We start from the raw sequence: 57,316 nt of genomic DNA on the forward strand, positions 1-57,316 counted from the left end.
AGCGGCCGCCTTCTTGGCGGCGGGTTTCTTTGCAGTTGCCATCGTTTTCTCCTCGGGTCGTTGGTTTAGGAAGGACGCTCCATGCCCTTCTGCGGGACAGAGCGATCCATGGAGCCGGGGACCCTCCCGGCTCCACGAATGCGAACACCGCCCCAGGCGCGGCAGATGGCCTGCCGTGGCGTGCGGGGCGGTGGGGGGTGTGGCATGGCGCAGCGTCCTTCAATCCCAGGAGAGTGCGCCGCCTGACTGGTACTCGATCACGCGGGTTTCGAAGAAGTTGCGCTCCTTCTTCAGATCGATCATCTCGCTCATCCAGGGGAAGGGGTTCTCTTCGTGGGGGAAGAGCGCCTCGAGCCCGATTTGCGTGGCACGGCGGTTGGCGATGTAGCGCAGGTAGCCCTTGAACATCGAAGCATTGAGACCCAGCACACCGCGTGGCATGGTGTCCTCGGCGTAGCGGTATTCGAGGTCCACCGCCTGGCGGAACAGTGCCCGGATTTCGTCCTTGAAGGCCGGCGTCCACAGGTGCGGGTTTTCAAGCTTCAGCTGGTTGATCAGGTCGATGCCGAAATTGCAGTGCATGGACTCGTCGCGCAGGATGTACTGGTACTGCTCGGCCGCTCCGGTCATCTTGTTTTGCCGGCCCAGCGCCAGGATTTGCGTGAAGCCCACGTAGAAGAACAGGCCCTCCATCAGGCAGGCGAAGACGATCAGGCTCTTGAGGAGCTTCTGGTCGTTTTCCGGGGTGCCGGTGTGGAAGGCCGGGTCCATGATCGCGTCGATGAACGGGATCAGGAATTCGTCCTTGTCGCGGATGGAGGGGATCTCGTTGTAGGCGTTGAAGATCTCGCCTTCGTCGAGCCCGAGCGATTCAACGATGTACTGGTAGGCGTGCGTGTGGATGGCTTCCTCGAAGGCCTGGCGCAGCAGGAACTGGCGGCATTCGGGCGCGGTGATCAGGCGGTAGGTGCCCAGCACGATGTTGTTGGCCGCGAGCGAGTCGGCGGTCACGAAGAAGCCGAGGTTGCGTTTGACGATGCGGCGCTCGTCCTCGGTGAGGCCGTGCGGATTTTTCCAGAGCGCGATGTCGCGCGCCATGTTCACTTCCTGCGGCATCCAGTGGTTGGCGCAGGCGGCCAGATATTTGTCCCAGGCCCACTGGTACTTGAAGGGCACGAGCTGGTTGACGTCGGTCTGGCCGTTGATGATGCGCTTGTCCGCAGCCTGGATGCGCTGCAGTCGGGGTGCTGCGGAATTGGAAGCACTGTTGCCTGCGGGGGCCTGCGTTGCGCCAGGGGCCTGGTGCGCAGTGGTGGTTGAGGAGGAGGGGGGTGACGCATCCACCGCGCGGTGCTGCGGCAGACCGGCGCGCGTGATGTTCTGCGATGTGGAGGTGACTTCTTCGTCCCAGGTCAACATGGCTTTTCCAATGCTCGGATTATGGGAGCAGCGCTGCAAAATGAAAAGCACGATGGCGTTGCGCTGCGTGGATTTGTTGTGTCGAAACACACGCAAGGATGTGTGTGCCACAGGCCTCGCGTGCACGGCTCACTGGCAGGCTTCGCAAGTGGGGTCGTCGATGGCGCACATGCGCACTTCGCTGGTGCTCGATGCGGGGTGCGCCGGTGCACCCGCATGCATGCCGGGGCCTGCACCGCCGGTGGTGGACACGGCGTTGAGCTGGCGCTGGTGCACGGTGCTCATTTCCACGTGGCTCGCGCTTTGCGAGCGCAGGTAGTAGGTGGTCTTGAGGCCGCGCAGCCAGGCCAGCTTGTAGATCTCATCAAGCTTCTTGCCCGATGCGCCAGCGATGTAGATGTTCAGGCTCTGCGCCTGGTCGATCCATTTCTGGCGCCGCGCGGCCGCCTCGATGAGCCAGCGCGGATCGATCTCGAACGCCGTCGCATACAGCGCCTGGATGTCCGCGGGAATGCGGTCGATCGGCGCCAGCGAACCCTTGAAATGCTTGAGGTCCATGAGCATCACTTCGTCCCACAGGCCGAGCCGCTTGAGGTCGTGCACGAGGTACTGGTTGATGACCGTGAACTCGCCCGAGAGATTGGACTTGACCGAGAGGTTGCCGAAGCAGGGTTCGATGGATGCATCGACGCCGACGATGTTGGAGATGGTCGCCGTGGGCGCAATGGCCACGCAGTTGGAATTGCGCATGCCGTCGCGCGCGATCTTGCGGCGCAGCGCGTCCCAGTCCAGCGTGGCCGAGCGGTCCACCTCCACATGGCCACCGCGTGCGCGCTCGAGCAGGTCCAGGGTGTCGAGCGGCAAAACGCCCTGGTCCCACAGCGATCCGCGGAAGCTCGCGTAGCGCCCGCGCTCGGCCGCCAGGTCCGACGAGGCCCAGTAGGCGTAGTAGCACAGGGCCTCGGCCGAGCGGTCGGCGAACTCCACGGCGGCCGCGCTCGCGAACGGGATGCGCTGGCGGTAGAGCGCATCCTGCACGCCCATCAGCCCCAGACCCACGGGGCGGTGGCGCAGGTTGGCGTCGCGCGCCTTGCGCACGGCGTAGTAGTTGATGTCGATGACGTTGTCGAGCATGCGCATGGCCGTGGTCACGGTGCGGCGCAGCTTGTCGTGGTCCAGCACGGGCGGCCCGTCCGCACCGGCCGTGAGGTGGTTGAGCAGGTTCACGGAGCCGAGGTTGCACACGGCGGTCTCGGTTTCGCTGGTGTTGAGCGTGATCTCGGTGCACAGGTTGGAGGAGTGCACCACGCCTGCATGCTGCTGGGGCGAGCGCAGGTTGCACGGGTCCTTGAAGGTGATCCAGGGGTGGCCCGTCTCGAACAGCATGGTCAGCATCTTGCGCCACAGGTCGGTGGCCTGCACGGTCTTGGAGAGCGCGATCACGCCGCGCTGCGCCTGCTCCTCGTAGGCCAGGTAGGCGGTCTCGAAGTCGGCGCCGTAGCGCTCGTGCAGGTCCGGAACGTCGGCGGGCGAGAACAGCGTCCACGTGCCCTTCTCCAGCACGCGCTTCATGAACAGGTCGGGAATCCAGTGCGCGGTGTTCATGTCATGTGTGCGGCGCCGGTCGTCGCCCGTGTTCTTGCGCAGCTCCAGGAATTCCTCGATGTCCAGGTGCCAGGTCTCCAGGTAGGCGCAGACGGCGCCCTTGCGCTTGCCGCCCTGGTTGACGGCGACCGCGGTGTCGTTCACGACCTTGAGGAAGGGCACCACGCCCTGCGATTCGCCGTTCGTGCCCTGGATGTGGCTGCCCAGGGCGCGCACGCGCGTCCAGTCGTTGCCCAGGCCGCCGGCGTATTTGGACAGCAGGGCGTTTTCCTTGATGGATTCGTAGATGCCCTCCAGCGTGTCGGGCACGGTGGTGAGGTAGCAGCTCGACAGCTGCGAGCGCGGCGTGCCGCTGTTGAACAGCGTGGGCGTGCTGGACATGAAGTCGAACGAGGACAGGACTTCATAGAACTCGATGGCGCGCGCCTCGCGGTCGGTCTCGTTCAGGGCCAGGCCCATGGCCACGCGCATGAAGAAGGCCTGGGGCAGCTCGATGCGGCGCTTGTTCACGTGCAGGAAGTAGCGGTCGTAGAGGGTTTGCAGTCCCAGGTAGTCGAACTGCAGGTCGCGCGCCGGTGCCAGCGCCGCGCCCAGGCGCTGCAGGTCGAACTGCAGCAGGCGCTCGTCGAGCAGGCGCTGCTCCACGCCGGTGCGGATGCCCTGGGCGAAATGCGTGCCGTAGTCCTGCTCCCAGGCGGTGTGCGGGGTCTCGCGCCCCAGCACTTCGCGCACGATGGAGTGCAGCAGCAGGCGCGCCGTGGCGTAGGTGTAGCCGGGTTCCTTTTCGATGAGCGTGCGCGCCGCGAGGATGGCGGCCTTGTGCACCTCGGCCAGGGGGATGCCGTCGTAGAGGTTGCGCAGCGTCTCCTGCAGCACGGGTTCGGGGCGTACCGCCGGGTCCAGGCCGGCGCAGGCCGCTGCGACGAGCGCGTGCAGCTCCTGCACGTCCAGGGCGTGGCGTGCATCGCCCTCGGTCACGTGCAGCACCGGGGCCGCGGGGGCCTGGGCCTGCGCCTGGCGTGCGCGCTCCTGGGCGCGCTGTTCGCGGTACAGCACATAGGCGCGTGCCACTTCGTGGTGGCCGCTGCGCATCAGGCCCAGTTCGACCTGGTCCTGCACGTCCTCGATGTGGAAGGTGCCGCCGCTGGGGCGTGAGCGCAGCAGGCCGCGCACCACGGTCTGGGTGAGTTGGTCCACCACCTCGCGCACGCTGGCCGATACCGCCCCCTGCGTGCCATGCACGGCCAGAAAGGCCTTCATCATCGCTACCGCGATCTTGGGCGGCTCGAAGGGAACCACCGCGCCATTGCGCCGGATGATCTGGTAGTGCGAGAGACCGCTGCCGGACTGCGGAGTGCCTGCAGGCAAGGCCGCCGCAGCGCCTGCGGGCAAGGCGGTGGGCGGCGGCGGGGCTAGGGGGGCTGTGTGCATGGCGTCCTCGGGAGGGGTGGATGGAGAAATCCCACGAACACCATAGATGATGTTCGATTGAATTTAAAACACCATATTTAGTGTATCGAGGATTGGAGAACCGTGCACGCAGGCGTGCCCGCGGCACCACGGGTGCCGATGGGCAGGGGGGCAGAGGGGGAGGGACGGGGGCTGGCTAGTGCGAGCCCGCGTGCTGCGGAAAGCGCTTGGCCGGCCAGCCCAGCAGGCCTTGCAGGCGCTGCCAGTCGAAGCCCGCGCCCGGGTCGCCCTTGCGCCCGGGGGCGATGTGCTCGTGCCCCGCCACGTGGGCGATGGGGTAGCGCTGGCCCAGGTCGGCACACAGCCGTGCCAGGGTGCGGTACTGCGAGGCGGTGAAGCGCTGCCCTTCCAGGCCTTCGAGTTCGATGCCGACGGAGTCGTCATTGCATTCGCTGCGGCCGCGGTAGGCCGAACGGCCTGCATGCCAGGCGCGCTGGTCGCAATCGACGAACTGCCACAGCGCGCCGCGCCGCGTGATGAAGAAATGCGCGGACACCTGCAGCCCCCGGATGCTCTGGAAATAGGGGTGGGCGTCCCAGTCGAGGCGGTTCATGAACAGGTCGTGCACCGCCTGCCCGCCGTAGACGCCTGGCGGCAGGCTGATGGAGTGGATGACGATCAGGTCGATCTGGGCGTGGTCGGGGCGCGGGCCGAAGTGGGGTGAGGCCTGCACGCGCGCGCGCCGGTGCCAGCCGCCGTCCCAGGCCGCGGGTGCTGGCCGGGCTTCACGCGGCGCTTTCGCTGTCGCCATGGGATTCGTCCTGCGGGGCCGGGATGTTCAGGCGTGCGATGCGGTAGCGGATCTGCCGCAGGCTGATGCCCAGGCGCACGGCCGTGGCCGTGCGGTTGAACTGGTGGGCGTGCAGTGCGCGCACGAGGATGTCGCGCTCCTGCTCGTCCAGCCAGGCCTGCAGATCGTGCGGCAGGTCCTTGAGGGGGGCGGCCGGCGCGCTGGCTGCGGCCGCAGTGGTGGGCCCGGAGGGCGCTCGCGGGGCCGTGGCGGGCGGGGCTGTGGGGCAGGGCTCGACCTGCAGGGTCTCCCCGTCGCTCAGGGCGACGGCGCGGTGCAGCAGGTTTTCGAGCTCGCGCACATTGCCTGGCAGGGGGTAGGCGGCGATGGCGTCCAGCGCCTGCGGGGTCAGGCGCGGCACGGGGCTGCCCGACTCGAGGGCGATGCGCTCCAGCAGCGCATGGCACAGCGCGGGCAGGTCCTCCCGGCGCTCGCGCAGGGGCGGGATGAAGATCTCGATGACGTTGAGCCGGTAGTACAGGTCCTGCCGAAAGCGCCCGGCCTGCACGGCGGCGGCCAGGTCGTGGTGCGTGGCGCTGAGGATACGCACGTCCACCGTTTCCTCCTGCGTCGAGCCCAGCGGCCGCACACTGCGCTCCTGGATGGCGCGCAGCAGCTTGGACTGCATGGACAGCGGCAGGTCGCCGATCTCGTCGAGGAACAGGGTGCCGCCCTGCGCCGCCTGGAAGTAGCCCTGGCGGTCTTGCGTGGCACCGGTGTAGGAGCCCTTGCGCGCGCCGAAGAATTCGGCTTCGAGCAGGCTCTCGGGGATGGCGCCGCAGTTGACGGCCACCAGCGGCCCCGAGGCGCGCTGGCTGCTCGCATGCAGGGCGCGCGCCACCAGCTCCTTGCCCGTGCCCGATTCGCCGCGGATGTGCACCGGCGCCATGCTGCGCGCCACCTTGGCGATGCGCTGCTTGACGGTGCGCATGGCGTCGGATTCGCCGATCAGGCGCGCCAGGGCCGGCAGTGCGCCTGCGCCCGGCTCGCTCGCGTTTTCGCCGCGCGCTGCGTCGGTGCGCCGGCTGCGCGGCGCGGGCACGCCTTCGCCGCCCTGCACCGCAGAGGCGACGACCGAGCGGAACTGCTTGAGGTCCACCGGCTTGGTCAGGTAGTCGAAAGCGCCCGAGCGCAGGGCCTCGACGGCGTTTTCTGCCGAGCCGTAGGCCGTCATGACCACGCAGCGTTCGGGCCGCTGCTGGTCGCGCAATTCGCGCAGCAGTTCCATGCCGAAGCCGTCGGGCAGGCGCATGTCGGTGATCACCACGTCAAAGCGCTGCGCCTGCAGCTGTTCGCGCGCCTCGCGCAGCGAGGCGGCCGTGCCGACCTTGTGGCCCTCGCGCAGCAGGGTCAGCTCGTAGAGGGTGCGCAGGTCGGGTTCGTCATCGACGACCAGGATGGAGGCGGCGGAGGCGTTCATGGGCATCACACGACAATGGTGTCAAACAGCGACGCGGGCTCCTGCAGGCGGCCCGCCGCGCGAAAGCTTACCGTGAAGGCGTTGCCCTGCTGTTCGCCGCGCTGCGTGGCGCAGCCCAGGCGCATGTAGTGGATGGTGGCGCCATGGCGCTCACACAGTTCCCGGCAGAGGTACAGGCCCAGTCCGCTGGAGCGGCTCTCCGACGAGAAGAACGGCTCGAACAGGTGCCGCTCGATCGAAGGGTCCAGCGGCGCGCCGTCGCTCCAGACCTGCACGCAGGCCTGCCCCGGCGTGGCCGCGCGCGTGGACAGTTGCAGCGAATCGTCCTCGCGGCCCATGAAGCGCAGCGCGTTGTCCAGCAGGTTCACGAGCACGCGCCGCAGGTGCTCGGGGTCGAACTCCACGTGCATCTGCGCGGCGCCGAGCTGCAGCCGGCCTTTGCGTCGCGCCGGGTCCTGGCTGCACCAGTCGCGCCAGACCTGCGCCACGGTTTCGTCCAGCGCCAGCGTCGAGGCGCCCGCGTGGGAGATCTGGTGCTTGACGCGTGCGATGTCGAGGATTTCCTCGGCGATGCGCGCCAGCCGGTCGGCGTTTTGCTGCACCATCCGGGTCAGCCGCCGGTGCGCCGGGTCCGGCAAATCCTCTTCGAGCAGGGCGTTGGCCTGCACGATGGCCGCCAGGGGGTTGCGGATCTCGTGCGCCACGGCCGCGGACATGCGGCCCATGGCGGCGAGCTTTTCCGTGCGCAGGCGCGCTTCCATCACGCGCACATCGTGCAGGAACATCACGCACAGCTGCCCCGGGTCGGTGGGGCTGCCCGCGGCATCGGCCGCGGTGAGCCAGGTCTGCACATGCAGGCCCACGGGGCTTTGCCCCTTGCCCAGCAGGCTCACGTCCGCCACCTGCGACTGGCCCTGGCGGAAGCACCGGCGCGCCAGCAGCATCAAGGGGTGCCAGGCGCCGTTTTCCGCCAGGTTGAAGGGCGGCTGCAGCGCCGGCGCGCAACCCAGCAGCATCAGGCCGGCGGGGTTGGCCATGCGCACGCAGAAGTCCTCGTCGACCACGAGCACGCCATCGCTCAGGTTGCGGATGACCAGGTTGCTCACCTGGCTTTGCACTCGGGCGGCCATGCGGCTGGTGTGCGTGAGCTGCTGCTCGCGCACCAGCCGCGAGGCCAGCTGGTGCGCCAGAAAGGCCACGATGAAATACCCCGAGCCCGTGAGCGCGGCCTGCAGGTAGCGCGGGGTGGCGTCGCCGCCCGCCCCGGTGGCGCCCAGCCAGGTGGCCCAGGACAGCAGGATCAGCGTGACCGCGGCTGTGGTGCCCAGGGCCAGGGTCAGCGTGCCCAGCACCGCCGCAAGGAGGATGGGCAGGCCAAACAGCGGCGTGAAGTTCATGCCGCCGGTGTGCAGGGTCTCGAGCACGGCCACCATGGCCAGGTCCACGCCGATGCTGGGCAGCCAGTGCAGGCCGGCCTGGGGCCGCGGCACCGTGTTGCGCGCCAGAATGCGCAAGGCCACCGTGGCCCCGAGGTAGACCAGGCACAGCACCAGCATCCACGGGGCGGCGCTCTGGGTGAACACCAGGCCGGCCGCCATCAGCAGCAACAGCGCCAGCGCCACCAGGATGCGGCCGGTCAGGAAGCCGTGCCACAGGCGCAGGAAGGCGGCGTCTTCCGTGCGCGTGATCCGGCCGGAGCGCTGCGGCAGGGGCGTGGAGGCAGGCTGTGACTCAGTGGGCATCTTGCCGCTGGTGCTCGGCACAGCAGTAATGGCGCGTGCCCAGCGCCAGCGCCTCCGAACGCGGCACATGCACGCCGCAGCGGGCGCAGGCCACCATGTCCTGGGGCGCGGCGGGCGGGCTGGTCCTGCGCTGTACGGGCGGCGGCGCGCTGCGCCGCTGGTGGCGCCACAGTGCGTAGCCCAGGGCGAGGGCGAGGATCACGACCAGGAACTTCATGCCGCGCGCCCCAGGACCACCTCAAGGGCAAAGCGCGAGCCCACGTAGGCCAGCAGCAGCAGGATGGCGCCGGCATAGAGCATGCGCACGGCGGCCCGGCCGCGCCAGCCAAAGCGCCTGCGGCCCAGCAGCAGCGCGGCGAACGTGGCCCAGGACAGCAGGGAGAACACCGCCTTGTGGTCCCAGCGCCAGGCGCGGCCGTAGAGCGCCTCGCTGAACAGCACGCCCGCCGCCAGCGTGGCCGTCAGCAGCACGAAGCCGGCCGTCACGAAGCGGAAGGTCAGGCGCTCCAGCGTGAGCAGCGGCATGCCGCTGGCGGCGTCTTCCGCCTGCCGGATGCGGCGCTCGGCACGCATCATCAGCGCGGCGTGCACCACGGCGGCGGCCAGCAGGCCATAGGCCGCGATGCCCAGCGCCAGGTGCAGGGGCAGCCAGGCCGAGGCCGAATGCGGCAGCGCATTGCCCGGGAACACCAGGGCCAGCAGCACGGCGGCGCTGCCCAGCGCTGCCAGTGCCCAGCGGGCCTGCATTTGCGGAAACAACTGGCGTTCGATGGCGTAGACCGTCAGCACCAGCCAGACCGTGACCGACAGCGCCGGGGCAAAACCGAAGCGGGGCGTGGCCTGCAGCATGCCCCAGGCCAGCACGCTGCCGTGCAGCAGCCAGGCCAGCCACAGCGCCAGGTGCGCTGCGCGTGCCTGCAGGCGCGCGGCCGCGATCGCGGGCACCGCGTAGGCCAGGGCGGCAGCCAGCCCGAGGGACAAAGCCACCGGGGATGCACTGGGTAGAATCATGCTTCACAGTGTACCTTTCGCCCGGGCTCCAAAGCCCGGCGCCGCCCCTGCTGCAGCACCGCCTGCGGACGACCTGGAACCGACAGACATGGCCTCCGCCCTTACCGAAAAACTCTCGCGCCTCGTCAAGGAGATGCGCGGCCAGGCCCGCATCACCGAATCCAACGTGCAGGACATGCTGCGCGAGGTGCGCATGGCCCTGCTCGAAGCCGACGTGGCCCTGCCCGTGGTGCGCGACTTCATCGCCCGCGTGAAGGAAAAGGCGCTGGGCCAGGAGGTGCTGGGCAGCCTCAAGCCCGGCCAGGCGCTGGTGGGCATCGTCAACAAGGAGCTGGCCGCCACCATGGGCGAGGGCGTGAGCGACATCAACCTCGCCGCCCAGCCGCCCGCCGTGATCCTGATGGCCGGCCTGCAGGGCGCGGGCAAGACGACCACCACGGCAAAATTAGCCAAGCACCTGATCGAGAAGCGGAAGAAGAAGGTGCTCACGGTGTCGGGCGACGTGTACCGCCCGGCCGCCATCGAGCAGCTCAAGACCGTGACCAGGCAGGCCGGTGCCGAGTGGTTCCCGAGCACGCCCGACCAGAAACCCCACGACATCGCCGTGGCGGCGCTGGACTATGCCAAGAAGCACTACTTCGACGTGCTGCTGGTCGACACCGCCGGCCGCCTGGCCATCGACGAGGTGCTGATGCAGGAAATCAAGGACCTGCACGCCACGCTGAACCCGGTGGAGACCCTGTTCGTCGTCGATGCCATGCAGGGCCAGGACGCGGTGAACACGGCCAAGGCCTTCAAGGAGGCGCTGCCGCTCACCGGCATCGTGCTGACCAAGCTCGACGGCGACTCGCGCGGCGGCGCGGCGCTGTCGGTGCGCGCCATCACGGGGGCGCCGATCAAGTTCGCCGGCGTGTCCGAGAAGATCGACGGCCTGGAGGTGTTCGACGCCGAGCGCCACGCGGGCCGCATCCTGGGCATGGGCGACATCGTGGCCCTGGTCGAGCAGGTGGCGGCCGGCGTGGACATGGAGGCCGCGCAGAAGCTCGCCGCCAAGGTCAAGAGCGGCGACGGCTTCGACCTGAGCGACTTCCTGGGCCAGTTGCAGCAGATGAAGCAGATGGGCGGCCTGTCCAGCCTCATGGACAAGCTGCCGTCCCAGCTCACCGCCAAGGCCGGTCAGATGGACCTGGACAAGGCCGAGAAGGACATCAAGCGCAAGGAAGGCATCATCCAGAGCATGACGCCCCTGGAGCGCCGCAAGCCCGAGCTCATCAAGGCCACGCGCAAGAAGCGCATTGCCGCGGGCGCCGGCGTTCCGGTGCACGAGGTCAACCGCCTGCTCAAGGAGTTCGAGCAGATGCAGGAGATGATGAAGAAGATGAAGGGCGGCGGCCTGATGAAGCTCATGAAGAAGATGGGCGGCATGAAGGGCCTGGGCGGCGGCATGCCCAAGATGCCGTTTTGAGCTTTTCGGTGCTTTTTGGCATCAATCCCTTGTCTGCCAAGCGCAGATAGCTATAAAAAGTGAAGCACAAAAAAAACCGGCCTGAGGCCGGTTTTTTTGTGCCTGCCTTGCCGCGCCCGGCGGTATCGGTGCAGGTGGCCGGATGTGCCGGTGTGACACATTCGCGGAAAATTTCATAATTCTGACATATTGCCGCTGCTTGTCTCGGCTTGCAAAACCGGAATATCAAATGTCTATTTTGCGGTTTTGATCCGTTTATCTCTGGAGTGAAAGAGGTAAATACATAAGTCATTGATTTTGTTGAGAATGTATGCCAGTTCTCATTTTTGCACGCATTGGGGCATTCCAGTGACTGTGGGTCATCAAAAATGGGTTGATTGACCTTGACATGCATCAAGAGGCTAATGGTTCAAATGGACATAATCAAACCAAGAGATATTTGGAAATGTTTATGTCCCAAAGCACGCCATCACCCTGTTCCCCAACCCCTGATGCCCCGCAGCTGGGCAAGCGCACGTTCTTGCAGGAGCTCGTCGGCCTGGCCACTACCTTTGGCCTGGTTGGCGCCAGCCAGGCCGCCACGCCTTTTGCGCCCGGCCAGCCGCCGCGCCGCCCCGGCATGGAGGGCAAGCGCTTCGGCATGCTGGTGGACCTGCGCAAGTGCATCGGCTGCCAGGCCTGCACGGTGAGCTGTTCGGTGGAGAACCAGCCGCCCATCGGCCAGTTCCGCACCACGGTGCTGCAGTACGAGATCGACAAGGACGACGGCAGCGCGCCCGCCATGGTCAGCCTGCCGCGCCTGTGCAACCACTGCGAGGAGCCGCCCTGCGTGCCCGTGTGCCCGGTGCAGGCCACCTTCCAGCGCACCGACGGCATCGTGCTGGTGGACAACGAGCGCTGCGTGGGCTGCGGCTACTGCGTGCAGGCCTGCCCGTACGACGCGCGCTTCATCAACCACGAGACGCAGACCGCCGACAAGTGCACCTTCTGCGAGCACCGCCTGGAGGTGGGTCTGCTGCCCGCCTGCGTGGAGAGCTGCGTGGGAGGCGCGCGCGTGATCGGCGACCTGAATGACCAGGGCAGCGAGATCAACCGCCGCATGGCCGAGCACAAGGAAGAGATCAAGGTGCTCAAGCCCGCCATGAACACCGCGCCGCGCGTGTTCTACATCGGCCTGCCCGATGCGTTCGTCAACGGCGTGGACGGCCAGGCCAGCGTGCGCCTGGTGGCCGACCACTGAAGGGAGCAGCACCATGCAGATCATTGAACTCCTCACCCCGCACTACGAGGCGGCCTGGCTGCCCTGGGCCGTGCAGTATTTCTTCCTGGCCGGCGTGGCCACGGGCGCGGCGCTGCTCGCTGCGCTGTGTGCCTGGGGGCCGGCGGGCGGCCTGCTGCGCCGCCTGCTGCCGGTGGCCGTGCTCACCCTGGCGGTGAGCGTGATCGCCGCGCCGGTGTCGCTGCTGGCCGACCTGCACCAGCCTGCGCGCTTCTGGCATTTCTACGCGCACTTCACGCCGTGGTCGTGGATGTCGGTGGGCGCGCTGCTGCTGCCGGTGTTCGTCACGCTCGGCGTGGCGTTCATCGCCAGCTGGTGGCTGGGCCGGGGGGGCTGGATGCGCGCCATCGCCCCGCTGCTGGTGCTCTCGGCGCTGTCCATCACGGCCTACACCGGCGCCGAAGTCATGGTGGTGCGCGCGCGCCCGCTGTGGAACACGCTGTGGCTGCCGGTGAACCTGGCGCTGACCGGCTGGCTGGCCACCGTGGGCGTGATGTTCGTGATCGAACGCTTCCTGCCCCGCAGCCTGCGCCCGGATGCGGCCGCGCTGCAACTGCTGCGCGCCATGGGCCTGGGCCTGGCCGTGGCGCTGCTGCTCGCCACGCTGAGCTGGTTCACCCTGGGCCTGATCGTGCGCGCCCCTTCGCTGATGGCCGCAGCACGCCTGTGGAGCGAATTTCCGGTGTGGCGCTTAGGGATGGTGGCCTCGGCCATCGGCGGCGTGGCCGTGCTGGCGGCGCTGCTGCGCGGCCGGCACCGGCTGGACGCCCCCGGCTACACCCTGGTGCTGGGCCTGGGGCTGGCCGCCAGCGCCTGGGCCTTCCGCTGGGCGCTGTTCATGGGCGTGCAGGGCGTGCCCAAGTTCGGCGCCGGCCTGTACCTGTACCACATGCCGCTGGGCGGCGACGGCCTGCTGGGCATGCTGGGCGTGGCGGGCCTGTGCGTGGCGCTGGTGGCGCTGGCGAGCTGGGCGCTGGAACTGTTCCCGGCCCGCAACGCCCCCGCCGCCTGAAATTCATAGCCAAATCGGCCTTTAACGCAACAAGGGCAGGCGCTGGCAGCTATCAAAATTGAGTTGATACCCGCCGGCGCTGCACTCCAAGGTGCAGACCATGACTGACAAGAAACCGCATTCCTCCCCCGAAAACCCGCACAACCCCGACGCCAACCGCCGCCGCCTGCTGCTGCGCGGCGGCGCGGTGGCCGGCGGCCTGGCGGCTTTTGCCGCCGGCTACGGCGAAACCGTGGCCAAGGGCGCCAAGGGCCTGGTGACCGGCACCTCCGGCACCGCCACCAAGAGCGCCACGCGCGGCAACGCGCTCACGCCCGAGTTCCGCATCGACCCCGTGACCGGCCAGCTCACCACCCAGCCGGGCCAGGTGGTCAGCCCCAGCAGTTGCCTGGGCTGCTGGACGCAGTGCGGCATCCGCGTGCGCGTGGACACGGCGCACAACAAGATCATCCGCATCGCCGGCAACCCCTACCACCCGCTGGCCACCACGCACCATGCGCCCATGGAAACGCCCGTGCGCGAGGTGTACGCCATGCTGGGCGGCGACAACGGCCTGGAAGGCCGCGCCACCAGCTGCGCACGCGGCTCGGCCATGCTGGAGCACCAGACCGCGGCCCACCGCGTGCTCACCCCGCTCAAGCGCGTGGGCCCGCGCGGCTCCGGCCAGTGGAAGAGCATCTCGCTGGAACAGTTGGTCAAGGAAATCTGCGAGGGCGGCGACCTGTTCGGCGAAGGCCCTGTGGAGGGCCTGGCCGCCATCCGCGACGTGCAGACGCTGATCGACCCCGAGAACCCGGAATACGGCCCCAAGGCCAACCAACTGCTGGTGACGGACGCCTCGAACGAAGGCCGCACGCCGCTCATCAACCGCTTTGCGCGCCAGTCCTTCGGCACGGTGAACGTGGCCAACCATGGCGCCTACTGCGGCCAGACCTACCGCGTGGGCACGGCGGCGGCCCTGGGCAACATCCCCGGCATGCCGCACGGTAAGCCGGACTGGAAGAACTCGCGCTTCGGCCTGTTCCTGGGCACGGCACCCGCCCAGGCGGGCAACCCCTTCCAGCGCCAGGGCCGCGAGCTGGCCGAGGCCCGCTCGCGCGACGACAACACCTACCGCTACGTGGTGGTGTCGCCCATCCTGCCCATGTCGTCCAGCCACGCGGCGGGCGACAACAACCGCTGGCTGCCCATCAAGCCCGCCACCGACCTGGCGCTGGCCATGGCGCTGATCCGCTGGATCATCGACAACGAGCGCTACGACGCCAAGTACCTCACCCAGCCCGGCCCGGTCGCCATGGCCGCCGCGGGCGAGGCGAGCTGGAGTAACGCCACCCACCTGCTCATCAACGACGTGCAGCACCCCCGCTACGGCCAGTTCCTGCGCGGCGCCGACCTCGGGCTGCCCATGCCCGAGCCGGTGGACGAAAAGACCCCGGCCGAAGACGTGTACGTGGTGCAGGTGGCCGACGGCCAGGGCGGCTTCAAGCTGGTGCCCCACACCGTGGCCGAGCCGGCCGAGCTGGTGGTGGAGCGCGAATTCACGCCCCTGAAGGCCGCGGGCGCTACCGAGGAGCCTGCACCGATCGCCGTGTGCACCGCCTTCGTCAAGCTGCGCGAGGAAGCACGCCGCAAGACGCTGCAGGAGTATTCCGACCTGTGCGGCGTGCCGGTGAAGGACATCGAGGACCTGGCGCGCGAGTTCACCAGCCATGGCAAGCAGGCCGTGGCCAACTCGCACGGCGGCACCATGAGCGGCGCGGGCTTCTACACCGCCTACGCCATCGCCATGCTGAACAACCTGATCGGCAACCTGAACGTCAAGGGCGGCTGGGTGCTGGACGCCGGTCCGTTCGGCCCCTTCGGCCCCGGCCCGCGCTACAACTTCGCGCAGTTCGAGGGTGCGGTCAAAGCCACGGGCGTGGCGCTGTCGCGCACGCGCTTTCCGTACGAGAAGACCAGCGAGTTCAAGCGCAAGAAGGAAGCCGGCCAGAACCCCTATCCCTCCAAGGCACCGTGGTACCCGGCGCCGGGCGGCATGAGCAGCGAGATGCTGGCCGCCGGCCTGCTGGGCTACCCCTACCCGGTGAAGGCGTGGATCAACCACATGAGCAACCCGGTGTACGCCATCTGCGGCTTTGAGAACACGCTGGTCAGCGCCCTCAAGGACCCGAAGAAGCTGCCGCTGTTCGTCTCGGTCGATCCGTTCATCAACGAGACCTCGGCCCTGGCCGACTACATCGTGCCCGACACGGTCACGTACGAGAGCTGGGGCATCGGCGCGCCCTGGGCCGACGTGATCGCCAAGAGCAGCACCGTGCGCTGGCCGGTGGTGGAGCCCGCTACGGCCAAGACGGCGGACGGCAAGCCGGTGAGCTTCGAGAGCTTCGTGTTTGCCGTCGCCCAGCAGCTGGGCCTGCCGGGTTTCGGCAAGAACGCCATGTCCACCAAGGACGGCGAGCCGCTGGACCTGGAAAGCGCCGAGGACTTCTACCTGCGCGGCATGTGCAACATCGCCTACCAGGCCGGCAAGCCCGTGCCCGAGGCCAGCGACGACGACGTGGCCATCACCGGCCTGACGCGCTGGATGCCCGAGCTGGAAAAGCGCCTGCAGCCCGAGGAAGTGCGCCGCGTGGCCATGGTGATGAGCCGGGGCGGGCGCTTCGACAAGATCGAGGACGCCTGGAAGGGCGAACAGATCAAGGCCGCCTGGAAGTTCCCGGTGCAACTGTGGCACGAGGGCCTGGCCAAGATGCGCCACTCCATGACCGGCGAGCGCTACGTGGGCTGCCCCACCTGGTTCCCCACCCGCTTTGCCGACGGCAGCAGCATGCGCGAGCGCTTCACCGAGCAGGATTGGCCGCTCACCATGAGCAGCTACAAGTCCAACCTGATGAGCAGCATGTCGATCGCCGCCTCGCGCCTGCGCCAGGTGCACCCGCACAACCCCATCAGCCTGAACAAGGACGATGCGGCCAAGCTCGGCATCGCCAACGGTGACCGCATCGAGGTCAGCACCCCCGGCGCCAAGCTGCAGGGCGTGGCCCTGGTGCGCAGCGGCATCGCCCAGGGCGCCCTGGCCATCGAATACGGCTACGGCCACAAGCAGCTGGGCGCTGCCGTCCACACCGTGGACGGCAAGCCCATGGCCCACAACCCGCAGCACGGCAACGGCGTGAACCTGAACGCGCTGGGCTTTGCCGACCCCACCCGGCCCGCCAAGGACAACGTGTGGATCGACTGGGTGTCGGGGGCCGTGGTGCGCCAGGGCTTGCCGGTGAAGGTGCGGCGCCTGTGAAGCCAAAGGGGGCACGGGGCGCCCCCTTTGTTGCGCGCCGAGCGCTCAGCTTCTGACTTCGCCGCGCAGCGTGTAGGCCTTGGCCTCGGTGATGGTCACGTCCACCATCTGGCCCACCAGGCGCTGGCCGCCGGCGAAGTTGACCACGCGGTTGCACTCGGTGCGGCCCATGAGCTCGCTGCCATCGCGCTTGGAGGCGCCCTCGACCAGGATGCGCTGCACCTTGCCCACCAGGCCCTCGCTGATGGACTTGATGTTGCCGTTGATCACGGCCTGCAGCTCCTGCAGGCGGCGCAGCTTGACCTCGTGCGGTGTGTCGTCGTGCAGGTTGGCAGCGGGGGTGCCGGGGCGCGGGCTGAAGATGAAGCTGAACGAGTTGTCGAAATGGATGTCGGCGATGAGCTTCATCATCTTGGCGAAATCCTCCTCCGTCTCGCCGGGGAAGCCGACGATGAAGTCGCTGCTCATGGCCAGGTCGGGGCGGATGGCCCGCAGCTTGCGCACCGTGCTCTTGTATTCCATGGCCGTGTAGCCGCGCTTCATGGCCATGAGGATGCGGTCGCTGCCGTGCTGCACCGGCAGGTGCAGGTGGTTGGCCAGCTTGGGAAGCTTGGCATAGGCCTCGATCAGGCGCGGCGTGAACTCGTTGGGGTGGCTGGTGGTAAAGCGCAGGCGCTCGATGCCGGGGATGTCGGCCACGTATTCGAGCAGCAGCGCCAGGTCGGCCACCTCGCTGGTGCCGCCCATGGCGCCGCGGTAGGCGTTCACGTTCTGGCCCAGCAGGGTGATCTCTTTCACGCCCTGGTCGGCCAGGCCGGCCACCTCCACCAGAATGTCGTCGAACGGGCGGCTGATCTCTTCGCCGCGCGTGTAGGGCACCACGCAGTAGCTGCAGTACTTGCTGCAGCCTTCCATGATGGAGACGAAGGCGCTGGCGCCCTCCACACGGGCGGGCGGCAGGTGGTCGAACTTCTCGATCTCGGGAAAGCTGATGTCCACCTGAGGGCGGTCCTGCTGCTGGCGCGCATTCAGCAGTTCGGGCAGGCGGTGCAGGGTCTGCGGGCCGAAGACGATGTCCACGTAGGGCGCGCGCTTGATGATCTCCTCGCCCTCCTGGCTGGCGACGCAGCCGCCCACGCCGATCTTCACGCCGCGCTCCTTGAGGTGCTTGACGCGGCCCAGGTCGGAGAACACCTTCTCCTGCGCCTTCTCGCGCACCGAGCAGGTGTTGAACAGGATCAGGTCGGCCTCCTCGGGGTCCTGCGTGGTTTCGTAGCCTTCGGCGGCGTGCATCACGTCCACCATCTTGTCCGAGTCGTACTCGTTCATCTGGCAGCCGAAGGTCTTGATATAGATTTTCTTGGCCATGGGAGTCTTTCAGGCGGGGTGGCGCCATGGCGGCGGCCGCGGTGCCCGCGGGCACCGCGCCAGCCTGCGCGCCACGGGGAGTTACCGGGCGTCGGCGCCGGTGCGGTAGTTGTGGCCGGAGACGCCGCCCGCGCGCGGCTGGGCGGCTTCGTCGGTGCTGAGGATCCAGGCCGTCAGCAGCATGCCCGTGCTGTGCTCGATCAGGTAGTTGACCGTGTGCTTCTGCCCCAGCGCGGTGTGCAGCATGACCAGGCCGTTCTGCGGGTTGAGCAGGCGCATGCCCGGCGCCATGCGGATGGCGTTGCCGTTGATTTCTGCCGTGGTGGCCGAGGTGATGACCAGGGTGCCGCGCAGGGCCGCTTCCGGGAAGTTGCGCTGCCCGCCCAGGGCGGTGGGCAGGGTGTTCTGTGCGGCGGCCGGCACCGCCGCGAGCCAGGCGCTGGCGCCCAGGAGCAGGGCGGCCGCCAAGCGGGGCAGGGTAAGGAGACAGCGGGGCATGGTGTTTATCCAGGGGCTGAAAAGCGCGATTCTACGGCGGGCGCTCAGGCCGGCGCGGCCCCCCCGCGTTCGTACCAGCCCTTGCTCCGGTTGACGACGGCCACCACCAGCAGCATGACGGGCACCTCGATCAGCACGCCCACCACCGTCGCCAGCGCCGCCCCGGAGTGGATGCCAAACAGGCTGATCGCGGTGGCCACGGCGAGCTCGAAGAAATTGGAGGCGCCAATCAAGGCGGAGGGGCAGGCGATGCAATGCTTCTCGCCCACGGCGCGGTTGAGCCCATAGGCCAGGGCGGCATTGAAGAGGACCTGGATCAGGATGGGCACGGCCAGCAGGCCCATCACGCGCGGCTGCTTCAGCAGCGCTTCGCCCTGGAAGGCGAAAAGCAGCACCAGCGTGGCCAGCAGGGCGGCCATGGACCAGGGTGCGATGCGCGCCATCGCGGCCTCGAAGACCTGCGCGCCCCGGGCCTGCAGCGCCTTGCGCAGCCACTGCGCCAGCAGCACCGGAAGCACGATGTACAGCAGCACGGAAGTCAGCAGCGTGTCCCACGGCACGGCAATGGCGGACAGGCCCAGCAGAAAGGCCACCAGGGGCGCGAAGGCGACGACCATGATGCTGTCGTTGAGCGCGACCTGCGAGAGCGTGAACAGCGGATCGCCGCCGGTGAGCCGGCTCCACACGAACACCATGGCCGTGCACGGGGCGGCGGCCAGCAGGATGAGCCCGGCGATGTAGCTGTCGATCTGCCCGGCGGGAAGCAGCGGCGCGAACCAGTGGCGCAGGAACAGCCATCCGAGGAAGGCCATCGTGAACGGCTTGACCAGCCAGTTCACCAGGAGCGTCACGCCAATGCCCCTGATGTGCTGGCGCACCTCGCCCAGGGCGGCGAAGTCCACCTTGGCCAGCATGGGGATGATCATCATCCACATCAGCAGGCCCACCGGCAGATTGACCTGGGCCACCTCCATGGCGCCCATGGCCTGGAACACGCCGGGGTACCGCTGGCCGAGCGCGATGCCCAGCCCGATGCACAGGACCACCCACAGCGTCAGGTAGCGCTCGAAAAATGGCATGCGGGCCGGGGGCGCTGCGGTGGCCGTTGCTTCGTGGGGGGTGGGCATGGTCAGCTCCGGGCGAGGTCGCGGGCGGTTTGTTCGATGCTCTGCCTGTCCAGGCGGGCCGCGGGCAGGTTCACGAAGACTTCCAGGCGCTGGCGCATCAACTGCAGGGTCCGCACAAAGGCCTGGCGCTGGTCCTCCTCGCTGCCTTCGCCCGCGGATGGGTCGGCGTAGCCCCAATGGGCCGTTGCGGGATGGCCGGGCCAGAAGGGGCAGGCCTCGCCGGCCGCGCTGTCGCAGACCGTGATCACCAGGTCCATCGCCGGCGCGCCGGGAGCGCCGAACACGTCCCAGCTCTTGCTGTACAGCCCGTCGGTCGGTATGCCGGCCTGGCGCAGGGCTTGCAGCGCCAGCGGGTGGGGCTGGGCATGCGTGCGCGGGCTGCTGCCGGCCGAATAGGCCGTGAAACGCCCTTTGCCCAGGTGGTTGAGCAGGGCTTCGGCCAGGATGCTGCGGGCCGAGTTATGGGTGCACAGGAACAGGACGTTGCAGGTATGGTCAGACATGGCAGGTTGTCTCCGGGGGGGTGCTGGCGCAGGCTGCAGCGGCCACATCCAGGCAGGGCGCGCCGCGGCAGCAGTGGTCGGTCAGGTAGGACAGCACGCCGTTCATCCGCGCGTACTCCGCCCGGTAGATCAGGTGGCGGCCGCTGCGCTGCTGCGACACCAGCCCCGCGTGGAGCAGCTCCCTGAGGTGGAACGAGAGGGTGGCAGCGGGCATGCCCAGGGTGTCGGACAGGACGCCGGGCGTCGCCCCGTCTTGGCCGGCAACGACCAGGGCGCGGAAAACCTGCAGCCGGCTCGCCTGTGCGAGCGCGGCCAGGGCGATGACAACGTCTTTCTCTTCCATATTTCCATTATTGTGGAAATATGTGACAACCCGATGACAGGCCCTCGGCCGGAGCCCGCGCGCAAGCGCCCCGCAGCGGCCCAAGAAAAAACCCCCAGCTCGTACAAGCTGGGGGTTTCATTTGGTGGTGGTACCGGGACTTGAACCTGGGACATCAGCATTATGAATGCTGCGCTCTAACCAACTGAGCTATACCACCGAAAGACCAAAATTATAGTACAAAATTTGCGGGCGCCAGTGGTTTTTTAGCAGTGCTGGAACTGCGCCTTGCGCTTGTTGACGAAGGCGTCCATGCCTTCCTTCTGGTCCTGCGTGGCGAACAGGGCGTGGAACAGGCGGCGCTCGAACATCAGGCCGTCGGACAGCGTGCCCTCGTAGGCGCGGTTCACGGCCTCCTTGGCGGCCATGACCGCCACCTGCGAGAACTCGCTGATGATGAGGGCCGCGCCCAGAGCTTCTTCCATGAGCTTGTCCAGCGGCACCACGCGGCTGGCCAGGCCGGCGCGCTCGGCCTCCTGGGCGTCCATCATGCGCGCGGTGAGCGCCATGTCCATGGCCTTGGACTTGCCTACGGCGCGCGGCAGGCGCTGCGTGCCGCCGGCGCCGGGGATCACGCCCAGCTTGATCTCGGGCTGGCCGAACTTGGCGTTGTCGGCGGCGATGATGAAGTCGCACATCATCGCCAGTTCGCAGCCGCCGCCCAGCGCAAAGCCGCTCACGGCGGCGATCACGGGCTTGCGGATGGAGCGGATGGTCTCCCAGTTGCGCGTGATGAAGTCGCCCTTGTAGGCGTCGGCGAAGCTGTACTTGGCCATGGCAGTGATGTCCGCGCCCGCGGCAAAGGCCTTTTCGCTGCCGGTCACGATGATGCAGCCGATCGCCGGGTCGGCGTCAAACGCCTTGAGCGCCTGGCCCAGCTCGTCCATGAGTTGGTCGTTGAGCGCATTGAGCTGCTTGGGGCGGTTGAGCTGGATGACACCGACCTTGTCGGCTTCGGTGCGGACTGCGATGCATTCGTACGTCATGGGGTTCTCCGGTCGTGGTGCAGGACAATGGAACACTATAACCAAGGGGCCGCCCGAAACGGCGGTTTGCGCGTGTGCATTCCTGCCATGGGCGGTTTGCGGCATTGCAAAGCCGCGCGCGGCGCGGGCAGCTACAGTGCGTCCAGCCAGCGGCTGGCGCGTGCGGCGTCGGTCACGGCCAGGGTGACGGTGTCGGCGGCGCGGAGCGCCGCCTGCGGCTGCAGCGCCAGCGGCAGGTGCAGCAGGCGGCGGTCGCGCGCGACCAGCGCCGTCACCTTGCGCGCCGGACCGGCGTACAGGGCCAGGTCGTCGAGCTGGGTGATGCGCCAGCCCTGGCCCTGTACCTCGATGCCCAGCCATTCGTCTCCGGGTGCCATGCCCGCCTGCTCGGCCAGGCCGCCGCGCAGCACCGTCTGGATGCGCAGGCTGCCGCCCGGGCCGCCGTCCTGCACGCGCAGGCCCAGGCGCTGCGCGGGCTGGGGGGCCTCGGTCTGCAGGGCAATGCCCTGGGCCTGCAGCAGCTCGGCCAGGGGCAGTTCGGTGTGGGAGTGCACCCAGGCGCTGAGTTCGGCGTCCCAGCTGCGGCCAGTCAGCGCCTGCAGCACGGCGTGCAGGTCGGTCTCGTCCATGGGGCCGCCAGAGCAGCGCTGCCACAGGGCGCGCATGACCTCGTCCAGCGTGGTGCGCCCCTGGCAGCGCAGGGCGAGGTCCAGGCACAGGGCCACGAGCGCGCCCTTGGTGTAGTAGCTCACCGTGATGTTGGGCGTGTTGGCGTCGGGGCGGTAGTAGCGGATCCAGGCGTCGAAGCTGGCCTGGGCCACGGTCTGCACCTTGCGGCCGGGGGTCTGCAGCACCTGGTTGATGGTCTTGGCCAGGAGCTTGAGGTAGGCGGCGTGGTCGATGAGCCCGGCGCGGCGCAGCAGCAGGTCGTCGTAGTAGCTGGTGAAGCCCTCGAAGAACCACAGCAGCGGCGTGTAGTTTTCCTGCGTGTAGTCGTAGCGTGCCAGCGCCGCCGGGCGCAGGCGCTTGACGTTCCAAGCGTGGAAGTATTCGTGGCTCACCAGGCCCAGCAGCGTGGTGTAGCCGTCGGAGACCTTGCCCGCGCCCAGGCGCGGCAGGTCGCGCCGGCCGCAGATCAGGGCGGTGCTGTCGCCGTGCTCCAGCCCGCCAAAGCCCTCGTCCACCACATGGAGCAGGAACAGGTAGCGCTGGAACGGCGGCTTGCCCTTGCCGTGCCAGAAGCGGATGGCGGTCTCGCAGATCCGGCGCGTGTCCTGCACCAGGCGCTCGCCGTCGAACGAGGCGGGCGCGCCGCTGACGACGATGCGGTGCGGCACGCCGCAGGCGCTGAAGTGCGCGCTCCAGAACGGCCCCATCTCCACCGGGCAGTCCACCAGGTGGTCGTAGTCGCGCGCGCCGTAGGTGCCAAACCCCCAGGCATCGGTATTTTGGGGAATAAGGGCCGTAGCGCAATGCCAGCGTGCGCTACCAGCTATTAATTCAGGAGCATCCAGCGTCACGCTGCACGGCTGCTCATGCTGGCCTTCGACGCGCAGGCACAGGCTGGTGCCGTTGAAGAACCCGCGTTGCGCATCGAGCCAGGCGGTGCGCACCGAGGCGTCGTGCGCGTGCACGGCATAGCGCAGCTCCAGCGGCTTGCCGCCCTGGCAGGCCACGGACCAGCGCTGCTTGTCGATCTGCGTCACCGCGCAGGCCTTGCGGCCCTGGCGGGCGCGCAGGTCCTGCAGGTGACGGGCGAACTCGCGCACCAGGTAGCTGCCCGGAATCCACACGGGCAGGCTCAGCTCCTGGCCTGCCGCAGGCGCGGCGATGGTGAGCGTCACCTCGAAGAGGTGGCTGTGCGGGTGGGGGGCGCTGATGCGGTAGTGAATGGCCGCCGGGGCGGCGCTGGCGGGGCGCGGCATGCTCGGCAGGCGGCTCAGGACTTGGCGTCGCCGGCTTCGGCCAGGCGCTTTTCCACGTCCTTGGCGCCGATGGCGCCGGGCACGCGCGTGCCGTTGGTGAAGATCAGCGTGGGCGTGCCCGTGATCTTGTGCTTGCGGCCAAACGCCAGGTTGCGCTGCAGCGCGCTGGTGTCGCAGGTGGCGGCGGGCGGGGTCTTGTCGCGCACCATCAGGTCCTGCCAGGCGGCCACGCGGTCGGCGGAGCACCAGATGTTGCGCGACTTCTCGGCCGAGTCGGGGCTCAGGATGGGGTAGAGGAACAGGTAGATGGTGATGTTGTCCACGTTCTGCAGGTCGCGCTCGAAGCGCTTGCAGTAGCCGCAGTTGGGGTCTTCGAACACGGCCAGCTTGCGCTTGCCGTCGCCGCGCACGATGGTGAAGGCGTCCTTGAGCGGCAGGGCCGCAAAGTCCACGGCGGTGAGCTTGGTGATGCGGTCTTCGGTCAGGTTGCGCCGCGCGCGCGTGTCGAACAGCTCGCCCTGGATCAGGTAGTTGCCCTTGGCGTCGGTGTAGAACAGGTCCGTGCCCACGCGCACCTCGTACAGCCCGGGCATGGCCGTGGGCTGGACTTCGTCGATCTTTTCGAGCTGCGGAATGCGTTCGCCCAGGGTCTTGCGGATGGCGGCTTCCTGGCCGACGGCCGGCAGGCTCAGCGTCAGCGCAGCGGCTGCCAGAAGGGGAAGAAGTGCGTGCATGGGAAAGGGTCTTTGCGGAGGATGGAACGGTGGAGAAGGGTTGGAGTGCCGGGGCTTCAAGGCGTTCCCATGGCGTGCCGGGCCATCCAGTGCTTGAGGGGGCCGCTGCGGTCCACGCCGCGCATGCCCTGGTTGCGCAGCCACTGCCAGGGCTCCTGCGGCAGCGAGAACAGCCGCTGCAGGCCGTCCGTGGCCAGGCCCATGGGCAGCAGGGCCGTCTTGCGCCGGCGCTCGTAGCGGCGCAGCAGGCGCAGGTCGGCCACGCTGCGCCAGGGCTCGCGTGCGGCCAGCACCTCGGCCAGCGCCTGCACGTCGCCCAGGCCCAGGTTCAGGCCTTGGCCGGTGAGCGGGTGCACATTGTGGGCGGCGTCGCCCGCCAGCACCCAGCTCGCCGCTGCGCCGCCGCCCGTGGCCAGCGGCCCGCACCACTGCCGCGCACGCGCCTGCTGCAGCGGCCAGGCCGCGCGCGCACCCTCGGTGCGCAGGGCGCCCAGGGCGCCGCCGCTGGCCTGCTGCAGGCGCGCGGCAAAGGCAGCGTCGTCCAGCGCCAGCAGCTCCTGGGCCTGCTGGGGATGCACGGACCAGACCACGGCGACCTGCCGGCCGTCCGCGCCGCCCAGGGGCAGGAAGGCCAGAATGCTGCCGTCGGGCGCGAACCACTGGCGTGCGGTGGCGCCGTGCGCTTGCTCGCAGGCCAGGCGCGTGGCGATGGCGTGGTGCGGGTAGGGCGTCACGTCGAATGCGGCGCCAAACTCCTCGCGCGTGCGGCTGGCACGGCCCTCGCACACGGCGGTGAGGGGGGCGGGCACGGGCGCAGCCACCACCTCCACCAGCGGCTGGAAGCGCACGGCCTCGTGCAGGCGCGCTTCCAGCGCGGGCACATCGGCGATCCAGGCGAGCGCCTCCACGCCCTGGTCCGCGGCGTCGAAGGCAATCTCGCCGCCCTGGTCGCCGGCCACCTGCATGCGCTGCACCGGCGTGGCCTGTGCGGCGTCGGGCCAGCAGCGCAGGCTGTGCAGCAGGGTGCGCGAGGCCGCGTTGAGCGCATAGGCGCGCACATCGGGGCCTGTGCCGGCGGGGGCGGGTGGGGCCACCAGGGCCACGGAGAGCCGCTCGCGCGCCAGCAGCAGGGCCAGGGTGCGGCCCACCACGCCCGCCCCGCGGATGCAGATGTCAAAGGATTGCGCCATGTGTCCGATTGTAGGAGCCCGTCCACGGGCTGCGCGCAGGTCGGGCCGGGGCGGCCGCGCGGTATGCGCCAGGAGCCGTAAAATCTACGGTTTTTCCAGCGATTCACCAGAAAGCCCTGCCATGAGCCTGAAATGCGGCATCGTGGGCCTGCCCAATGTGGGCAAGTCCACCCTCTTCAACGCCCTCACCAAGGCCGGCATCGCCGCCGAGAACTACCCGTTCTGCACCATCGAGCCCAACACGGGCGTGGTGGAGGTGCCCGACCCGCGCCTGCAGCAACTGGCCGACATCATCCATCCCGAGCGCATCGTGCCGGCCATCGTCGAGTTCGTGGACATTGCGGGCCTGGTGGCCGGGGCGAGCAAGGGCGAGGGCCTGGGCAACCAGTTTCTGGCGCACATCCGCGAGACGGACGCCATCGTCAACGTGGTGCGCTGCTTCGAGGACCCGAACGTGATCCACGTCGCGGGACGCGTAGACCCCATTGCCGACATCGAGGTCATCCAGACCGAGCTGTGCCTGGCCGACCTGGGCACGGTGGAAAAAAGCCTGCAGCGCTACACCAAGGCGGCCAAGAGCGGCAATGACAAGGAAGCTGCCAAGCTCGTGCAGGTGCTCACGCGCGTGCAGGCCGCGCTGGACCAGGGCACGCCCGTGCGCGCGCTCGAATTCACCGATGAGGAAAGCGCGCTGCTCAAGCCGCTGTGCCTGATCACCGCCAAGCGCGCCATGTTCGTCGGCAACGTGGCCGAGGACGGGTTTGAGAACAACCCGCTGCTCGACCGCCTGCAGGAATACGCGGACAAGCAGAACGCCCCCGTGGTCGCCATCTGCGCCAAGATCGAAGCCGAACTGGCCGAGATGGACGACGCCGACCGCCTGGAATTCCTCAAGGAACTGGGCCAGGACGAACCGGGCCTCAACCGCCTGATCCGCGCGGGCTTCAAGCTGCTGGGCCTGCAGACCTACTTCACCGCGGGCGTCAAGGAAGTGCGCGCCTGGACCATCCACGTCGGGGACACCGCGCCCAAGGCGGCCGGCGTGATCCACGGCGACTTCGAGCGCGGCTTCATCCGCGCGCAGACCATCGCCTTCGACGACTTCATTGCCTACCAGGGCGAGCAGGGCGCCAAGGACGCGGGCAAGATGCGCGCCGAGGGCAAGGACTACGTCGTCAAGGATGGCGACGTGATGAACTTCCTGTTCAACGTCTGACACCGGTTGCCTGCGCATGAACACGGGCGTCGCCTACGCCGCGCTGGCGTACCTGTCCTGGGGGCTGTTTCCGCTGTACTTCCACCAGGTGGCGTCCGTGCCGGCGCTGGAGGTGGTGCTGCACCGCACGCTCTGGTCGCTGGTGTTCGTGCTGGTGGTGCTGGCGCTGCGCCGCCAGTGGGCCTGGGTGCGCGATGTGCTGCGCCAGCCGCGCGTGCTCGGTGCGTTTGCGCTCTCGGCGCTGCTGCTGTCGGCCAACTGGCTGACCTATGTCTGGGCCGTCAACAACGGCCATGTGGTCGATGCCAGCCTGGGCTACTTCATCCTGCCGCTGGTGAACGTGGGGATGGGCTTCGTGTTCCTGCGCGAGCGCCCGCGGCCCGGTCAGTGGCTGGCGGTGGCGGTGGCTGCCTGCGGGGTGCTGTGGCTCACGCTGCAGGCGGGGCATGTGCCCTGGATTGCCCTGGCCCTGGCGCTGACCTTCGGGTTCTACGGCCTGCTGCGCAAGGTGGCCGTGCTGGGTGCCCTGGAGGGCCTGACGCTGGAGACCGTGCTGCTCGCGCCGCTGGCCCTGGCCGTGCTGGGTTATGGGGCCTGGCAGGGGCAGGGCGCATTCGTGCACGGAGACGGGGCCACGCTGGGCTGGCTGCTGCTGGGCGGGCCGATCACGGCCGTGCCCTTGCTCATGTTTGCGGCCGGCGCACGCCGCATCCCGCTGGCCACCATGGGCATACTGCAGTACATCTCGCCGAGCATGCAGTTGGCGCTGGGGATCCTGTGGTTTGGTGAGCCTTTTGCGCCGCAGCGCATGCTGGGCTTCGGCCTGATCTGGGCGGCCCTGCTGGTCTACACCCTCGAAGGCTGGAGCCAGATGCGCAAAGCCGATGCGCGGCTGGTGCCCGGTGATACTGGAAAACACTGAGGTGGGGCTTTCTTACCAGCCGTAACATGCGCTGTTTGCTCTCCAGGGCAGGGTACCATGTGCCTTTGCCACCGGAATGCTGCCGTGCCCTGAAGCCCGTCAACCCCGCAGGCCGCCGCGTCGGCCCCTCCAGGATCGCTGCATTCCACTTCCGCCCAGGGCGCTGTCCGCTTCTTATCCATGTTCTCCGCTCGCAAAAAGCCGCAGTTCACGACAACGGACGTTTTTCCGCTGACCGACGCGATCATGGACTTCGATGATTCGGCGTCCGAGGGCATCCGGCTTTCGCGCCGGGAACTGGACATGCGCCGCCTGCCCGGGCAGCGCACCACGCTGCAGAAGTGGCTCATCGTCGTCTGCCTGCTGTGCCTGTACCTGATGGTGGTGGTGGTTTTCCATGCCCTGGGCATGGTGCAGCCGCGCACGGTCTATGCCCTGGTGGCCATGATGGGCGGCGGCCTGCTGCTGTTCCTGCTGATCTTCCGCTCAGGGGTGAACCGGCGCTTGCGTGAGAAGCGGTTGAAGTTCCCCATCGTCTTTCTTGCGCTGACCGGCATGCTGGCGGTGTTCTACCTGGAGCCCGTCACGCAGATCGTGCTCGCGCCTTTTGCCTTCGTGGCGCTGGCGTATGGCATGTACCGCATCCGGCGCGCGCTGGCCTATCTGCTTGGCTTTTATCTCATCGCGGGCTACGCGGCCGTCGTGGCCCTGCACTACTGGGAGCAGCAGAACGCGGCCTTGCTGCGCCTGGAGCTCATGCACCTGCTGGCCCTGGGGGCGGCGGTGCCGGCGTTTGTCTTCCTGATCGGCAAGGTGCAGTTGCTGCACCACATCCTGCACCGTGCCAACCGCAAGATCAAGAACATCCAGGAAGACGCCCAGCGCGATACCCTGCTCGGGTGCTACAACCGGCGCTACATCGTCACTGCGCTCGAAGAGCAGCAGCAGTTGGCCGACGAGACGGGCATCCCCCTGTGCCTGGCGGTGATCGATCTGGACCATTTCAAGCGCATCAACGATGCCCTGGGGCACCTGGGGGGCGACGAGGTGCTGCGCGCTTTCGCTCGCGTGGCGCAGGAGAATGTGCGTGCGGAAGACATCTTCGGCCGCTATGGCGGGGAGGAGTTCCTGCTGATTTTCCCCGGCACTGCCTTGCTGCCCGCGCTCAACACCTGCGAGCGCATCCGTGCCCAGGTCGAGGCGCAGACCTGGAAGGGACTGCCCCGCGGGCGCGTCACCGTCTCCATCGGTGTCACGCAGTACGTACCGGGCGAATCGGTGCTGGAGTTCTTCTCGCGCGCCGATACCGCCACCTACCTCGCCAAGGAGGGCGGGCGCAACCAGGTGGTGGTGGAGGAGCCCACGCGCAAGGGCGATCCTTCGGTGACGGTCCAGCCCGTGCCGGACGACGGCGAAGACGCGGAGCCCGCGGTGACGGTGCCCACGCCGCTGCACCCCGGGCGGCGCTACGCCTCGGGGTGACGGGGCGCCCGCGCTCGCGCCTCGTGCGCTGCCTGGCGGGCAGTGGGTGACAATGGCCGGATCGGCACCACACTGACAGGGCATGAGCGCACCGACCACCTCGGACTCCGCCGCTGCGGGTCCACCACCTTCGTCCACCGTGTTTCGCGCCCGCGGCCTGGGCAAGACCTACCAGACCGGGGTGGTGCAGGTGCGGGCGCTGCACGATGTCAACCTGGAGATCGCGCGCGGCGAGTTCGTGGTGCTGCTGGGCGCCTCGGGCAGTGGCAAATCCACGCTGCTGAACATCCTGGGCGGGCTGGACGTGCCCAGCACGGGCGAGGTCTGGTTCGCCGACCACCGCCTGACCGGCGCGAGCGAGGCCGAACTCACGGCCTACCGGCGCGAGCATGTGGGTTTTGTCTTCCAGTTCTACAACCTCATCCCCAGCCTCACGGTGCGCGAGAACGTGGCGCTGGTGACCGACATCGCGCCGCACCCCATGCCCATCGACGAGGCCATCGCGCTCGTCGGGCTCACGCCGCGCCAGGACCATTTTCCGGCGCAGCTCTCGGGCGGCGAGCAGCAGCGCGTGGCCATCGCGCGCGCCATCGTCAAGCGCCCCGAGGTGCTGCTGTGCGACGAGCCCACGGGCGCGCTCGACTACCAGACCGGCAAGATGGTGCTGGAGGTGATCGCCCGCATCAACGCCGAGCTGGGCACGACGGCGGTGGTCATCACGCACAACGCCGCCATCGCCGCCATGGCCGACCGCGTGGTCTACCTGGGCGACGGCACCATCCAGCGCGTGGAGCGCAACGCGCACCGCGTCACGCCGTCGGAGCTGTCCTGGTGACGCCGCTCCGCGGCCGCAAAGCATGAAAGCCCTCGACCGTAAGCTGCTGCGTGACCTGCGGCGCATGTGGAGCCAGGCGCTCACCATCGCGCTGGTGGTGGCCAGCGGCCTGGGCGGCTTCATCACCTGCCTGTCGGCGGTGGATTCGCTGGCGCTGGCGCGCGACCAGTTCTATGCCCGGGGCCATTTCGCCGATGCCTTCGTCACCGTCAAGCGCGCGCCGCTGGCGCTGGCCGAGGTCTTGCGTGGCGTGCCCGGCGTGGCCGATGTGCAGGTGACGGTGGAGCAGGTGGTGCGCGTGGAGATGGCCGGCGTGGCCGACCCCATCCTGGGCCAGCTCATCGGCGTGGACCTGCGCCAGCCGCCGCGCATGAACCAGGTCACCGTGGGCAAGGGGCGTGCCCTGGCGCCCGCCGGTTCCGGAGCGGCGCGCGGCGACGGCGCCATCGACGCCCTGGTGTCCGCGGGCTTTGCCAGCGTGCGCGGGCTGCGGCCGGGCGACGAGCTCACGGCCCTCGTCAACGGCAAGCAGCGGCAGCTGCGCATCGTGGGCACGGCGTTGTCGCCCGAGTTCATCTTTGCCGGCCTCGCGGGCATGCCCGACATGCGCGGCTTCGGCGTCTTCTGGGTAGACCGCGAGGCCCTGGCCGCCGCCTACGACATGCAGGGCGCGTTCAACCGCGTGGCCATCAAGCTGGCGCCGCAGGCCTCCGAGCCCGCCGTGCTCGATGGCCTCTCGCGCCTGCTCGCGCCCTACGGCGGGCGCGATGCCCGGGGCCGCGAGGACCAGACCTCGCACGCCATGCTCAACAACGAGATCAAGGAGATGCATGTCATGGGCACCGTGTTGCCCGCCATCTTCCTGGCCGTGGCGGCCTTCCTCCTGCATGTGGTGCTCTCGCGCCTGGTGTCCACGCAGCGCGAGCAGATCGCGGCGCTCAAGGCGCTGGGCTATGCCAATGCGGCCATCGCCGGGCACTACCTCAAGCTCGTGGCGCTGATCGTGGCCGCGGGGTTGGTGCTGGGCGTGGCGCTGGGCGACTGGCTGGGCACCTTGCTGACCCGGCTCTACATGGAGTTCTTCTTCTTTCCGGTGTTCGAGCACCGCATCGCGCCCTGGCTGATCGTGGTGGGGGCCTGTGTGACGGGGGGCACGGCGCTGCTGGGCACGCTCAGCGCCGTGGGCGCCACCGTGCGCCTGGCGCCGGCCGAGGCCATGCGCCCGCCGGCGCCAGGCCTGTACCGCCGCACCACGCTGGAACGCCTGGGCGTGCAGCGCATTCCACCGGCGCTGCGCATGGTGTTGCGCAACATGGAGCGCAAGCCCTTGCGCACCCTGCTGACCATCGGAGGCACGGCGGCGGCGGTGGCCATCGTCATCATGGGCAACTTCTTCCGCGATGCCATCGACCATATCGTCGATACCACGTTCCACCTGTCGATGCGCAGCGATGTGAATGTGTGGATGGCCGAGCCCGTGGATGCGCTGGCCCGCCTGCAACTGGCACGCCTGCCCGGCGTGCATTTGGTGGAGCCCACGCGCAGCGTGGCCGTGCGCATCCAGCACGGGCACCGCAGCGAGCGCGTGGGCCTGCAGGGCGTGCAACAGGGCGCGCAACTGCAGCGCATCATCGACGTCGAGGGGCGGCAGAGCACCGTGCCAGCCACCGGCCTGCTGCTCACCGACCGCCTGGCCGACAAACTGGGCATCCGCGCCGGCGACACGGTGCTGCTGGAGGTGCTGGAAGGGCGCCAGCGCAGCCTGCAGGTGCGCGTGCAGGCCACCGTGCGCGAGATGATGGGGCTCAACGCCTACGTGCAGCGCGACACCCTCAACCGCTGGCTGCAGGAAGGCGATGTGGCCTCGCAGTTCGCCGTGGCGCTGGAGCCCGGCACCGAGGCCCGCTTCCTGGAAGCCACCAAGGAGCTGCCTCGCGTGGCGGGCGCCTTCAGCAAGGCCACGCTGCTGCGCAACATGCAGGATGTGAGCGCGCGCAACGTGCGCATCATGAGTACCATCCTCACGCTGTTCGCGGCCGTGATCGCCGTGGGCGTGGTCTACAACAATGCCCGCATCGCCCTGGCCGAGCGCACCTGGGAGCTGGCCAGCCTGCGCGTGCTGGGTTTCACGCGGGGCGAGGTGTCGGCCCTGCTGCTGGGCGAGCTGGCCATCGGCATCGTGCTGGCGCTGCCCCTGGGCATGGCGCTGGGATGGGGGCTGGTGCACCTGGTGGTGACGCTGCTCAAGAACGACCAGTTTCTCTTCCCGGTGGTGATCAGTGCGCGCACCTACGCCGTGGCGGGCCTGTGCGTGGTGGCGGCCGGCGCGGCCAGCGCGCTGGTGGTGCGGCGGCGCATCGACCGGCTCGACATGGTGGGCGCGCTCAAGACGCGCGAATGAGCCCGCGCGGACAGGACAAGGACAAGAGCAATGCAGAAGAAGACATGGATGCTGGGCGCAGGGGCGGTGGTGGCACTGGCGGCGCTGCTGGCCTGGGCGTTCGCGCCCCGGCCGCTGCCGGTGGAGGTGGCCAGCGTGGTGCAGGGCCGGTTCGAGGCCGGCATCGAAGAGGATGCCAAGACCCGGCTGCGCGACCGCTACGCCGTCTCCGCCCCACTGGCCGGGCGCCTGGAGCGCATTGCCCTGCGCGAGGGCGACGCGGTGCGCGCCGGCGACGTGGTGGCGCGCATCCTGCCGGCGCTGCCGGCCCTGCTCGACGAGCGCGGCCTGCGCGAGCAGCAGGCACGTGTGGAGGCGGCGCAGGCCGGCGTGCAGCGCGCCGGGGTGCGCACCGAGCGCAGCCGCGCGGTGCTGGAGCAGGCGCGCGGCGACCTGCGCCGCAGCGAGGATCTGGCGCGCCAGGGCTTTGTGGCCGCCGCGCGCCTGGAGGCTGACCACCTGGCCCTGGACGCCGCGCAGAAGGATGCGCAGGCCGCCGTGCTGGAGCAGCAGGCGGCGCGCGCCGACCTGGCGCAGGCGCGCGCGGCGCTCGACGTGGTGCGCCGCCCGGAGGCGCCGGGTGCGGGCCGGGCCTTCGAGGTGCGCGCGCCGGTGGCGGGGCGTGTGCTGCGCGTGGCGCAAACCAGCGAGGGCATGGTGGGCTTGGGCGCCGTGCTCATCGAGCTGGGCGACACCGCGCAGCTCGAAGTGGTGGCGCCGCTCTTGTCCACCGATGCGCTGCAGGTGCGCGCGGGCAGCCCCGTGCGCATCGAGCGCTGGGGTGGCCCCGGCGTGCTGCAGGCCCGCGTGCGCAGCGTCGAGCCGGCGGCGTTCACCAAGGTCTCCGCCCTGGGGGTGGAAGAGCAGCGCGTGAACGTGCTCATCGACCTCACGAGCCCGGCCGCGCAGTGGGCGGCGCTGGGCGACGGCTACCGCGTGGTCGTGCGCGTGCTCACGCGCGAGGCGGAGCAGGCCACGCTGGTACCCCTGAGCGCGCTGTTCCCGCTGCCGGATGGCGCCGGTGCCGGCGCCACCGCGTCTGCTGCGCCGCGCATGGCCGTGTTCGTGGTGGAGCAGGGGCGTGCGCGGCGTGTCCCCGTGGAGCTGGAGGCGCGCGGCAGCACCCACGCCTGGGTGCGCCAGGGGCTGGACGTGGGGGCGCAGGTCGTGGTCTATCCCCCGGCCACGCTGGCCGACGGCGCCCGTGTGCGCCTGCGCGCGCCATGACGGACGCAGCCATGGACCAGACCGCGCAGCAGGCCTGCGCTGCCGCCGAGCAGCGCCTGCGCGCCCTGCAGCAGGCGCCACAGGCCTTTGGCCACGCAGCCGACGCCGTGCAGTGGCTGGAGACGCATATCTCCTGGCTGCTGCTGGCGGGTGACTATGCCTACAAGTTCAAGAAGCCCCTGAAGCTCGATTTCCTCGATTTCAGCACCCTGGAGCTGCGCCGCAGCGCGTGCGCCGAGGAGCTGCGCATCAACCGGCGCACGGCGCCCGACCTGTACCTCGGGCTGGTGGGGCTGACGGTTGCAGCGGACGGCTCCGCGCGCCTGCTGCCCCTGGAGGCTGCGCCGCCAGGTGCCGAGCCGGCCGTGCGCATGCGCCGCTTTGCGCAGGAGGCCCTGCTCGCGCAGGTGCTCGAGCGCGGGCAGCTCCAGCCGGGGCATATCGACACGCTGGCGCAGCACATCGCACGCTTTCATGACCAGGCTGCCGTGGCGCGGCCCGGGCAGCCCTGGGGCACGCCGCAGGCCGTGCGGACGCCGGTGGCCGACGTGCTGGCTGCCCTGCAGGCCGAGGCCACGGCCCGTGGCAGCGCCGCTGTGGCGCAGGTGCAGCGCCTGGCGCATTGGTGCGCGCGGCAGGGGGCCGGCCTGGAGGCCGTCTGGGGCGCCCGCCTGGCCGCGGGCCGGGTGCGCGAATGCCATGGCGACCTGCACCTGGGCAACCTGGTGCTGCTGGACGGGCAGCCGCAGTTGTTCGACGCCATCGAGTTCAACGCTGCGCTGCGCTGGATCGACTGCGTGGCCGACATCGCCTTCCTGGTCATGGACCTGGAGGCGCGCGCGCGTGCCGACCTCGCCTGGCGTTTTCTCAACGCCTGGCTGGAGCAGTCGGGCGACTATGAGGGCCTGCAGGTGCTGGACTACTACCGGGTGTACCGGGCGCTGGTGCGCGCCCGCGTTGCCGGCATGCGCGCCAGCCAGGCGGCCGGGGCGCAGCAGGCGGCGAGCGTGCAGGAGCAGCAGCATTACCTGGACCTGGCCGAGCGCTTCACTGCGCCGCGCCCCGCGGCCCTGTGGCTCACGCATGGCTTGTCCGGCTCGGGCAAGAGCACGCAGGCGCTGGCCCTGGCGTGCCAGCGCGGCATGGTGCGCCTGCGCGCCGATGTGGAGCGCAAGCGCCTGTTCGGCCTGGCGCCCGAAGCCTCCAGCCATGCGGTGGCGGGTGGCATCTACACGGCCGCGGCCTCGCTGCGCACGCACGAGCGGCTGGCGCACCTGGCGCGCACCGTGCTGGCCGCGGGCCTGCCGGTGCTGGTCGATGCCACCTTCCTGGACCCGGCCATGCGTGAGCGCTTCTTCGCCCTGGCGCGTGCGCTGGGCGTGCCCTGCCGCATCCTGTGCTTCGAGGCGCCGCTGCCCGTGCTGCGCGAGCGCGTGCGTGCGCGCCAGCGCGCGGGGGGTGATGCCTCCGAGGCCGACGAGCAGGTGCTGCTGGCGCAATGGGCAGCGGCGCGGCCGCTGTCTGCGCAGGAAGAGGCCCTGGCCGTGCATGTGGATACCACCCGGCCGGTGGACTGGGACGTGCTGCTGCCGCCCGAGCCGGCTACAGCCCCACCTGGCCCGGCACCAGATGCAGCAGCACCGTCGTCATGAACAGGTAGCGCAGGAACTTGCCTATGGCCATGTAGGCCAGACAGGGCCAGAACGGCAGCTGGAGCCAGCCGGCCACGGCGCACAGCGGGTCGCCCACCACGGGCAGCCAGCTCAGCAGGCAGGTCTTGGCGCCCCATTTGCGCAGCCAGATGCGCGCGCGGCGCTCGTTGCGGCTGAGTTCGCGCGCCGGCTTGGCCTCGGCAGCCGGGGGGTGGCCGGCCCGCCGGTGGCGGCGCGCGGCATCCCAGGCGCGGTGCGCGCCCAGCCCCATCCACCAGCTCACGCCACCGCCCAGGGTGTTGCCCACCGTGGCCACGAGGATGGCGGGCCAGAAGAGATCGGGGTTGAGCTTGATGAGCCCGAACACGGCCGGCTCTGAGCCCAGCGGCAGCAGCGTCGCGGACACGAAGGAGACCACGAACACCGTGCCCAGGCCGAACTGCGGCAGGGCCAGCCAATGCAGCAAGGGGAGGATCCAGGTCTCCATGGGAGCGCCAGTGTAGGCGAGCGGCGGCGCGCCGGTGTCCATTTCAGTTGCTGAAATTTTGAGCAGCTACAATCCTGCCTCCTTTTTCAGCACCGGCTGTCTGCCAGCCTCCGCGCGCCTCCATGCACATCGGCCCCATCCCCTTGGCCAACCGCCTGTTTGTCGCCCCCATGGCCGGGGTGACGGACCGGCCGTTCCGCCAGCTGTGCAAGCGCCTGGGTGCGGGCTACGCGGTGAGCGAGATGGTGACTTCGCGCAAGGACCTGTGGAACAGCCTCAAGACCTCGCGCCGGGCCAACCACGAGGGCGAGCCGGGGCCGATCGCGGTACAGATCGCGGGCACCGATGCCGCCATGATGGCCGAGGCCGCGGTCTACAACATTGACCGCGGCGCCCAGATCATCGACATCAACATGGGCTGCCCGGCCAAGAAGGTCTGCAACAAATGGGCGGGCTCGGCGCTGATGCAGAACGAGCCCCTGGCCGTGCAGATCGCCGAAGCCGTGGTCGCGGCCTGCGCGCCGCATCGCGTGCCCGTCACCCTCAAGATGCGCACGGGCTGGTGCCAGCGGCACCGCAACGCCGTGCAGCTTGCGCGCCAGTTCGAGGCCGTGGGCATCCAGATGCTCACGGTGCATGGCCGCACGCGCGAGCAGGGGTACAAGGGCCAGGCCGAATACGACACCATCGCCGCGGTGAAGGCGCAGGTGGCCATCCCCGTGGTCGCCAATGGCGACATCACCAGCCCCGAGAAGGCGCGCGCCGTGCTGGCACATACGGGTGCAGACGCCGTCATGGTGGGGCGCGCCGCCCAGGGGCGGCCGTGGATCTTCCGCGAGATCGCGCACTACCTGGCCACGGGCGAGCACCTGGCCCCGCCCCGGGTGGACGAACTGCGCAGCCTGCTGCTCGAACACCTGCAGGACCATTACCGCCTCTACGGCGAAGGTGCGGGCACGCGCAGCGCGCGCAAGCACATCGCCTGGTACCTGCGCGGCCTGCCCGGGGGCGAGGCCTTCAGACAACATATCAACACCATCGACGACTGCCAGGTGCAATGGCAGGCCGTGGCCGGCTATCTGGACGCCCTGGGGCAGCAGATGGACCGGCTGCCCCCGAGCCCCCTGCAGGACGCCGATGCACAAGACGCGGAGGGATGAACGCCATGAGCAAGAAGCACATCGAGGACTGCGTGCGTGAGAGCCTGCTGGGCTACTTCAGCGACCTGGGCGGCGAGACGCCCAACGGCATGTACGACATGCTGGTGCGCGTCGTGGAGAAACCGCTGCTGGAGGTCGTCATGGCGCAGGCCGACCACAACCAGTCGCGCGCGGCCGAATGGCTGGGCCTGAACCGCAACACCCTGCGCAAAAAGCTCGTGGAGCACAAGATGCTCTGATCCTCAATTGCTATTTTTTACATAGCACGTTGCGCTTGCCAGCAGGGCGCTAGAGCCGATTTTTATCTCAAAACCTAAGGCCACCATGAACGCACTTCTCTCCGTCTCCGACAAGACCGGCATCGTCGACTTCGCACGTGCCCTGCACGCCCTGGGCATCCAACTGCTCTCCACCGGCGGCACCGCCCAGCTGCTCGCCAAAGAGGGCCTGCCCGTGACCGAGGTGGCCGAGGTCACGCAGTTCCCCGAGATGCTTGACGGCCGCGTCAAGACCCTGCACCCCAAGGTGCACGGCGGCCTGCTGGCGCGCCGCGACCTGCCCGCGCACATGGCGGCCCTGAAGGAGCACGGCATCGCCACCATCGACCTGCTGGTGGTGAACCTCTACCCCTTTGAAGCCACGGTGGCCCAGGCCGGCTGCACGCTGGCCGACGCGATCGAGAACATCGACATCGGCGGCCCCGCCATGGTGCGCAGCGCCGCCAAGAACTGGAAGGATGTGGGCGTGATTACCTCGGCCGACCAGTACGCGGCCGTGCTGGCCGAACTGAAGGCCCAAGGCAAGCTCAGCGACAAGCTGCGCTTTGCGCTGTCGGTGGCCGCCTTCAACCGCATCGCGCAGTACGACGGCGCGATCAGCGACTACCTGTCGTCCATCACCTTCGAGCAAGACAAGCTCAGCGAGGGCTATGTGCCCCAGCGCACGCTGTTCCCCGGCCAGAGCAACGGCATCTTCACCAAGGTGCAGGACCTGCGCTACGGCGAGAACAGCCACCAGCAGGCCGCGCTGTACCGCGACCTGTACCCCGCGCCCGGTTCGCTGGTCACCGGCGTGCAGTTGCAGGGCAAGGAGCTGAGCTACAACAACATCGCCGACGCCGACGCCGCCTGGGAATGCGTCAAGAGCTTTGACGCGCCCGCCTGCGTGATCGTCAAGCACGCCAACCCCTGCGGTGTGGCCGTGGGCAAGGATGCGCTGGAGTCCTACAGCAAGGCCTTCCAGACCGACCCGACCAGCGCCTTCGGCGGCATCATCGCCTTCAACCGCACGGTGGACAAGGCGGCGGCCGAGGCCGTGGTCAAGCAGTTCGTCGAGGTGCTGATGGCGCCCGACTTCACGCCCGAAGCGCTGGAGGTTTTCAAGCCCAAGGTCAATGTGCGCCTGATGAAGATCGCCTTGCCCCAGGGCGGTGCGTCCGCCTGGGACCAGGGCCGCAACGCCATGGACGCCAAGCGCGTGGGCTCGGGCCTGCTGCTGCAGACGGCCGACAACCACGAGCTGGCGCTGGCCGACCTGAAGGTGGTGACCGTCAAGCAGCCTACGCCCGAAGAGCTGAACGACCTGCTGTTTGCCTGGAAGGTGGCCAAGTACGTCAAGAGCAATGCCATCGTGTTCTGCAAGAACGGCATGACCATGGGCGTGGGCGCGGGCCAGATGAGCCGCCTCGATTCAGCGCGCATCGCCAGTATCAAGGCCGAGGCCGCCAAGCTGAGCCTGCAGGGCACGGTGGTGGCCAGCGACGCCTTCTTCCCGTTCCGCGACGGGCTGGACGTGGTGGTCGATGCAGGCGCGACCTGCGTGGCCCAGCCCGGCGGCAGCATGCGCGACCAGGAAGTGATTGACGCCGCCAACGAGCGCGGCGTGGCCATGGTGTTCACGGGCGTGCGCCACTTCCGGCATTGAGAGGGGTGCACCCCCCTGAGGTGCCTTCGGCGCCTTTCCCCCCGCTCTCGCAGCGCTGTGCGCTGCGGGCAGGGGGGCGCCCCCAGCGCGGCGGGGCGGCCCTTGCGCGGGGGCGCTGGCCTGGGTTGCGCCCAGGTCTAAGAGTGGTGGGAGTGCAAAGGATTCAGCACGCTGCCCAGACGCTACGCGTGCTTTTGTGGCTCAAGGAGCGGGAGGCGTTGCCTTGATCTGAGTGATCAGGGCGTCCTTGGATTGCCAGACGCCGTCAAGCCAGCTCTGCAGTTGGGCGCGCTGGCGCGCGCCGTTCTTGAACAGGTCGGGGGGGATGGGCTGTTGGCGCACGACGACCACCACATCCCCCAGGCGCCCCGACATGGCGTCCACAAAGCTGGGCGTGCCCTGGGGGTAGACCAGGGTCACGTCCACCAGGCCGGTGAACAGGTCGCCGATGGTGCTCAGCGCCATGCCCAGGCCGCCGCTCTTGGGTTGCAGCAGGTGCTGGTAGGGCGATTGCTGGTCGGCGTGCTTGGCAGGGGTGAAGCGCGTGCCCTCGGCAAAGCTCATCACCGAGGTGGGCAGCAGGCGGAACTTCTCGCAGGCCTCGCGGGCCGCCTTGAGATCCTTGCGCGCGTTGGCGCCGCCGCCCCGGCGCATGAACGGGAAGTCCAGCGCCCACCATGCCAGGCCCAGCACAGGCACGTAGATCAGCTCGTACTTGAGGAAGAACTTGAGCATGGGGATGCGGCGGTTGAGCACGCGCTGCAACACCACGATGTCCACCCAGCTCAGGTGGTTGCTGGTCACCAGGTACCAGCCGTCAGGCCGCAGTCCTTCCAGGCCGCTGACCTGCCACTGGGAACGGTTCACCGCCATCAGCCAGAAGTTGTTGACGCTGATCCACAACTGCGGGATGAAGTTGAGCACCCGGTCGGTGGCGCGCCGCACCGGAGCAAAAGGCAGCAGCAGTTTGATGAGTGCAAAGGGCGTCATCGAGGCGCAGAACAACAGGGTGTTCAGCACCAGGACGACGGCGGAAAAGACGAACTTCAGGGCCGACATCAAGAGCTTCGCGGAAGGAGAAGGCTGTGCACTGGGCTTCAGCGCAGCGTCTGGAAGACCGCGCGGGCGGCATCCACCGTGGCCGCGATGTCGTCGGCGGTGTGGGCTGCGCTCACGAAGCCGGCTTCATAGAGCGCCGGGGCGATGTACACACCGCGGTCGAGCAGGCCATGGAACAGCTGGTTGAAGCGCGCGCCGTCGGTGCGCATGACCTGTGGGTAGTTCTGTGGCAGTTCGGGCATCAGGAAGAAGCCGAACATGCCGCCCTGGCAGTCCACGCTGAAAGGCACGCCCTCGGCGTCGGCGGCGGCCTTGAGGCCATCGACCAGCGAGCGCGTGGAGGCCGAGAGGGCCTCGTAGAAGCCGGGCTTGCGGATCTCGCGCAGCGTGGCCAGGCCGCAGGCCGTGGCCACAGGGTTGCCCGACAGCGTGCCGGCCTGGTAGACGCCGCCCAGCGGCGCCAGGTGCTCCATGACGGCGCGCTTGCCACCAAAGGCCGCCAGCGGCATGCCGCCGCCGATGACCTTGCCCATCACCGTGAGGTCGGGCTCGAAGCCGGGGATGGCCTGGGCATAGACGCTTTGCGCGCCGCCCAGCGCCACGCGAAAGCCCGTCATGACCTCGTCGTACACCAGCAGGGCGCCATGCTGCGTGCACAGCTCGCGGCAGCGGCGCGTGAACTCGACGCTGGCGCGCACGAAGTTCATGTTGCCGGCGATGGGCTCGATCATCAGGCAGGCGATGTCCTTGCCGTGCAGCACGAAGGCTTCTTCCAGTTGCTGCACGTTGTTGTATTCGAGCACCAGCGTGTGCTGCACCACCTCGGGCGGCACGCCGGCACTGGTGGCGTTGCCGAAGGTGGCCAGGCCCGAGCCGGCCTTGACCAGCAGCGCATCGGCGTGGCCGTGGTAGCAGCCCTCGAACTTGATGATCTTGCTGCGGCCCGTGGCGCCGCGCGCCAGGCGGATGGCGCTCATGCCGGCCTCGGTGCCCGAGCTGACGAGGCGCACCATGTCCATGGAGGGCATGATCGAGAGGATTTCCTCGGCCAGCTCGACCTCGCGCTCCGTGGGCGCGCCGAACGAGAAGCCTTCGAGCACGGCCTTCTGCACGGCTTCGAGCACGGCCGGGTGGCCGTGGCCCAGGATCATCGGGCCCCAGGAGCCGATGTAGTCGATGAAGCGTTGGTCGTTGGCGTCCCAGAAATAGGCGCCCTGGGCGCGCTTGACGAAGCGCGGCGTGCCGCCGACGGCGCGGAAGGCGCGCACGGGAGAGTTGACGCCGCCGGGGATCACGGCCTTGGCGCGTTCGAACAGGGGGAGGTTGAGGTCAGTGCTTGGTGTCATGGCAGGGGAATCCATAGCCTTCAAGGGTTGGTGCGTCGTCCTTGTCGGCTTCGGGTGGAGGAGGGTCGCCGTCCTCGGGCTCGGCCCAGAACATGCGGTCGGGGATGGCATGGCCCATGCCGGGGCGGAATCCCGCCTCCAGGCAGCGGTCCAGGAACGAGAGCGCCTCGGTGCAGGCCGTGGTGAGGTCGGTGCCGCATGCCAGCAAGGCCGCCAGCGCTGCGCTGAGCGTGTCGCCCGCGCCGGTGAAGGTGGCATCGAACAGCTCGCAGCGCACATGGCAGTGCACGGTCTCGGGGCTGGCCAGCACGTTCTCCACATGGTGCGCAGGCAGGGGAATGCCGGTCACCAGCGTGTAGGGAACGCCCATGTCGGCCGCGGCCGCTGCAATGTCGCGCGCCGTGGGGCTGCGCTCGCTGCTCCAGTCCGGCAGCAGCCAGCGCCACAGGGTGCTGTGGTTTCCAACCAACACCGAAGTCTGGGGCAACAGCAGCTCGCGGAAGGCGTCCAGGTACTGGTCGATGTGCGGTTCCTGCCACCAGGACAGGTGCGGCATGTAGCTCACCACGGGCAGCTCGGCGTAGTCTGCGGCGAGCTCGGCAATGGCGCTGAGGTTCTCCACGCTGCCCACGAAACCGACCTTGATGGCCTGCACCGGCAGGTCTTCCAGCGCAGTGCGGGCCTGCTCGTGCACAGCCTCGTCATCCAGACTGAAATGGTCGTAGATCCGCTCCGTATCGCGGACATAGGCCCCCGTGACCACGGCGGCCGGGTGCCCTCCCATGGCAGCCACCGTGGCGACATCTGCCGTCAGGCCGCCGGCCCCGCTGGGGTCGCCGGCGTTGAACGCCAGCACGCAGGGGGGATGGCTGGCAGTGCTGCGGGTGTCGTCGTCGGAGGAGCTTGGCGGTTCGTAGGACATGGCGCCCTGTGCGTGGCGAAGGGTGTGACGCGGCCGGGTGCCGACGGCACAGACCAGCTCGGGGGGCTGGCTACAATCGTTGCATTCTATGTGAAGGCCCCTTAAGCTGTGCCCCGCTGGCGCCGCGGCCAGGTCTCTTGCCGCGTTGCGCGCAACCAGGGCCTGGGCCGGACCCGAGGGTTATTCCGGGTGCAAAGGCTGCCAAGAAGGAACGAGGGTTTGGGATACTCGCTGTCAGGAGCGGGTTGCCGGGAGGGCATGGATGCCAGTGGGATGCGGATCGTTGGACTATGGCATGCGCGGCTCTTGCCATCTGTTTATTTTTCCCATCGGGAGCAGTGAAAATTGACTACAAGCGGCGCAACTTTCAAAGTGCTCGTGGTGGACGACAGCAACACCATCCGGCGCAGCGCGGAGATTTTTCTCAAGCAGGGCGGGCACGAGGTCGTGTTGGCCGATGACGGCTTCGACGCCTTGGCCAAGATCAACGACTACCACCCCCAGTTGATTTTTTGCGACATCCTGATGCCCAAGCTCGATGGCTACCAGACGGTCGCCATCATCAAGCGCAACCCCCGCTTCGCGAGCACCCCGGTGGTGATGCTGTCATCCAAGGATGGTGTGTTCGACAAGGCACGCGGGCGCATGGTGGGCTGCCAGGAATATCTGACCAAACCTTTTACCAAAGACCAGTTGCTGCAGGCCGTGCAGCAGTATGGCCAATCCGATCAAGGAGCGATGTGATGCCTATCCAGAAAGTGCTTGTCGTGGATGACTCCAAGACCGAGCTGATGTTCCTCACCGATCTGCTGCAGAAGAAGGGCATGCAGGTGCGCACGGCGGAAAACGCCGAAGAGGCCTTCCGCCGCCTGGCAGAGGAAAAGCCCGACCTGATCCTCATGGACGTGGTCATGCCCGGGCAGAACGGCTTCCAGCTCACGCGCGCCATCACGCGCGATCCCCAGTATGCCGACGTGCCCATCATCATGTGCACGAGCAAGAACCAGGAAACCGACCGGGTCTGGGGCATGCGCCAGGGGGCGCGCGGCTACATCACCAAACCGGTGGACCCGGCCGAGCTGCAGGCCAAGATCGACGCGCTCAACTGAATTACCTGCAGCTCCTATGGCCAACCGCGAAGCACTGCGAGAACTCCAGATACGCCTTGCCAGCCGCCTGCAGGCGGCGCGCACCGAAAGCTCATCGGTCTCTTCCTGGCTGGCCGTAGAGGCGGCGGGGAACAAATTCCTGCTGCCCCTGGGCCATGCGGGAGAGATCTTCCCGTGGACCGTGGTGCAGCCCGTGCCCTACACCCAGAAGTGGTTCATGGGCGTGGCCAATCTGCGGGGCGGCCTCACGGGGGTGGTGGATCTCGCGGGCCTGCTCGGCCAGGCGCCCGTGCGCACCGAGCAGGCCTTGTCCGAGGCCAGCCTGCTGGCATTCAATCCGGTGCTGGAGGTCAATGCGGCGCTGCTGGTCGATCGCCTGGCAGGCCTGCGTGGCACCGAAGCCTTTGTGGCCTCCGAGCCGCCTCAGGACGGCACGCCGTCCTTTTTCGGCTCGGTCTATGTCGATGCCGACGGCCAGCGCTGGCAGGAGCTGAATGTGCAGGCCCTGTCGCAAAACAACGATTTCCTGAGCATTAGTGCTTGAGTACCTCTGTAAGGCTGCCCCATGTCTGTTGTCAACAAAATTGCCGATCTGTTCAACCGCAAGCCGGATGCCCCGCAGACCGACGACGGCCCCGTGTCGGCCCAGGATGTATTCAAGCCCTATCAGGCCGACGGCCTGGACAGTGTGCAGGGAGATCCGGATGCGCCGGTGAGCGAGTTGCCTGAGGCGGAGACGCGCGACGACCTGATCTCGCTGCCTCTGCTGGGCCAGGCCACGGCCGCCCGCCATCAGCGCCGCCTTCTGCTGACGCTGGCCCTGGGCGTGGTGGTGCTGGCGCTGGTGGCCGGCTGGGTGATCCAGCAGGCAGACCGCGTGGCGCAGCAACTGACGGCCACGGGCCAATCGCTCATGCAGTCGCAGCGTCTGGCCAAATCGGTGTCGCAGGCGCTGGTGGGCAGCCCGCAAGCCTTCCCGGACGTGGTCGAGAGCTCGGGCGTGCTGGCGCGCAATGTGCGCGCTCTCAATGCAGGCGACGCGGAGCTGGGGGTGCAATCGCTGGGCGAACCCTACCGTCCCGAGCTCGACGCCATCACCCCTCTCATGGAGCGTGCCGAGCGCAACGCCTCCGTGGTCATGGGGCAGCAGAAGATTCTGACCCAGGTGGGCGACGCCCTGCGCACCATCAACCGCCAGTCCTCCGACCTGCTCGAGATTGCGGAAACCGTCTCCTCGCTCAAGCTCCAGCAAAACGCCGCGGCAGCCGAGATCTCGGCAGCGGGCCAGCTCGTGATGCTGACGCAGCGCATCGGCAAGTCGGCCAACGAATTCCAGACCTCCGAAGGCGTGAGCCCGGAGGCGGTGTTCCTTCTGGGCAAGGACTTGAACTCTTTCAAGGAAATCGCCCAGGGCCTGCTCGACGGCAGCCCGGAGCTGCGCCTCTCGGCCTCCAAGGACGCACAGACGCGCGAGCAGCTCCAGGCCCTGATCAAGCTCTACGAAGATACGCGCAACCAGGCAAGCGCCATCCTGGGTAACCTGCAGGGCCTGGTGTCGGCGCGCGAGGCGCAGTCCGCCATCATTGGCGACAGCGAGCCGCTGCGCCGCCAGCTCGAAGCGTTGCAGAGCAAGCTCTCCGCACAGACGGGCGTGGGCGCCGGGCCACTGGCTGCCCTGGTGCTCGTCGGCGCCTTCGTGCTGCTGTGCGGTGTCGGCATTGCGCGTGTGCAACTGCTCGACAGCCGCCATCGCCAGGGCCTGGCTGAAGTCCAGCAACGCGAGGCGCGCCGCCAGGAGCAGGAGGCCAAGCGCATCAACGATGCCAACCAGGCTGCCATTTTGCGCCTCATGAACGAACTGCAGCTGGTGGCCGAGGGCGACCTGACCCAGGAGGCCACAGTGACCGAGGACATCACGGGTGCCATCGCCGACTCGGTGAACTACACCGTGGAAGAACTGCGCCAGCTGGTGGGCAGCGTGCAGAAGACGGCCACCCGCGTGGCGCAGACCACGGCCATGGTGGACAACACCTCCACCGAGCTGCTCGCGGCCTCGACCGAGCAGTTGCGCGAGATCCGTGAAACGGGCCAGTCCGTGCTCGACATGGCCACCCGAATCAACGACGTGTCCTCCCAGGCCCAGGAATCGGCCCAGGTGGCCCGCCAGTCGCTGCAGGCGGCGGACTCCGGCCTGCAGGCCGTGCAGAACGCCATTGGCGGCATGAACTCCATCCGCGACCAGATCCAGGAAACCTCCAAGCGCATCAAGCGCCTCGGTGAATCCTCCCAGGAGATCGGTGAAATCACCGAGCTGATCTCTGACATTACCGAACAGACGAACGTGCTGGCGCTCAACGCCGCCATCCAGGCCGCGTCCGCCGGTGAAGCCGGGCGTGGCTTCTCGGTGGTGGCCGAGGAAGTGCAGCGCCTGGCCGAGCGCTCGGCGGACGCCACGCGCCAGATCTCGGCGCTGGTGAAGGCCATTCAGACGGACACGCAGGACGCGGTGGCCGCCATGGAGCGTTCCACCCAGGGTGTGGTCGAAGGCGCGCGCCTGTCCGACAGCGCCGGCACGGCACTGACCGAAATCGACCGCGTGTCGCGCCGCCTGGCCGAGCTGATCGAGCAGATCTCGTCCTCCGCATCGCGCGAGGCCACGCTGGCCAACGAAGTGGCGGACAACATCCAGCACATCTTTGCCGTGACCGAGCAGACGGGCGAAGGCACGCGCACGACGGCCCAGCAGGTGCGCGAGCTCTCCGCTATGGCCGAGGAGCTGCGCCAGTCCGTGTCGCGATTCAAGATTGCCTGACCGCTAAGAAACCACATACGGGCTCAGTGCAGCCGGGAACCCATCCATGTCAACTCTTGATCCCGTCAATGCGGCCCACGCAGAAGGCACTCCGGTCGAACAGGACCTGGGGCCCTTGGCGTGGGTGCTGGATGAACTGCGCAAGTCCCTCGATGGCGCAGTCAAGGCACTGCGGCGCTTCGTGCACGAGGCCGATCTGGCGCGCGAATCGGACCTTGCCACGCTGGATGTGGCCAGCCTGCGCATGGCACGCCAGCAACTGCACCAGGCGGGCGGCGCGCTGGAAATGGTCGGCATGGCGTCTCCGGCGCTGGTGCTGCGCTCCATGGAAACCGCCGTGCAGCGCTTCGTGCAGCGCCCTGAGCTGTGCACCGATGATGCTGCCGGCGCCATCGAGCGCGCCTGCTTCGCCCTCAGCGAATACCTCGAAAGCGTGCTTGCCGGCAAGGCGGTGTCACCCGTCGCCCTGTTTCCGCAGTACCGCGATGTCCAGGCGCTGACAGGCGTCGAGCGCGTCCATCCGGCAGACCTCTGGCCCGTCGAACGGCGCTTTCGCGAGCCTGATACCCCCTTGTCCGTTGAGCCCCTGGCCTATGGCCCGGCAGCGCGTGGGCGGCTGGACCAGGCGGTGCTGCGCATTGTCAAGGACGGGGATTTCGACGCCGCTCGCGATCTGCGCGATGTCTCTCTGGGCTTCGCCGCTGCACAGACCGATCGCCAGGCACGGGCATTCTGGAAGATTTGTGCCGGCTTTTTCGAAGCCTTCAGCCGCGGGCTGATCGGCGCCGATGTCTATGCCAAGCGGGTGGCGTCCCGCGTGCTGATCCAGTATTCCACCCTGGCACGCGGCGAGGCCGGTGTCGCCGATCGCCTGGTGCAGGACCTGCTGTTCTTCTGTGCGCAGGCCCGTCCGACCGAAGATGCCGACCTGCCCAGCCTGCAGGCGGTGCGCAAGGCCTTTGCGCTGGACCGCAATGTTCCGGTCGATTACGAAGCGCGGCGCTTTGGCCGCTTCGATCCGGCCGTACTGGCTCAGGCGCGCAAGCGCATTTCGGCGGCCGCTGAAACCTGGTCGGCGCTCGCCGGCGGCGACCGCAACAAACTCAAGCCCGCGGCTGACCAGTTCAGCCTGGTATGCGACTCCTTGCGCAAGCTCCATCGCAGCAGCGAATCCCTGGCACAGGCCCTGACCAAGGCGGTCGACCTGACCGTGCGCAGCGGTGAGCCGCCAGCCCCCGCGCTGGCCATGGAGGTGGCCACGGCCGTGCTGTACCTGCAGGCAGCCCTGGAAGAGACGGATACCTCCGAGGAGCAATTGTCCGAACGCTCCAGCCGCCTGGCTGAGCGTCTGGGCCGGGTGTGTGCGGGTGGCGAGCCCGAACCCCTGGAGCCCTGGATGGAGGAGCTGTACCGCCGCGTCAGTGACAACCAGACCATGGGCAGCGTGGTCGATGAATTGCGCGCCACGCTCGGTGAGGCCGAGCGGGCCATGGACCAGTTCTTCCGCAATCCGGCGGATACCAGCCAGCTTGCCAACGTTCCCGGCCGTCTGGCGCAGATGCGCGGCGTGCTCTCGGTGCTGGGGCTGGACCAGGCCTCGCTGGCGGTGCTGCGCATGCGCGACGCCGTCGAGCGCCTCATGCTCAACGAACCCGCCGAGGAGCCCGAGCGCCAGAATACCTTCGAGAAGCTGGGCAACAGCCTGGGTGCGTTGGGTTTTCTCATCGACATGCTGAGCTACCAGCGGGCCATGGCGCGCAAGCTTTTCGTCTATGACGAGGAGCTGGGCGAGTTGCGGATCCTCATGGGACGCACCCGCACCCGGTCGTCCGATACGGTACAGGGTCCGGAAGAAGTCACCCAGCTCATCGAGGAGCGTGCCCCCGTTCCCCTGCCGGAGATTCTGCCGCGCGCAGCCCTGTATGAGACTCCGGCGCCGGCACCGGCCGCAGCATCCAAGGCTGCACCGGAGCCTGCCGTGCCTGCGACCGCCCCGCCTGTGCAGGCGCCTGCGGACTTGCAGGCCGAGTCCGGCCCTCAGCCGCTGCAGGCTCCTGCCCCCGCCGAACCGGCCGCCTTCGATCCCTTGGCCACCATGCCGCTGATGCCGCCTGCGGCACCGGCACCGGCACCTGCCGTGGATGAGGAAGAGGACGAGCTGCTCTCCATCTTCCTGGAAGAGGCCCGGGAAGTGGTGGGCAACGGACTGGCGGCCATCGCCAATTTGCGTGCCGAACCCGGCGATCTGAGTGAACAGACCACCTTGCGCCGGGCCTTCCATACGCTCAAGGGCAGTTCGCGCATGGTCGGCCTGAACGAATTCGGCGAGGCGGCCTGGTCCATGGAGCAGATGCTCAACGCCTGGCTGGCCGAACAAAAGCCGGTGCAGCCCCCATTGGTCGATCTGTCGGAAAAAGCCCTGCAGGCCTTTGCGCGCTGGGCGGACGATATCGCTGCCAACCAGGCCGACGCCTGGCAGGCCAGCGCCTTTGCCGATGCGGCCGATGCCTTGCGTCTGCGCGGCGAGCAGGTGGAGCTGGTGCTGCCGGAGCCAGGCGCACAAGCACTGCTGCCCGACGCGGCGCCCCTGGCACCCGCACTGGCCGATGCCGAACCGGAATCCATGCCGGATTTTTCCGAGACGGCACCGCTGGACCTCTCCCTGGAAGAGCCGGCGTCCAGCGCTCCCGTCGAACCTGTGGCGTTGGCCGAGGACATCGATTTTTCGGAGTTTGCGGCTGCCCTGGAGGCAGCGCCTGCGCCGGAGCCTGCAGCCGCACCCGCCCCGGCAGAGGAGTTGCCGCCGTCCCTGGAGGGGCTGCTGGAATCGTCCCCGGAGGCCGGCATCGATCTGCCCCTCGACGCAGCCCCCGCCGCAGCCGATCTGGAGCCTGCCCTTGCCATGCCTGCGGAAGAAGAGGCGGTGCAGGAGACCGCTTCCTCTGTGTCAGAGGAGGAAGTGCACGCGATCGGGGCCGAGGAGGCGCTGCCTGCTGCTTCCGAGGCCGCAGAGGTCAGCGTGCCTGCAGCGCTGGACGAGACCGTCAAGGTGATTGGCGACCTGCGCATCAGCATCCCGCTCTACAACGTCTACCTGAGCGAAGCGGACGAGTGGTCGCGCCGCCTCGTCACCCGTCTGCAGGAGTGGTCGCTCGAGCCGGACGAACCCATGCCCGACGAGGCCTCGGCCCTGGCCCATTCGCTGGCCGGAAGCTCGGCCACCGTCGGTTTCGAGGCGCTCTCGCACGCCGCGCGCCTGCTCGAGCATGCGCTCGACCATGCCAAGCTGCAGGGGCGCACGTCCGCAGAGGACATGCAGACCTTCCTGGCCGCCGCGGACGATGTGCGGCGCCTGCTGCACCAGTTTGCTGCCGGCTTCCTCAAGCAGGCCGATCCGAACGTCCTGGAGGCGCTGGAGCGCATTCTCGCCACCGAAGTGGTCAGTACCCAGTCGCCTCCCATCGAGGATGCGGAGCACGCCATGGAGGCCTGGCGCATTGAAAATGCCCAGGCCCTGCAGGCCTTCGAGGCCGAGCAGGCCGAGCCGCAGGAGGCTGCTCCGGTCCTCGAGCCTGCGCCCGCCGCTGCCGCCCCGGTACCGGTAGCGCCTGCACTCGCCATGGCGATGCCGGCGCCCCTGGCCGAGCGGGCCCAGAGCGCCGCCGCCATGCCCACCGACATCGATGACGACATCGATGCCGTGGACGTGATCGATCCGGACCTGTTCCCTATCTTCGAGGAAGAGGCCGCCGAGCTGCTGCCCGCGCTGGGCAGCGCATTGCGCCAATGGGCGGCGCGCCCCGACAACCTGGGAGCGCGCTCCGAGGTGTTGCGCGCGTTGCACACCCTCAAGGGCAGTGCGCGCCTGGCGGGCGCCATGCGCCTGGGCGAGATGTCCCACCGCCTCGAATCGGCCATCGAACAGATCGACGTGGACACCGTCCAGACGGCGGATGTCGAGCCGCTTCTGGGGCGTTTCGACAGTTTGCAGGGCAGCTTCAACGCCTTGCGCAGCATCAGTGCGCAAAGCCCGATGGAACCCATGGTGGTGGCGCCTGCGCGCGCCGAGCCGCAACCCGAGGTGGTCGAGGCGAGCCAGGAGCCGCAGGCGCATCTTCCTGTGGTGCGGCCGGTGCTGGCGCGTCCGCAGGTGCTGGATGTCGCACCGGTGCGCGCCACGGCGGGCCACTCGGTGCGCGTGCGCGCCCAGCTGCTCGACCGCCTGGTCAACCAGGCGGGCGAAGTCATGATCTCCCGTTCGCGCCTGGAGGCCCGCGTGGGGCAGTTGCGCAATGCCATGAGCGATCTGACGGGCAACCTGGAGCGCCTGCGCCAGCAGTTGCGCGATATCGAGCTGCAATCCGAGTCGCAGATGCAGTCGCGGCTGGCGCAATCCAAGGATTCGGCCGCGGGTTTCGACCCGCTGGAATTCGACCGCTTCACGCGCGTGCAGGAACTCACGCGCATGATGGCCGAGTCCGTCAACGACGTGGCCACCATCCAGCGCAACCTGCTGCGCGCCATGGAGGGTGCCGAGGATGACCTGATCGCACAGGGCCGCCAGGCGCGCGAACTGCAGCGCGACCTGCTGCGCACGCGCATGGTGGAGTTCGAAGGCATTTCCGAGCGCCTGTATGCCGTCGTGCGCCAGGCTTCCAAGGAAACGGGCAAGCAGATCAAGCTCGACATCACGGGCGGCTCCATCGAAATGGACCGCGGCGTGCTCGATCGCATGACGCCGGCTTTTGAACACCTGCTGCGCAACTGTGTGGTCCATGGCATCGAGGCACCCGGCCAGCGCACGGCCAAGTCCAAGCCTGCCACGGGCACCATCACCGTCGATCTGCGCCATGAGGGCAATGACGTGTCCGTCGAGTTCCGCGACGACGGTGCGGGCCTGAACCTGGACGCCATCCGTGCCAAGGCGCTGGCCCAGGGCCTGATCGCCGCCGATGCCCAGATCAGCGATGCCGAGGCGGCGAACCTGATCTTCACTCCCGGCTTTTCCACGGCCAGCGAGGTCACGGGACTGGCCGGGCGCGGCATCGGCATGGATGTGGTGCGCGCCGAAGTCCATGCCCTGGGCGGACGCATCGAAACCCAGACCGCGGCGGACCAGGGAACTTCCTTCCGCATGGTGCTGCCACTGACCACGGCGGTGACCCAGGTGGTCATGCTGCGCGCGGGCGATCTTGCCATCGGCGTGCCGGCCAACCTCGTGGAGATCGTGCGCCGCGCCCCCGCCCCCGAGCTGGAGGCCGCCTACCGCACGGGCTTTTTCGAGGTCGCGGGGGAAAGCCTGCCCTTCTTCTGGTGCGGTGCGCTGCTGCAGGCGTCCACGCACAGCACCGAGCAGACCACGGGCAAGACCCGTCCTGTCGTCATCCTGCGCAGTGCGGCGCAGCGCATCGCCATGCATGTGGACGAAGTGCTGGGCAACCGCGAAGTCGTGGTCAAGAACCTCGGGCCGCAGCTCTCGCGCCTGCCGGGTCTGGCGGGCATGTCGGTGCTCGCGTCCGGGGCCGTGGTGCTCATCTACAACCCCGTGGCCCTGGCCACGGTGTATGGCGAGCGCGTGCGCACCCTGGGCAGCAGCCTGCCCATGGCGGACGGCGCTGCCGCCCAGGCGGCGCCTGCTGCCGCCGTGCCCGTACCGGCCGCTGCTGCTGCGCCCCAGGTGCCGCTGGTCCTGGTGGTGGACGACTCCATCACCGTGCGCCGCGTCACCCAGCGTCTGCTGCAGCGCGAGGGCTACCGGGTGGCGCTGGCCGCCGACGGCTTGCAGGCCCTGGAAAAGCTCCAGGAAGAGCGGCCTACGGTGGTGCTCTCGGACATCGAGATGCCGCGCATGGACGGTTTCGACCTGGCGCGCAACATCCGTGCCGACGCGAGCCTGCACGACCTGCCCATCATCATGATCACTTCGCGCATTGCGCAAAAGCACCGCGAGCATGCCATGGAGCTGGGCGTGAACCACTACCTGGGCAAGCCCTACTCGGATGACGAGCTGCTGAGCCTGGTCCAGCACTACGCCCAACAGGCGCAGGTCGGCGCTCCGGCGTGAGCGGTAGGGGCGGGTGGAGGCGAGCCCCATGGAGACGCCCCCCGCCACCGCCTGCGCCTGGCTGCTCGACTGCCTGGCGCGCATGGCGCAGGAAGGCGCCTCCGACCTGTTCCTGACGGTCGGGGCGCCGCCCACCCTCAAGCGCCAGGGGGCCTTCATTGCGCTGGAGCAGGAGCCGCTCACGCCGCTGCAGGTGCGCGAGGCGGCCTATTCGGTCATGCGCACATCGCAGATCGCTGAGTTCGAGGCGCGCATGGAGTGCGACCTGGCCTACCAGACCAGCCCCAGCGAGCGCTTCCGGGTGAACGTGCACCAGCAGCGCGGGCAGGTGGGCATGGTGGTGCGCTATGTGTCGCCGCAGATTCCCTCCATCGATGCCTTGCACCTGCCGCCGGTGCTCAAGCAACTGGCCTTTCTCAAGAACGGCCTGATCCTGGTCGTGGGCGCGGCGGGCTCGGGCAAGACCACCACCCTGGCGTCCATGCTGGACTACCGCAACGAGCACGCGGCGGGCCACATCCTCACCGTGGAAGACCCCATCGAATACCTGCACACGCACAAAAAATCACTGGTCACGCAGCGCGAAGTGGGGCTGGATACCCTGTCCTACGACGAGGCCCTGCGTCACGCCATGCGCGAGGCGCCCAACGTGATCATGATCGGCGAGATCCGCGACCGCACCTCCCTGCAGCACGCGCTGCATTACGCCGAGGCGGGCCACCTGTGCGTGTCCACACTGCACGCCAACAACGCCAGCCAGGCCGTGCAGCGCGTGCTCAATTTCTTTCCGGAAGAGGCGCACCGGCAACTGCTCATGGACCTGTCGCTCAACCTCAAGGCCGTGGTCGGCCAGCGCCTGATTCCGGGAGCACAGGGAGCCTGGGTGCCGGCGGTGGAGGTCATGCTGCTGTCGCACTATGTGTCCGATCTGATCCAGAAAGGACAGATCGAGGGGCTGCGCACCGCCATGGAGCGCAGCGGCGAGGTGGGCATGTGCACCTTCGACCAGGCGCTCTACGCGCTGTTCGAGCGCGGCGCCATCACGCAGGCCGAGGCCATCGCCCATGCCGACAACAGAACCGACATGGGCTTGCGCATGCGCCTGGCTGCAGGCGCCTCGCTGGGGGTGGAAGGGATGCAGATGGCGCAGGAGCAAGGCGCCGCGCCGCCCTCCGGCGCACCCCCGTAGGCATCACGCTGCCTTGACCACGGCGTAGCGCTGCAGCGTGCGCGTGCGCGCGGCCGCATGGTCCACGATGGGCAAGGGGTAGTCGCGCCCCAGCACCACGCCAGCGGCCTGCAGCTCCAGGGGCGAGGCCTCCCAGGGCGCATGCAGCGCCGCATCGGGCAGCGCGGCCAGCTCGGGCAGGTAGCGGCGGATGAAGCGGCCCTGCGGGTCGAATTTGCGGCTCTGCGTCACCGGGTGGAAGATGCGGAAATACGGCTGGGCGTCGCAGCCGCTGGAGCTGGCCCATTGCCAGCCGCCGTTGTTGGCTGCGAGGTCGTAGTCGTTGAGCTGGCGCGCGAAATAGCGCTCCCCCCAGCGCCAGTCAATCCCCAGGTCCTTGGTCAGAAAGCTCGCGACCACCATGCGCAGGCGGTTGTGCATGTAGCCAGTGCGCCGGATCTGGGCCATGGCGGCGTCCACCAGCGGGTAGCCGGTGCGGCCCGCACACCAGGCGTCGAACAGGGCCTGGGCCGCCGGGCCGCTTTCCCAGGCAATGGCATCGTAGGCGGGCCGGAAGCTGCTTTCGGCCACATGGGGGTGGTGGTGCAGCACCTGGAAGAAGAAGTCGCGCCAGATGAGCTCGCCCAGCCACACGCTGGCGCCGGCGCTGCCCGTGCGCGTGCGCGCCAGCGCCGTGCGTGCCAGCTCCCGGATGGAGATGGTGCCAAAGCGCAGGTGTGTGCCCAGGTAGCTCGGCCCCTTGAGGGCCGGATAGTCGCGCGTCTGGTCGTAGCGGTCCATGCGCCCCAGGAAGTCCTGCAGCAGGCGCTGGGCGCCGCTGCTGCCCGCGGGCAGGGCGCGCAGGTCCAGGTCGGTGGGCGCAAAGCCCAGCGCCTGCAGCGGCGGCACGGGCCGGCACAGCGCATCGGGGCGCGGGGCCAGGGCGCCGGGCCGGGGCTGGATGGGCCAGGGCGCGAGCAGCGCGTCGTCGATGCGCGCCAGCCAGGCCTTGCGGTAGGGCGTGAACACGGTGTACGGGCTGCCGGTGCGGGTCAGCAGTTCGCTGCGCTCGAACACCATGTGGTCCTTGTAGGTGTGCAGCGCCTGGCGCGCACGTGCCAGGGCGGTGCGCACGGCGGCGTCGCGCTGCAGCGCGGCAGGCTCGTCGTCGTGGTGCGTGAACACGGCGTCCACGCCCAGCTCCAGCGCCAGGCGGGGGATTTCCTGTTCGGCCCAGCCGTGCAGCACGATCAGCCCGGCCTGCGGGTGGCCGGCCAGGGCGCGCAGATGCTGGTCCAGTTCGGCGACGCAGGCCTGGATGAACTCCACGCGCCGGTCCTGGCGCGGCAGGGCATCGAGGATGGCGCGGTCGAAGACGAAAGCACAGTGCACGGTGCGGCATTGCGCCAGGGCATGGTGCAGGGCGGCGTGGTCGTGGGCGCGCAGGTCGCGCCGGAACCAGACCAGCCCCGAGCGGTAGGGAGCAGGCATGTTGACCGTAAAATACAAAGATGTCCGCCCATTCTGCGCCCATCAATCTGACGCACCATTTCCTCATTGCCATGCCCGGCATGGAGGATGCGTCTTTCGCGGGCAGCGTGGTCTACCTGTGCGAGCACAGCGAGCGCGGCGCGCTGGGGCTGATCATCAACAAGCCCACGGACATCAAGCTCAAGGGCCTGTTCGACAAGGTGGACCTCTCGCTCGGGCGCGCCGACCTCACGGATGCGCCGGTGTTCCTCGGTGGGCCGGTGCAGACCGAGCGCGGCTTCGTGCTGCACGAACCCCTGCACGCGCCCGGCGATGCCGAGGAAGAAACGGCCTACGCCTCGACCATGGTCATCCCCGGCGGGCTGGAGATGACCACCAGCAAGGACGTGCTCGAAGCCCTGGCCACCGGCGCCGGACCGCGGCGCGTGCTGGTGACGCTGGGCTATTCGGCCTGGGGCGAGGGGCAACTGGAGTCGGAGCTGGCGGAGAACAGCTGGCTCACGGTGGGCGCAGACCTGTCGGTGATCTTCGACACCCCCATCGCCCAGCGTTACGAGACCGCGCTGGGGTTGCTGGGCCTGCAGTCCTGGCAGATCTCGCCCAGGGCGGGGCACGCATGACCGGCTTGCCCGTTCAGCCGGCCGTTCCTGCGCATCTCCAGTCCTTTCTTGCTTTTGACTACGGCCTGCGCCGCACCGGGGTGGCGTATGGCACGCGCCTGCTGGGCACGGCGGCGCCGCAGCGCACCATCGTGGCCGAGGGCGCGGCGCGCTTTGCGCCCGTGGCCGCGCTCATCGGCCAGTGGCAGCCCGATGCGCTGGTGGTGGGCGTGCCCTACCACCCCGATGGCGCGGCCCATGAAAATACCGAGCGCGCGCAGCGCTTTGCCCGGCAACTGCGCGGGCGCTTTGGCCTGCCGGTGTACGAGGTGGACGAGCGCTACAGCACCACCGAGGCGCTGGCCGCAGGCAGCCGCGACGCCGATGCGGCGGCCGCCTGCATCATTCTGGAACAGTTTTTGAGGAGTCTTGCATGACCACTCCCGCTGGGGGCGCACCAGGCAGCCTGGTGCTCGACGCCGAGGCCCTGTACCGTGAACTGCTGCGCGGCGTGCGCAGCCTGCGCGAGCCGCACACGCAGCTCGCGGGCATTGCCTCCGGGGGCGCCTGGCTGGCCGAGCGCCTGCACCGCGACCTGGGGCTGGAGGGCACGCCGGGCGTGCTGTCCTCGTCCATGCACCGCGACGATTTTGCCCAGCGCGGCCTGGCCGCCAGCGCCCAGACGCAGCTCCCGTTCGACGTCAACGGCGCCGACATCCTGGTGCTCGACGACGTGCTCTACACCGGCCGCACCGTGCGTGCCGTGCTCAATGAGCTGTACGACTATGGCCGCCCGGCGCGCGTGCGCCTGGCCGTGCTGGTGGACCGGGGCGGGCGCGAACTGCCCGTGCAGGCCGATTTCGCGGCGGCGCGCGTGGCGCTGCCCGCGCACCAGTCGCTGGCGCTGGCACGCACCGATGCCGGGGGCTTTGTGTTCCAGGTCAAGGAGGCGTGATTCCCGTGCTGCACCACCGCAACCCCCAGCTCAACAAGAACGGCGAGCTCATCCACCTGCTCTCCATCGAGGGTCTGCCCTGCGACATCGTCACGCACATCCTCGACACGGCGGCCAACTTCGTGAGCGTGCACGAGCGCGAAGTCAAGAAGGTGCCGCTGCTGCGCGGCAAGAGCGTGTTCAACCTGTTCTTCGAGAACAGCACGCGCACGCGCACCACCTTCGAAATCGCCGCCAAGCGCCTCTCGGCCGACGTGTTCAACCTCGACATCGCGCGCAGCTCGGCGAGCAAGGGCGAGTCGCTGCTCGACACCATTGCCAACCTCTCGGCCATGGCGGCCGACCTGTTCGTGGTGCGGCACAGCGAGTCGGGTGCGCCCTATCTCATCGCCCAGCATGTGGCGCCGCATGTGCACGTGATCAATGCCGGCGACGGGCGCCACGCCCACCCCACGCAGGGCCTGCTGGACATGTACACCATCCGGCACTACAAGAAGGATTTTTCCAACCTGACGGTGGCCATCGTCGGCGACGTGCTGCACTCGCGCGTGGCGCGCTCGGACATCCACGGCCTGACCACCCTGGGCTGCGCCGAGGTGCGCGTGGTGGGGCCGCGCACCCTGGTGCCCGCCACCATGGCCGACATGGGCGTGCGCGTGTTCCACACGCTGGAGGAGGGCATCAAGGACTGCGACGTGGTCATCATGCTGCGCCTGCAGAACGAGCGCATGAGCGGCGCGCTGCTGCCTTCGAGCCAGGAGTATTTCAAGAGCTTCGGCCTCACGCCGGAGAAGCTGCGCCTGGCCAAGCCGGACGCCATCGTCATGCACCCCGGCCCCATCAACCGCGGCGTGGAGATCGACTCCGCCGTGGTCGATGGCCCGCAGAGCGTGATCCTGCCGCAGGTGACCTTCGGCATCGCCGTGCGCATGGCGGTGATGTCCATCGTGGCCGGGAACGAGGCATGACCTTGGCCGCTATTGCTCCTGTTTTCATAGCTGCTGGCGCTCGTCCCATAAGCGCTAGAGGCCTATTTCGCTTGAAATCATGAAAATCCTGATCCAGAACGGCCGCGTGATCGACCCCGCCAGTGGCTTCGACAAGGTGTGCGACATCGCGCTGGCGGCGGGCCGCATCGTGGGCCTGGGGCGCGTGCCGCCCGACTTCGCGCCCACGCGCAGCATCGACGCCACGGGCTGCCTGGTGTTGCCGGGCCTGGTGGACCT

At 68.6% G+C, this 57,316-nt stretch carries 46 protein-coding genes and 1 tRNA gene (1 of these 47 cut by a window edge); 25 read left to right on the forward strand and 22 right to left on the reverse strand.

All coding sequences use genetic code 11. The features are described 5' to 3' along the window. Positions 1-219 precede the first annotated feature (219 nt). From CGR01S_RS14370 to CGR01S_RS14400, 7 genes are all read right to left on the reverse strand, one after another. Positions 220-1,419, reverse strand: coding sequence for a ribonucleotide-diphosphate reductase subunit beta (locus CGR01S_RS14370; protein ID WP_042428708.1), 1,200 nt, complete (start codon positions 1,417-1,419; stop codon positions 220-222). A gap of 129 nt (positions 1,420-1,548) precedes the next feature. Continuing rightward, positions 1,549-4,455, reverse strand: a complete 2,907-nt coding sequence (locus tag CGR01S_RS14375) for a ribonucleoside-diphosphate reductase subunit alpha (RefSeq protein WP_042428711.1) — start codon at positions 4,453-4,455, stop codon at positions 1,549-1,551. A gap of 175 nt (positions 4,456-4,630) precedes the next feature. Beyond that, complete coding sequence (gene ampD / locus CGR01S_RS14380) at positions 4,631-5,245, reverse strand: 1,6-anhydro-N-acetylmuramyl-L-alanine amidase AmpD (RefSeq protein ID WP_042428712.1); 615 nt, start codon at positions 5,243-5,245, stop codon at positions 4,631-4,633. Next, positions 5,220-6,704, reverse strand: coding sequence for a sigma-54-dependent transcriptional regulator (locus CGR01S_RS14385; RefSeq protein ID WP_042428821.1), 1,485 nt, complete (start codon positions 6,702-6,704; stop codon positions 5,220-5,222). The genes ampD and CGR01S_RS14385 overlap by 26 nt, the downstream gene beginning before the upstream one ends. A gap of 5 nt (positions 6,705-6,709) precedes the next feature. After that, positions 6,710-8,446: a two-component system sensor histidine kinase NtrB gene (locus tag CGR01S_RS14390; protein ID WP_084690719.1), complete on the reverse strand. Its 1,737-nt coding sequence runs from the start codon at positions 8,444-8,446 to the stop codon at positions 6,710-6,712. Continuing rightward, entirely contained in the window at positions 8,436-8,663 is a 228-nt protein-coding gene (locus tag CGR01S_RS14395) for a PP0621 family protein (protein WP_042428715.1), read from the reverse strand. The genes CGR01S_RS14390 and CGR01S_RS14395 overlap by 11 nt, the downstream gene beginning before the upstream one ends. Then, positions 8,660-9,457 (reverse strand): cytochrome C assembly family protein, encoded by a 798-nt coding sequence (locus CGR01S_RS14400; protein ID WP_042428718.1) that lies wholly within the window; start codon positions 9,455-9,457, stop codon positions 8,660-8,662. The genes CGR01S_RS14395 and CGR01S_RS14400 overlap by 4 nt, the downstream gene beginning before the upstream one ends. Before the next feature lie 88 nt (positions 9,458-9,545). Between CGR01S_RS14400 and ffh the strand changes: the two genes are divergently transcribed. The 4 genes from ffh to CGR01S_RS14420 all read left to right on the forward strand — a co-directional run bounded on the left by ffh (position 9,546) and on the right by CGR01S_RS14420 (position 16,508). After that, positions 9,546-10,922, forward strand: coding sequence for a signal recognition particle protein (gene ffh, locus CGR01S_RS14405; RefSeq protein WP_042428722.1), 1,377 nt, complete (start codon positions 9,546-9,548; stop codon positions 10,920-10,922). Positions 10,923-11,373: 451 nt separating this feature from the next. Then, positions 11,374-12,162: a sulfate reduction electron transfer complex DsrMKJOP subunit DsrO gene (gene dsrO / locus CGR01S_RS14410; RefSeq protein ID WP_042428827.1), complete on the forward strand. Its 789-nt coding sequence runs from the start codon at positions 11,374-11,376 to the stop codon at positions 12,160-12,162. Between the two features lie 13 nt (positions 12,163-12,175). Then, positions 12,176-13,213 carry an NrfD/PsrC family molybdoenzyme membrane anchor subunit gene (gene nrfD, locus CGR01S_RS14415; RefSeq protein WP_042428725.1) on the forward strand — a complete coding sequence of 346 codons (1,038 nt, stop codon included), beginning with the start codon at positions 12,176-12,178 and terminating at the stop codon, positions 13,211-13,213. 100 nt (positions 13,214-13,313) lie between these two features. Continuing rightward, positions 13,314-16,508: a tetrathionate reductase subunit A gene (locus tag CGR01S_RS14420; RefSeq protein WP_042428830.1), complete on the forward strand. Its 3,195-nt coding sequence runs from the start codon at positions 13,314-13,316 to the stop codon at positions 16,506-16,508. Positions 16,509-16,553: 45 nt separating this feature from the next. Here CGR01S_RS14420 and miaB read toward each other — a convergent pair whose 3' ends face one another. From miaB to CGR01S_RS14470, 10 genes are all read right to left on the reverse strand, one after another. Then, the gene (miaB, locus tag CGR01S_RS14425; RefSeq protein ID WP_042428728.1) at positions 16,554-17,876 is read right to left on the reverse strand and encodes a tRNA (N6-isopentenyl adenosine(37)-C2)-methylthiotransferase MiaB; all 1,323 of its coding nucleotides are present in this window, start codon (positions 17,874-17,876) and stop codon (positions 16,554-16,556) included. A gap of 81 nt (positions 17,877-17,957) precedes the next feature. Next, positions 17,958-18,374: a hypothetical protein gene (locus CGR01S_RS14430; protein WP_042428733.1), complete on the reverse strand. Its 417-nt coding sequence runs from the start codon at positions 18,372-18,374 to the stop codon at positions 17,958-17,960. Positions 18,375-18,418: 44 nt separating this feature from the next. Continuing rightward, positions 18,419-19,501: an ACR3 family arsenite efflux transporter gene (gene arsB, locus CGR01S_RS14435; protein WP_042428737.1), complete on the reverse strand. Its 1,083-nt coding sequence runs from the start codon at positions 19,499-19,501 to the stop codon at positions 18,419-18,421. Between the two features lie 2 nt (positions 19,502-19,503). After that, complete coding sequence (locus tag CGR01S_RS14440; RefSeq protein WP_042428740.1) at positions 19,504-20,004, reverse strand: arsenate reductase ArsC; 501 nt, start codon at positions 20,002-20,004, stop codon at positions 19,504-19,506. After that, positions 19,997-20,347 carry an ArsR/SmtB family transcription factor gene (locus CGR01S_RS14445; protein WP_042428743.1) on the reverse strand — a complete coding sequence of 117 codons (351 nt, stop codon included), beginning with the start codon at positions 20,345-20,347 and terminating at the stop codon, positions 19,997-19,999. Before CGR01S_RS14445 ends, CGR01S_RS14440 begins: the two co-directional genes overlap by 8 nt. A 122-nt stretch (positions 20,348-20,469) precedes the next feature. Beyond that, a tRNA-Met gene (locus CGR01S_RS14450) sits at positions 20,470-20,546 on the reverse strand. A gap of 46 nt (positions 20,547-20,592) precedes the next feature. Next, a complete protein-coding gene (locus CGR01S_RS14455) occupies positions 20,593-21,372 on the reverse strand; it encodes an enoyl-CoA hydratase (protein ID WP_042428745.1) in 780 nt (259 codons plus the stop codon). 131 nt (positions 21,373-21,503) lie between these two features. Beyond that, on the reverse strand, positions 21,504-23,297 hold the full coding sequence (locus tag CGR01S_RS14460) for a M61 family metallopeptidase (RefSeq protein WP_042428748.1): 1,794 nt from the start codon (positions 23,295-23,297) through the stop codon (positions 21,504-21,506). A gap of 14 nt (positions 23,298-23,311) precedes the next feature. After that, positions 23,312-24,031, reverse strand: a complete 720-nt coding sequence (locus tag CGR01S_RS14465; RefSeq protein ID WP_042428751.1) for a DsbC family protein — start codon at positions 24,029-24,031, stop codon at positions 23,312-23,314. Positions 24,032-24,087: 56 nt separating this feature from the next. Then, positions 24,088-25,221, reverse strand: coding sequence for an FAD-dependent monooxygenase (locus tag CGR01S_RS14470; protein ID WP_042428755.1), 1,134 nt, complete (start codon positions 25,219-25,221; stop codon positions 24,088-24,090). A gap of 121 nt (positions 25,222-25,342) precedes the next feature. On the opposite strand from CGR01S_RS14470, the gene ychF reads away from it, so the two are divergent. From ychF to CGR01S_RS14505, 7 genes are all read left to right on the forward strand, one after another. Then, complete coding sequence (ychF, locus tag CGR01S_RS14475; RefSeq protein ID WP_042428758.1) at positions 25,343-26,437, forward strand: redox-regulated ATPase YchF; 1,095 nt, start codon at positions 25,343-25,345, stop codon at positions 26,435-26,437. A gap of 16 nt (positions 26,438-26,453) precedes the next feature. Further along, positions 26,454-27,359, forward strand: coding sequence for an EamA family transporter RarD (gene rarD / locus CGR01S_RS14480; protein WP_042428759.1), 906 nt, complete (start codon positions 26,454-26,456; stop codon positions 27,357-27,359). A 246-nt stretch (positions 27,360-27,605) separates the two neighbouring features. Beyond that, on the forward strand, positions 27,606-28,841 hold the full coding sequence (locus tag CGR01S_RS14485) for a GGDEF domain-containing protein (RefSeq protein ID WP_245616815.1): 1,236 nt from the start codon (positions 27,606-27,608) through the stop codon (positions 28,839-28,841). An 82-nt stretch (positions 28,842-28,923) separates the two neighbouring features. Further along, entirely contained in the window at positions 28,924-29,676 is a 753-nt protein-coding gene (locus CGR01S_RS14490) for an ABC transporter ATP-binding protein (protein WP_042428762.1), read from the forward strand. Between the two features lie 22 nt (positions 29,677-29,698). Next, positions 29,699-32,077 (forward strand): ABC transporter permease, encoded by a 2,379-nt coding sequence (locus CGR01S_RS14495; RefSeq protein WP_042428764.1) that lies wholly within the window; start codon positions 29,699-29,701, stop codon positions 32,075-32,077. A 30-nt stretch (positions 32,078-32,107) separates the two neighbouring features. Further along, positions 32,108-33,343: an efflux RND transporter periplasmic adaptor subunit gene (locus CGR01S_RS14500; RefSeq protein ID WP_042428766.1), complete on the forward strand. Its 1,236-nt coding sequence runs from the start codon at positions 32,108-32,110 to the stop codon at positions 33,341-33,343. Beyond that, positions 33,340-34,995 (forward strand): bifunctional aminoglycoside phosphotransferase/ATP-binding protein, encoded by a 1,656-nt coding sequence (locus CGR01S_RS14505; RefSeq protein WP_245616816.1) that lies wholly within the window; start codon positions 33,340-33,342, stop codon positions 34,993-34,995. Before CGR01S_RS14500 ends, CGR01S_RS14505 begins: the two co-directional genes overlap by 4 nt. Here CGR01S_RS14505 and CGR01S_RS14510 read toward each other — a convergent pair. Next, on the reverse strand, positions 34,946-35,482 hold the full coding sequence (locus CGR01S_RS14510; RefSeq protein WP_042428840.1) for a YqaA family protein: 537 nt from the start codon (positions 35,480-35,482) through the stop codon (positions 34,946-34,948). The two genes, CGR01S_RS14505 and CGR01S_RS14510, sit on opposite strands and share 50 nt — an antisense overlap. 122 nt (positions 35,483-35,604) lie before the next feature. On the opposite strand from CGR01S_RS14510, the gene dusB reads away from it, so the two are divergent. The 3 genes from dusB to purH all read left to right on the forward strand — a co-directional run bounded on the left by dusB (position 35,605) and on the right by purH (position 38,565). Then, complete coding sequence (gene dusB / locus CGR01S_RS14515; protein WP_042428768.1) at positions 35,605-36,642, forward strand: tRNA dihydrouridine synthase DusB; 1,038 nt, start codon at positions 35,605-35,607, stop codon at positions 36,640-36,642. Positions 36,643-36,647: 5 nt separating this feature from the next. Next, positions 36,648-36,881: a helix-turn-helix domain-containing protein gene (locus CGR01S_RS14520; protein ID WP_042428843.1), complete on the forward strand. Its 234-nt coding sequence runs from the start codon at positions 36,648-36,650 to the stop codon at positions 36,879-36,881. Positions 36,882-36,966: 85 nt separating this feature from the next. Beyond that, the gene (gene purH / locus CGR01S_RS14525) at positions 36,967-38,565 is read left to right on the forward strand and encodes a bifunctional phosphoribosylaminoimidazolecarboxamide formyltransferase/IMP cyclohydrolase (RefSeq protein WP_042428771.1); all 1,599 of its coding nucleotides are present in this window, start codon (positions 36,967-36,969) and stop codon (positions 38,563-38,565) included. A 201-nt stretch (positions 38,566-38,766) separates the two neighbouring features. Here purH and yihG read toward each other — a convergent pair whose 3' ends face one another. Genes yihG through thiD form a run of 3 tightly spaced genes read right to left on the reverse strand, consistent with a single transcriptional unit; the run spans position 38,767 to position 41,892 of the window. Next, positions 38,767-39,624 carry a 1-acylglycerol-3-phosphate O-acyltransferase, YihG family gene (gene yihG / locus CGR01S_RS14530; protein WP_042428774.1) on the reverse strand — a complete coding sequence of 286 codons (858 nt, stop codon included), beginning with the start codon at positions 39,622-39,624 and terminating at the stop codon, positions 38,767-38,769. A gap of 38 nt (positions 39,625-39,662) precedes the next feature. After that, positions 39,663-40,970 (reverse strand): glutamate-1-semialdehyde 2,1-aminomutase, encoded by a 1,308-nt coding sequence (gene hemL / locus CGR01S_RS14535; protein WP_042428775.1) that lies wholly within the window; start codon positions 40,968-40,970, stop codon positions 39,663-39,665. After that, a complete protein-coding gene (gene thiD, locus CGR01S_RS14540) occupies positions 40,954-41,892 on the reverse strand; it encodes a bifunctional hydroxymethylpyrimidine kinase/phosphomethylpyrimidine kinase (RefSeq protein WP_042428778.1) in 939 nt (312 codons plus the stop codon). Before thiD ends, hemL begins: the two co-directional genes overlap by 17 nt. A 345-nt stretch (positions 41,893-42,237) precedes the next feature. On the opposite strand from thiD, the gene CGR01S_RS14545 reads away from it, so the two are divergent. The 6 genes from CGR01S_RS14545 to CGR01S_RS14570 are packed head-to-tail and all read left to right on the forward strand — an operon-like array spanning position 42,238 to position 53,066. Continuing rightward, positions 42,238-42,636: a response regulator gene (locus CGR01S_RS14545; RefSeq protein ID WP_042428781.1), complete on the forward strand. Its 399-nt coding sequence runs from the start codon at positions 42,238-42,240 to the stop codon at positions 42,634-42,636. Beyond that, complete coding sequence (locus tag CGR01S_RS14550) at positions 42,636-43,001, forward strand: response regulator (protein WP_011806674.1); 366 nt, start codon at positions 42,636-42,638, stop codon at positions 42,999-43,001. The genes CGR01S_RS14545 and CGR01S_RS14550 overlap by 1 nt, the downstream gene beginning before the upstream one ends. A gap of 16 nt (positions 43,002-43,017) precedes the next feature. Next, positions 43,018-43,545 (forward strand): chemotaxis protein CheW, encoded by a 528-nt coding sequence (locus tag CGR01S_RS14555; protein WP_042428786.1) that lies wholly within the window; start codon positions 43,018-43,020, stop codon positions 43,543-43,545. 21 nt (positions 43,546-43,566) lie between these two features. Next, positions 43,567-45,813 carry a methyl-accepting chemotaxis protein gene (locus CGR01S_RS14560; RefSeq protein WP_042428789.1) on the forward strand — a complete coding sequence of 749 codons (2,247 nt, stop codon included), beginning with the start codon at positions 43,567-43,569 and terminating at the stop codon, positions 45,811-45,813. A 46-nt stretch (positions 45,814-45,859) separates the two neighbouring features. Beyond that, complete coding sequence (locus tag CGR01S_RS14565; RefSeq protein WP_042428792.1) at positions 45,860-51,877, forward strand: hybrid sensor histidine kinase/response regulator; 6,018 nt, start codon at positions 45,860-45,862, stop codon at positions 51,875-51,877. 28 nt (positions 51,878-51,905) lie between these two features. Further along, complete coding sequence (locus tag CGR01S_RS14570; RefSeq protein WP_084690722.1) at positions 51,906-53,066, forward strand: PilT/PilU family type 4a pilus ATPase; 1,161 nt, start codon at positions 51,906-51,908, stop codon at positions 53,064-53,066. A gap of 3 nt (positions 53,067-53,069) precedes the next feature. Here CGR01S_RS14570 and CGR01S_RS14575 read toward each other — a convergent pair whose 3' ends face one another. After that, complete coding sequence (locus CGR01S_RS14575) at positions 53,070-54,536, reverse strand: cryptochrome/photolyase family protein (protein WP_042428850.1); 1,467 nt, start codon at positions 54,534-54,536, stop codon at positions 53,070-53,072. Positions 54,537-54,556: 20 nt separating this feature from the next. Here CGR01S_RS14575 and CGR01S_RS14580 point away from each other — a divergent pair, with 20 nt between their 5' ends. The 5 genes from CGR01S_RS14580 to CGR01S_RS14600 all read left to right on the forward strand — a co-directional run. Beyond that, positions 54,557-55,156, forward strand: coding sequence for a YqgE/AlgH family protein (locus CGR01S_RS14580; protein ID WP_042428796.1), 600 nt, complete (start codon positions 54,557-54,559; stop codon positions 55,154-55,156). Continuing rightward, complete coding sequence (gene ruvX / locus CGR01S_RS14585; protein WP_042428799.1) at positions 55,153-55,572, forward strand: Holliday junction resolvase RuvX; 420 nt, start codon at positions 55,153-55,155, stop codon at positions 55,570-55,572. Before CGR01S_RS14580 ends, ruvX begins: the two co-directional genes overlap by 4 nt. After that, a complete protein-coding gene (gene pyrR / locus CGR01S_RS14590; RefSeq protein ID WP_042428801.1) occupies positions 55,569-56,090 on the forward strand; it encodes a bifunctional pyr operon transcriptional regulator/uracil phosphoribosyltransferase PyrR in 522 nt (173 codons plus the stop codon). Before ruvX ends, pyrR begins: the two co-directional genes overlap by 4 nt. Positions 56,091-56,095: 5 nt before the next feature. Further along, positions 56,096-57,058: an aspartate carbamoyltransferase catalytic subunit gene (locus tag CGR01S_RS14595; RefSeq protein WP_042428852.1), complete on the forward strand. Its 963-nt coding sequence runs from the start codon at positions 56,096-56,098 to the stop codon at positions 57,056-57,058. Between the two features lie 79 nt (positions 57,059-57,137). Beyond that, positions 57,138-57,316 carry the 5' end (the start) of a dihydroorotase gene (locus tag CGR01S_RS14600; RefSeq protein ID WP_042428804.1) on the forward strand. The gene runs 1,117 nt beyond the window's last position, so only the first 179 of its 1,296 coding nucleotides appear in the window; it begins with the start codon at positions 57,138-57,140; the stop codon falls past the right edge of the window.

It is taken from the genome of Comamonas granuli NBRC 101663, assembly GCF_000739995.1.
Lineage (GTDB): Bacteria > Pseudomonadota > Gammaproteobacteria > Burkholderiales > Burkholderiaceae_C > Simplicispira > Simplicispira granuli.

Coding starts and splice junctions, on each gene's coding strand:
- CGR01S_RS14370 (WP_042428708.1), bottom strand. CDS start 1,419: ATGTTGACCTGGGACGAAGAAGTCACCTCCACATCGCAGAACATCACG.
- CGR01S_RS14375 (WP_042428711.1), bottom strand. CDS start 4,455: ATGCACACAGCCCCCCTAGCCCCGCCGCCGCCCACCGCCTTGCCCGCA.
- ampD (WP_042428712.1), bottom strand. CDS start 5,245: ATGGCGACAGCGAAAGCGCCGCGTGAAGCCCGGCCAGCACCCGCGGCC.
- CGR01S_RS14385 (WP_042428821.1), bottom strand. CDS start 6,704: ATGAACGCCTCCGCCGCCTCCATCCTGGTCGTCGATGACGAACCCGAC.
- CGR01S_RS14390 (WP_084690719.1), bottom strand. CDS start 8,446: ATGCCCACTGAGTCACAGCCTGCCTCCACGCCCCTGCCGCAGCGCTCC.
- CGR01S_RS14395 (WP_042428715.1), bottom strand. CDS start 8,663: ATGAAGTTCCTGGTCGTGATCCTCGCCCTCGCCCTGGGCTACGCACTG.
- CGR01S_RS14400 (WP_042428718.1), bottom strand. CDS start 9,457: ATGATTCTACCCAGTGCATCCCCGGTGGCTTTGTCCCTCGGGCTGGCT.
- ffh (WP_042428722.1), top strand. CDS start 9,546: ATGGCCTCCGCCCTTACCGAAAAACTCTCGCGCCTCGTCAAGGAGATG.
- dsrO (WP_042428827.1), top strand. CDS start 11,374: ATGTCCCAAAGCACGCCATCACCCTGTTCCCCAACCCCTGATGCCCCG.
- nrfD (WP_042428725.1), top strand. CDS start 12,176: ATGCAGATCATTGAACTCCTCACCCCGCACTACGAGGCGGCCTGGCTG.
- CGR01S_RS14420 (WP_042428830.1), top strand. CDS start 13,314: ATGACTGACAAGAAACCGCATTCCTCCCCCGAAAACCCGCACAACCCC.
- miaB (WP_042428728.1), bottom strand. CDS start 17,876: ATGGCCAAGAAAATCTATATCAAGACCTTCGGCTGCCAGATGAACGAG.
- CGR01S_RS14430 (WP_042428733.1), bottom strand. CDS start 18,374: ATGCCCCGCTGTCTCCTTACCCTGCCCCGCTTGGCGGCCGCCCTGCTC.
- arsB (WP_042428737.1), bottom strand. CDS start 19,501: ATGCCCACCCCCCACGAAGCAACGGCCACCGCAGCGCCCCCGGCCCGC.
- CGR01S_RS14440 (WP_042428740.1), bottom strand. CDS start 20,004: ATGTCTGACCATACCTGCAACGTCCTGTTCCTGTGCACCCATAACTCG.
- CGR01S_RS14445 (WP_042428743.1), bottom strand. CDS start 20,347: ATGGAAGAGAAAGACGTTGTCATCGCCCTGGCCGCGCTCGCACAGGCG.
- CGR01S_RS14455 (WP_042428745.1), bottom strand. CDS start 21,372: ATGACGTACGAATGCATCGCAGTCCGCACCGAAGCCGACAAGGTCGGT.
- CGR01S_RS14460 (WP_042428748.1), bottom strand. CDS start 23,297: ATGCCGCGCCCCGCCAGCGCCGCCCCGGCGGCCATTCACTACCGCATC.
- CGR01S_RS14465 (WP_042428751.1), bottom strand. CDS start 24,031: ATGCACGCACTTCTTCCCCTTCTGGCAGCCGCTGCGCTGACGCTGAGC.
- CGR01S_RS14470 (WP_042428755.1), bottom strand. CDS start 25,221: ATGGCGCAATCCTTTGACATCTGCATCCGCGGGGCGGGCGTGGTGGGC.
- ychF (WP_042428758.1), top strand. CDS start 25,343: ATGAGCCTGAAATGCGGCATCGTGGGCCTGCCCAATGTGGGCAAGTCC.
- rarD (WP_042428759.1), top strand. CDS start 26,454: ATGAACACGGGCGTCGCCTACGCCGCGCTGGCGTACCTGTCCTGGGGG.
- CGR01S_RS14485 (WP_245616815.1), top strand. CDS start 27,606: ATGGACTTCGATGATTCGGCGTCCGAGGGCATCCGGCTTTCGCGCCGG.
- CGR01S_RS14490 (WP_042428762.1), top strand. CDS start 28,924: ATGAGCGCACCGACCACCTCGGACTCCGCCGCTGCGGGTCCACCACCT.
- CGR01S_RS14495 (WP_042428764.1), top strand. CDS start 29,699: ATGAAAGCCCTCGACCGTAAGCTGCTGCGTGACCTGCGGCGCATGTGG.
- CGR01S_RS14500 (WP_042428766.1), top strand. CDS start 32,108: ATGCAGAAGAAGACATGGATGCTGGGCGCAGGGGCGGTGGTGGCACTG.
- CGR01S_RS14505 (WP_245616816.1), top strand. CDS start 33,340: ATGACGGACGCAGCCATGGACCAGACCGCGCAGCAGGCCTGCGCTGCC.
- CGR01S_RS14510 (WP_042428840.1), bottom strand. CDS start 35,482: ATGGAGACCTGGATCCTCCCCTTGCTGCATTGGCTGGCCCTGCCGCAG.
- dusB (WP_042428768.1), top strand. CDS start 35,605: ATGCACATCGGCCCCATCCCCTTGGCCAACCGCCTGTTTGTCGCCCCC.
- CGR01S_RS14520 (WP_042428843.1), top strand. CDS start 36,648: ATGAGCAAGAAGCACATCGAGGACTGCGTGCGTGAGAGCCTGCTGGGC.
- purH (WP_042428771.1), top strand. CDS start 36,967: ATGAACGCACTTCTCTCCGTCTCCGACAAGACCGGCATCGTCGACTTC.
- yihG (WP_042428774.1), bottom strand. CDS start 39,624: ATGTCGGCCCTGAAGTTCGTCTTTTCCGCCGTCGTCCTGGTGCTGAAC.
- hemL (WP_042428775.1), bottom strand. CDS start 40,970: ATGACACCAAGCACTGACCTCAACCTCCCCCTGTTCGAACGCGCCAAG.
- thiD (WP_042428778.1), bottom strand. CDS start 41,892: ATGTCCTACGAACCGCCAAGCTCCTCCGACGACGACACCCGCAGCACT.
- CGR01S_RS14550 (WP_011806674.1), top strand. CDS start 42,636: ATGCCTATCCAGAAAGTGCTTGTCGTGGATGACTCCAAGACCGAGCTG.
- CGR01S_RS14555 (WP_042428786.1), top strand. CDS start 43,018: ATGGCCAACCGCGAAGCACTGCGAGAACTCCAGATACGCCTTGCCAGC.
- CGR01S_RS14560 (WP_042428789.1), top strand. CDS start 43,567: ATGTCTGTTGTCAACAAAATTGCCGATCTGTTCAACCGCAAGCCGGAT.
- CGR01S_RS14565 (WP_042428792.1), top strand. CDS start 45,860: ATGTCAACTCTTGATCCCGTCAATGCGGCCCACGCAGAAGGCACTCCG.
- CGR01S_RS14570 (WP_084690722.1), top strand. CDS start 51,906: ATGGAGACGCCCCCCGCCACCGCCTGCGCCTGGCTGCTCGACTGCCTG.
- CGR01S_RS14575 (WP_042428850.1), bottom strand. CDS start 54,536: ATGCCTGCTCCCTACCGCTCGGGGCTGGTCTGGTTCCGGCGCGACCTG.
- CGR01S_RS14580 (WP_042428796.1), top strand. CDS start 54,557: ATGTCCGCCCATTCTGCGCCCATCAATCTGACGCACCATTTCCTCATT.
- ruvX (WP_042428799.1), top strand. CDS start 55,153: ATGACCGGCTTGCCCGTTCAGCCGGCCGTTCCTGCGCATCTCCAGTCC.
- pyrR (WP_042428801.1), top strand. CDS start 55,569: ATGACCACTCCCGCTGGGGGCGCACCAGGCAGCCTGGTGCTCGACGCC.